Genomic DNA, 57,671 nt, shown 5'->3' on the forward strand with positions numbered 1-57,671 from the left:
GCTTTTTTATTTCGGAATCAAGACGTAATGGCTGACTCTGAAAGTTTCACACGAATTGCCCTAGCCCTGCCCGGCGCAACGAGCGGGCCGCATTTCGACCGCACGGCGTTCAAGGTGACGCGCACGTTTGCGACGCTTGCGGCCGATGGATTGAGCGCAAACCTGAAATTCACGCCGGACGAGCAGGAATTCAAATGCCAGCTTGCTCCACAGGTGTTTGAGGCCATCAACAATGGTTGGGGACGTCAGGGCTGGACGACGATATGGCTGGGGGCGGCGACGGAGGAGGATGTCGCCGCGGCGCTGGCCATGGTGCATGTTCACGCGGTGGGGGTGGCGAAGAAAAAATGAAAAAGGGTCTTGTTGCCCGCCCTTCTTCATTTGGCCTGAACATCTCAAACTCGATTGTCACCCCGGCGAAGGCCGGAAGTGTTCATTTCGGCCGCTCGGTTCGTCTGCGAAGTTTTCGTCTCCACGATGCTGCCCTCGGGCTTGCCCCGAGGGCCGATGCGGGAGCCACGGCGCTTATGCTTGCGATGCGTGGCCCTCGGGTCAAGCCCGAGGGCAGCCCGGTGGGTGGGATGAAAAGCGCCCAACACAAACACTCCCGCGAAGGCCGGGGCCGATCCCGAGATCTCAAGATGGGTCCCGGCCTTCGCCGGGATGACAGCCGATGGGTGTTGAAGCACCTCACAAGGCCGCTGCAATTGAGCAGCAGAACACCTCAGCGATTCCAATAGGCCATCAGCGTTTCGTTGGTGAGCACCCAGAGCAGCAGGGCCGTGAAGAAGATGGCGAGGCCGGTGGCGATCAACAATTTTCGACCCATGCGCGGGGCGACCGGCGAGCCGGGGTCGGCACCCGGCACGAGCGCTTCGCCGGTTTCGTGATGGCTGCGCGCGCCGATGGGCAGCACCGCGACGAAGCAGAGCCACCAGACGACGAAGAAGACGGCGGCGATCGATCCCCACTGCATGGCGTCAGACCCTGTGTACGAAGACGTTCACGTTGGGCTTGCGGCCCCAGAAACCATTCACTTCGTTGCGGATGGCCTTGAAGAGCGCCGAGCTGAACACGTCGGGATCCGTGCGGCGCTTGGGCGGCAGGCTCTTGATGGTGTTGGTGACGGTGTCTTCCACCAGCTCAACCAGCGACTCGTCTTCGGTTTCGGGGAGGCCTTCGATGACATAGTCGGGGCCGGAGACGACCTGGCCGTTGGAGTTGACTGCGAGGCTGACGATGATCATGCCGCCGAAGGACAGGCGACGGCGGCCCTTTACGCCCGATTCCTCGGGCGTGCAGAGCACGAGGCCGTCGAGATAGAGTTCGCCGGTGCGGACTTCTGCCGGATAGGCCATGGGCTCGGGGAAGAGCCGGACCATGTCGCCATTGCGCGCTTCGCAGACATTGGGAATGCCTTCTTCGCGGCCGAGCTTGGCGTGGGCAGCAAGGTGCGTGGCTTCGCCGTGCACGGGAACGAGCACCTGCGGCTTGACCCAGGAATAGAGGCGGCGCAGTTCGTCGCGGCGCGGGTGGCCGGTGACGTGAACGAGCGCATCGTTCTGGGTGATGACCTCGATGCCCTTGTCGATAAGCAGGTTCTGGATGTCGATGACTTCGCGCTCATTGCCCGGAATGGCCCAGGACGAGAAGATCATGCGATCGCCGGCGTTGAGATCGATGACCGGATGCTCTCCGCGGGCGATGCGGGCGATGGCGGCGCGGGCTTCGCCCTGGCTGCCGGTGCAGATCAACACGCACTTGTCGCGGGCGATGGTCTTGTAGGCATCCTGATCGTGGAGGGTCGGCAGGCCTTCGAGCATGCCGAGTTCCTTGGCGATGCCCATGATGCGGTGCAGCGAGCGGCCGGAGAGGACCACCTGACGGCCGGCCTGGTGCGCGGCGCGGACGATAGAGACGACGCGGCCGACGTTCGAGGCAAAGGTCGTGACGGCAACGCGGTGCGGCGCTTCGGCGATGAGGGCAGCGAGAGTGGCGCCGATTTCGGCTTCGCTTGGGCTTTCGCCATCCTTGAGGGCATTGGTGGAATCGCAGACCAGCGCCAGCGGCAGGTCGGATTCTGTGCCGATGGCCTTGAAGCGTTCGACATCGGTCGGAGCGCTGACGACGGGGGTCGGATCGAGTTTCCAGTCGCCGGTGTGCAGCACGCGGCCGACCGGGGTCGTAATAAGAATGCTGTTCGATTCCGGGATCGAGTGGGCGACGTTGATCGCTTCGAGCTTGAAGGGCCCGATCTCGAACGGTTTTCCCGGGCGCATGATGCGGACGTCGACGTTTTCGACAATGCCGTCTCCTGCCCGCTTGGCGGCCAGCATGGCAGCGGTGAAGGGGGTGGCATAGACCGGCTTGTCGAAGACGGGCCAGAGATCGAGCACGGCGCCGTAGTGGTCTTCGTGGCTGTGGGTGAGGATCAAGGCGAGGACGTCATCGGCATTTTCCTCGAGAAATTCGGGGTTTGCCATGATGAGTTCGATGCCCGGCAGGTCCGGACCACCGAAGCTGACGCCGCAATCGACGACGATCCACTTGCGGGATTTTTCGGGGCCAAAGCCATAGGCGCCCATATTCATGCCGATCTCGCCGACGCCCCCGAGGGGCACAAAGACGAGTTCATCCCTTTGGTTCTTAGCCATGGGTTTTCTTTTTCCTTTTGCGCGCGGCGCCTGGCGATCTTTGGTCGCTGGTCGTCGCACAGATGTTGTGGTCAGCTTCGGGCGCTGGCCGTTGCCCCAAAATGCACATCGCCCGCCGTGATCACGATCCGCGCGCCATCATCGTCGCGCATGACCAGTCGACCGGACGAGTCGATGGTTTCAAAAATTCCTCGCCGGACGACACCGTCCTGCGAGACGGCGACCGGGGCACCAATGCCCGCGGCCGAACCGCGCCACTGGTTCAAAATCTCAGAGATTCCAGCGCCCTCGTTCCAGAGGGAGAAGGCTTCGACCCAGGCTTCCGAGAGTGCTTCGAAGACGTCTTCAGCACTGCGCTCGTAGCCAAGATCCCTAAGGCTGGTAGCGGGATAGGGCAAACCGGTGGGGGCCGCAATAACATTGACACCGATGCCGATGACGATTGCGTGGCTGCCATCGGCGGCCTTGCCCATTTCGAGGAGGATGCCGGCGACCTTGGCGCCATCGGCGAGGACGTCGTTGGGCCATTTGAGCGCAACGCGGCCGGAGCCGTTCATGGCGTCGGCGCCATCGATACCGATGCGGACGGCGCCCTGCGGCAGGATTTTCGCAAAGGCCTTCTGCATGGCGACGCCAGCGACAAAACCGAGTGTTGCCAGGACGTTGGCGTCTGCATCGGGAACGATGAGGAGGCTGGCGGCGAGGTTGCCCGAGGGGCTTTCCCAAGCGCGGCCACGGCGACCGCGGCCGGCGGTCTGCTTGAGCGCGGCGAACCAGATGCCGCCTGGATCGCCCGCGGCGGCGGCCGCGAGCGCTTCTGAGTTGGTGGACCCTATTTCATCGAACCCGGCCAGCCGATAACCGGCAGACCGGGCCTTTGGGCCGAGTGAAAACTCGGCCACCTAGAACAGGCTTCCCGCGGCTATGTGTGCCCAATTGGTTAGCACACTGCCAACACTGAAGTAGTACGTCACGACAAGGAAGGCACTGATCGCGAGAATGATGTTGAGCTCATTCGGGACCGCGATGAAGGTCGACTTCGGTTCGTCGAAGTACATCGTCTTGACCACGCGCAGGTAGTAGTACGCGCTCACGGCCGACGCCAGAACACCGATGACCGAGAGGACATAGAGGTTGGCTTCGATGGCGGCGAGGAAGACGTGCCACTTGGCGAAGAACCCGGCGAGCGGCGGCATGCCGATCAGCGAGAACATCAGGATGGCCATGATGGCGGCGACGAAGGGACGCGTCTGGGCGGCACCGGCGAGGTCTTCGATGTTCTCGACATAGCCGTCTTCGGTGCGCAACGACAGGATGCAGGCGAAGAGGCCGGCGGTCATGGTGACGTAGATCGCCATGTAGATCGCGACGCCTTCGACACCGACCTGGGTGCCCGAGGAGAGGCCGACGAGAGCGAAGCCGACGTGACCGATCGAGGAATAGGCGATGAGGCGCTTGAGCGAGCGCTGGCCGATAGCCGCGAAGGCGGCGAGGACCATGGAGGCGATCGAGAGGAAGATCACGACCTGCTGCCAATCGTGGGAGATTGGCTGGAAGGTATCCATGACCAGACGGATCATCAGCGACATGGCGGCCACCTTGGGAGCCATGGCGAAGAAGGCCGTTACCGGGGTTGGAGCGCCTTCGTAAACGTCCGGCGTCCACATGTGGAACGGCACGGCCGAAATCTTGAAGGCGACGCCAGCAAGGAGGAACACCATGCCGAAGACGAGGCCGATGGAACGGCCTTCCATGGCAATGGCGCCGACGATCTCGGTGAGGTTGGTATGGCCGGTGAAGCCATAGACCAGCGAGGCACCGTAGAGGAGCATGCCCGAGGAGAGTGCGCCGAGGACGAAGTACTTTAGGCCCGCTTCAGACGCGCGCTTGTCGTCACGCTTGATGGCGGCCATGACGTAGAGCGCCAGGGACTGCAGTTCGAGACCGATATAGAGGCTCATGAGGTCGTTGGCCGACACCATGATCATCATGCCCAGCGTCGCGAGGACGGCGAGGATCGAATATTCGAACTTGTGGACCCCGTTTGCCTCGGAATTGGGCATGGCGAGGATGAGCGAAAGCGCAGCACCGCCGAGAACCAACAGCTTCATGTAGCGGCCGAAGGCATCGGCAATGAAGACACCGTTGAACAGCACGCCATCGGCGGGGTTCAAGATGATCATCAGGCCAGCGGCGGCCATAAGCAGGACAGCGAGCCAGGAGATGAGGACCGACTTCTCCTTGTTGATGGCGACGCCCAGGATCACAAGGACCAGGGCGCCGACTGCCATCAGCAGTTCGGGATAAGCAGGCGCAACGCTCGCGAAATCAATAACGTCAGAGTTCACGGTGCTCTCCTAGTGCGCAGCAGGCTCAGCCGCAGGTTCTGCGGCCGGCGCAGCCTCGCCCGTGGGCGCGGCGTATTCGAGGGGTGCCCTTGCGTCGGCAAGGGAAACGGCGGGATCGAGGCCAATCGAGGTGGCGTAGTGGGACACCAGATTGTTGACCGAGGCGGCCGTCGTATCGAGGATCGGCGAGGGATAGAAGCCGAACACGATGATCAGGATGATCAGCGGGTAGAGAATGATCTTCTCGCGCAGATCCAGATCGAGAATGCCCTTGAGGCTTTCCTTGGTGAGCGCACCGAAGACGACGCGGCGGTAGAGCCAGAGGGCATAGCCGGCCGAGAAGATCACGCCGAAGGCAGCGCCAAAAGCCACCCAGGTATTGACCTGGAAGACACCGAGCATGGTGAGGAATTCACCGACGAAGCCCGAGGTACCCGGAAGGCCGACGTTCGCCATGGTGAAGACCATGAAGGCGAAGGCATATTTCGGCATGCGCTCGACAAGGCCGCCATAGGCGGTGATGTCGCGGGTGTGCATGCGGTCATAGATGACGCCGACCGAAAGGAAGAGCGCGCCGGAAACCAGACCATGCGAGATCATCTGGAACATGGCGCCCTGGATGCCGAGGGCATTGCCCGCGAAGATACCCATGGTGACGAAGCCCATGTGAGCGACCGACGAGTAAGCAATGAGCTTCTTGATGTCGGTCTGAACGAGGGCCACGAGCGAAGTGATGATGATGGCGGCGACCGAGAGCACGAACACGAAGTTCGAGAGCTGGGCCGAAGCATCGGGGAACATGGGCAGGCTGAAGCGCAGGAAGCCATAGCCGCCAAGCTTCAGGAGGATCGCCGCGAGGATGACGGAACCGGCAGTCGGGGCTTCCACGTGGGCTTCAGGCAGCCAGCGGTGGAACGGCCACATCGGCATCTTGACCGCCAGCGAGGCGAAGAAGGCCAGCCAGAGCCAGATCTGCATGCTTTCCGGGAACTGGTGGGTCAAGAGGCGCGAAATGTCGGTGGTGCCGGCGTTCCAATACATGGCCATGATGGCCAGGAGCATCAGGACGGAGCCGATGAAGGTATAGAAGAAGAACTTGTAGCTCGCCTGGATGCGGCGCTTGCCGCCCCAGATACCGATGATGAGGAACATCGGCAGCAGAGTGCCTTCGAAGAAGACATAGAACATGGCGAGATCGAGCGTGGTAAACACGCCGATCATGAGGACTTCCAGAATGAGGAAGACCAGCATGTATTCCTTGACGCGCTTGTCGATGGCTTCCCAGCTCGCGAGGATACAGAACGGCATCAGCAGAGCCGAGAGCACCACGAAGAGCACGGAAATGCCGTCGACGCCGACGCGATAGCCGATGCTGTCACCCAGCCAGGGATAGTTCACGACGAACTGGAAGCCCGGATTGGAGGCATCGAAGGCGGCCCAGATCCAGAGCGAGAGGGCCAGGGTGACGAGGGTCGTCACCAAGGCCGTCCAACGGATCGCGTTGAGCGCCGTCTTTGGCGTGACCAGAACCAGTGCCGCGCCGAGGAGCGGCAGGAAGGTCACGATTGAGAGGATAGAGTTCTCGAAGGTCATCAGATCAGTCCCCCGGCCGCGATGGCCCAGGTCAGCAGCGCCGCGATGCCGATCAGCATGGCGAAGGCATAGTGATAGAGGTAGCCGGACTGGAGTTTCACAACCCAGGAGGTGACGTTCTGAACGCGACGGCCGAGGCCCTCGGCGATCTTGCCGTCGACCAGCCAGTCATCGAACCCATGCCAGATGGCGCGGCCGATCCAGAGCGCGGGGCGCACGAAGATCGTGTTGTACAGTTCGTCGAAGTACCACTTGTTGAGCAGGAACTGGTAGAGGCCGGGATTGGCGGCTGCCAGCTTGCCCGGGATATCCGGACGACGGATGTACATGTACCAGGCGGCAACGAAGCCGATGATCATGGACACCGTGGCGCTCCACTTCACCCAAGTCGGCACATGGTGCGCCGCTTCGATGATCTCGTGGTCGATGAAGATCGAACCAGCGAAGAAGTGCTCGATGTGTTCGACCTCGTGGAAGAACATGCCGTAGAAAACGACACCGGCAAGGACCGCGCCGACAGCCAGCACATAAAGCGGCACCAGCATGACGTTGGGCGATTCATGGGCATTGTCGTAGGCCGAGCCGTGGTGGCCATGGCCATGGTCATCATGGGCGTGATCGTCGTGAGCGTGATCATCATGGGCATGAGCGTCATGGCCATGAGCGGCTTCGCGCGGCGTGCCGTGGAAGGTCAGGTGCACCAGGCGCCAGGAATAGAAGCTCGTGAACAGAGCCGCGATGACCAGGAGCCAGAAGGCGAAGCTGCCGATATTGCCGCCGACCGCATAGGCCGATTCAATGATCGAGTCCTTGGAGAAGAAACCGGCGAAGCCGAAATTGGTGCCAGGGATGCCGACGCCGGTGAGAGCAAGGGTACCGATCATCATCATCGCATAGGTGATGGGGATCTTCTTCCTGAGGCCACCCATGTTCCGCATATCCTGCTCATGGTGCATCGCATGGATGACCGAGCCGGCGCCGAGGAACAGCAGAGCCTTGAAGAAGGCGTGGGTGAAGAGGTGGAACACACCGGCCGAATAGGCCCCAGCCCCAAGCGCGACGAACATGTAGCCGAGCTGCGAACAGGTCGAGTAGGCGATGACGCGCTTGATGTCGTTCTGAACGAGGCCGACGGTCGCCGCGAAGAACGCGGTGATGGCGCCGATGACGATCACGACATTGAGGGCGAAAGGCGAAAGCTCGAACAGCGGCGACAGGCGGGCGACCATGAAGACGCCGGCGGTGACCATGGTTGCGGCATGGATGAGCGCCGACACCGGGGTCGGGCCTTCCATGGCGTCCGGAAGCCAGGTGTGCAGCAGGAACTGCGCCGACTTGCCCATGGCGCCCATGAAGAGCAGCAGGCAGATGACGGTCATCGCATCGAGGTTCCACGAGAGGAACCGGATGACCGGCAGGCCGGTGGTCGCGAATTCGTCGGCGGCATGGAAGGCGCCGTCGAAATCGATGTGGCCGAGCACGAGGAAGGCACCGAAGATGCCGAGGGCGAAGCCGAAGTCACCGACGCGGTTGACGATGAAGGCCTTCATGGCGGCGGCGGTTGCGGAGGGCTTGGTGTACCAGAAGCCGATCAGCAGGTAGGAGGCCAGACCCACGCCTTCCCAGCCGAAGAACATCTGCAGGAAGTTGTCGGCCGTCACCAGCATGAGCATGGCGAAGGTGAAGAGCGAGAGATAGGCGAAGAAGCGCGAACGATGCGGATCGTCGCTCATGTAGCCGATCGAATAGAGGTGAACGAGGGCCGAAACCGTGTTCACGACCACCAGCATGATGGCGGTGAGCGTATCAACGCGAAGAGTCCAGCGCAGGTCCATGTCGCCGACCTGGATCCAGCGCATGACTTCGACCTTGAGGACGGCCGTATGACCATCGCCCACGGCGCCGACAAGGCCATCACCAAAGGCGACGGGGATGAACACGAACCAGCTCAGCACCGCTGCGATGAGCAGCAGGCCGGTGGTGATGAACTCGGATGGCCGGTGGCCGATGGACCGGCCCAACAGGCCGGCAATAAGCGCCCCGACGAGGGGCAGGAAAACAATCGCCTGAATGATCATAGCGGTGCTCTTAGCCCTTCATCAGATTGGCGTCTTCAACCGCGATGGACCCACGGTTGCGGTAGAAAATGACCAGGATGGCCAGACCGATAGCGGCTTCAGCAGCAGCCACGGTGAGGATCATCAGCGCGAAGACCTGACCCTGCAGATCCTGCAGATGAGCGCTGAAGGCCACGAAGTTCAGATTGACCGCAAGCAGGATCAATTCCACCGACATCAGGATGACGATGACGTTCTTGCGGTTGAGAAAGATGCCGAACACGCCGAGCGTGAACAGGATGGCTGCAACGGTCAGGTAGTGACCGAGCCCGATTTCCAAGCCCATGATAAACCCCTATAGCCCCTGACCGCTCTTGACCTTGACGACCTTCAGCGTCTCGCTCGCCTGGCGAGCAACCTGCTTGATCGGATCCTGGCGCTTTGCCGTCGCACGGTGGCGCAGCGTCAGCACGATGGCGCCGATCATGGCGACCAGCAGAATGGCGCCGGCACCCTGGAACAGGAAGAAGTAGCGCGTGTAGAGCACCAGACCGAGCTGGCGCGTATTGTCCATGGCCGCATCGATCGGCAGGCCGGAGCCGCTCGCGACGTCGGGCGAGATGAAGAAGCTGCCGGCAACGAGCAGCAGCTCGAGCAGCAGGACCACCCCGACCAGAATGCCGATGGGCGCATATTGCAGCATGCCCTGGCGCATTTCGGCGAAGTCGATGTCGAGCATCATGACGACGAAGAGGAAGAGCACGGCGACCGCGCCCACATAGACGACGATCAGGATCAGCGCCAGGAACTCGGCGCCGGCCAGCATGAAGAGACCTGCACCATTGACGAAGGTCAGGATGAGAAACAGCACCGCATGCACGGGGTTGCGCGCCGAAATGACCATGAAGGCCGAGACGACAGCAACCGCCGAGAAGAGGTAGAAAAAGAATAGTGGAAGGGTCATCCTCTTCCCTCTCAGCGGTAAGGCGCGTCGGCTGCAAGGTTGGAGGCGATTTCACGCTCCCAACGATCGCCGTTTGCAAGGAGCTTCTCCTTCGAGAAGTAGAGCTCTTCGCGCGTTTCAGTTGCGAATTCGAAGTTCGGGCCTTCGACGATGGCGTCCACCGGGCAGGCTTCCTGGCAGAAGCCGCAATAGATGCACTTCACCATGTCGATGTCGTAGCGCACGGTACGGCGGGTGCCGTCGTTCTGGCGCGGGCCGGCTTCGATGGTGATGGCCTGAGCCGGGCAGATGGCTTCGCAGAGCTTACAGGCGATGCAACGCTCTTCGCCATTGGGATAACGGCGGAGGGCATGCTCACCGCGGAAGCGCGGAGACACCGGACCCTTTTCGAAGGGATAGTTGATGGTCGGCTTCGGCGCGAAGAAGTAGCGCATGGCCAGGAAGAAGGCCGATACGAACTCCTTGAGCAGGAGCGTGTTGACGACTTGTGCAGCGCGCATCAGACGATTCCTCCGTGCCAACCCCAGCCCGTGAGCTTGAGGACGAAGGCAACAATCACAACCATCACGAGCGAGAGCGGCAGGAACAGCTTCCAACCGATCCGCATGAGCTGGTCATAGCGGTAACGGGGCACGATGGACTTGGCCATCGCGAACATGAAGAACACCAGGCTCAGCTTGATGAAGAACCAGATGACGCCCGGGATCCAGGTGAACGGCGGCAGATCGATCGGCGCAGCCCAGCCACCCATGAAGAGCACGGTGGTCATGGCGCACATCAGAAGGATCGAAATGTATTCGCCGAGCATGAAGAGCATGTAGGGCGACGCCGAGTATTCGGTCATGAAGCCGGCGACGAGTTCGGATTCACCCTCAGCCAAATCGAACGGCGGACGGTTGGTTTCGGCGAGGGCCGAAATGTAGAAAATCACGAACATCGGGAAGAGCGGGATCCAGAACCAGTTCAGGAACGAGAGCCACGGCACGCCGAGCATGTGGGCAAGGCCCATTTCCTTCTGCGCGACGACGATGTCATTCAGGTTCAGCGAACCTACGCAGAGCAGGACGGTGATGATGACGAGGCCGATCGAGACTTCGTAGCTGACCATCTGCGCGGCGGCGCGGAGCGAGCCGAAGAAGGGGTACTTCGAGTTCGAGGCCCAGCCGCCGATGATCACGCCATAGACGCCGAGCGAGGAAATGCCGAGCAGGTACAGGATGCCAATGTTGATATTGGCCATGGCCCAGCCATTGTCGACCGGCACGACGGCCCAGCCGGCGAGAGCCAGGGTGGCCGTCAGGAGCGGCGCGAGCAGGAACAGGGCCTTGTCGGCGCCGGCCGGAATGATCGGCTCCTTGAAGACGAACTTGAGCAAGTCAGCGAAGGACTGCAGCAGGCCGAAAGGACCTACGACGTTGGGACCGCGGCGCATCTGGACGGCAGCCCAGATCTTGCGGTCGGCGAGAAGAATGAAGGCCGTGAAGACAAGCAGGGCAACCAGCAAGGCCAGTGCCTTGTAGATGAAACCGATCTGCACGCCCCAACCGAGGAAGGGGATGCCGAGCAAATAGTCGAGGGCCGTAGTAACGAAATCCATTGTGGTCCCCTACTCCGCGGCCTGCCGGAGACCGGCAGCCAGCGCGGCGCATTCACCCATGACGGCCGAAGCGCGTGCAATCGGGTTGCTGAGATAGAAATCGGCGACGGCCGAACCGAACGGCGCCGACTTGGTCTTGATAGCGGCCTTGGCGAGCTTGCCGAGATCGGCAACCTTGCCCGGAGCAATCTCGTCGACATTGGCCAGGTGCGGGAATTCGGCGTAGAGGGCCGAACGCAGCTGGGCCAGCGAGTTGTACGGAAGCGGCTTGCCGATGGCGCCGGAAAGGGCACGGAAAATGGCCCAGTCTTCCTTGGCGTCGCCGGGCGGGAACACGGCGCGGGCGGTCTGCTGGACGCGGCCTTCAGTGTTCACATAGGTGCCCGACTTCTCGGTGTAGGTCGCGGCCGGCAGGATGACGTCGGCGCGGTGTGCGCCCTGGTCGCCATGCGAGCCGACATAGACGACGAATGCCTTGCCCATGGCGGACATGTCGTATTCGTCGGCGCCGAGCAGGAACAGGACGTCGAGTTCACCCTTGCCAGCCAGAGCGATCTGGTCAGCCGAGCACACGCCGCCGTCATGGGGCACGAAGCCGATGTCGATGCCACCAACGCGGCTTGCCGCATTGTGGAGGAGCGCAAAACCATTCCAGCCTTCGGCGACATTGGCACCGGTAGCGAGCTTGGAGGCAATAGCGATGACATCGCGGCCGACCTGCTTGCCGAGGTTGGCATGCGAGACAGCGGCTTCGCCGACGATGATGATCGGACGCTGGGCCTTGGCGAGGATTTTGCCGAAGGAGCCCTTGCCGGCAGCAACGTCAACGAGGGTTTCAAAGCCTTCGCCGAGATAGTCGTAGGTGTAGGTGAGGTCGGCACGTTCGCCGATCACGCCCACGGGGATGTTCTTGGCGCGCCAGGTCTTGCGGATGCGCGCATTGATCAGCGAGGCTTCCTTGCGCGGATTGGCGCCGATGATCAGCACGGCGTCAGCTTCTTCAATGCCGGCAATGGTCGGATTGAAGATGTAGGCCGAGCGCGGCATCGAGGGATCGATACCGGACATGGCGGGACGCACGTCGGTCATGCCCGAACCGATCGAGGCGAGCAGGCCCTTGAGGGCGTACATTTCTTCAACGGCGGCCAGATCGCCAGCGATCGCGCCGACCTTGTTGCCGGCCTTCTTGATGCGCGCGGCGACAGCCGAGAGGGCTTCTTCCCAGGTGGTGGCCTGGAGCTTGCCGTTCTTGCGGACGTAGGGGCGATCGAGGCGCTGGTTCTTGAGGCCATCCCAGATGAAGCGGGTCTTGTCCGAGATCCACTCTTCATTGATGGCTTCGTTGACGCGCGGCATGATGCGCATGACTTCGCGGCCACGGCTGTCTACGCGGATGGCCGAACCGACGGCATCCATCACGTCGATGGATTCGGTCTTGTTCAGTTCCCACGGACGGGCGTTGAAGGCGTAGGGCTTGGAGGTCAGAGCGCCAACCGGGCAGAGGTCGATGACATTGCCCTGGAGTTCGCTCGACAGCGCCTTTTCGAGATAGGTGGTGATCTCGGCGTCTTCGCCGCGACCAAGCAGACCCATTTCGGCAATGCCGGCAACTTCAGTGGTGAAGCGGACGCAACGCGTGCAGTGAATGCAGCGATTCATCGAGGTCTTGACCAGCGGCCCGATGTACTTGTCTTCGACAGCGCGCTTGTTTTCGTGGAAGCGCGACTTATCTACACCGTAGGCCATGGCCTGGTCCTGAAGGTCGCACTCGCCGCCCTGATCGCAGATCGGGCAGTCCAGCGGGTGATTGACCAGCAGGAATTCCATCACGCCTTCACGGGCCTTTTTGACCATGGGCGTGTTGGTGAACATTTCGGGCGGCTCGCCATTCGGTCCGGGACGCAGGTCCTTGACCGCCATGGCGCACGAAGCTTGCGGCTTCGGGGGACCGCCCTTCACTTCGACGAGACACATGCGGCAGTTGCCCGCGACCGAGAGACGGTCGTGGTAGCAGAAGCGCGGGATTTCCGCGCCGGCTGCTTCTGCTGCCTGCATGAGGGTGTAGTAGTCAGGGACTTCGACGAGCGTGCCGTCGACTTTGATAGAAGCCATTGCCCTACTCCGCAGCGATCGACGGAACCGCGCCGTCGCTGGTGGAAGAATAAGTGTACTGGTCGATCCGCGCCTCGATGGTGGGGCGGAAGTTGCGGATCAGGCCTTGGATCGGCCAAGCTGCTGCGTCGCCGAGGGCGCAAATCGTGTGACCTTCGATCTGCTTGGTCACCGAGAACAGCATGTCGATTTCGCGCTTCTGGGCGCGGCCTTCGACCATGCGCTCCATGACGCGCATCATCCAGCCGGTGCCTTCGCGGCACGGCGTGCACTGGCCGCAGCTCTCGTGCTTGAAGAAAGCAGCGATGCGCCAGATGGCCCGGATGATATCGGTCGACTTGTCCATGATGATCATGCCGCCGGTGCCGAAGGAGGACTTCTTCTCGCGCATGCCGTCGAAGTCCATGATGGCGTCCATCATGTCTTCGCCGCGCACGACGGGACACGAAGCACCACCCGGGATAACGGCGAGGAGATTGTCCCAACCGCCGCGGATGCCGCCGCAATGCTTTTCGATGATGTCCTTGAAGCTCTCGCCCAGGGCTTCTTCGAAGGTCGCCGGCTTGTTCACATGGCCGGAGACCATGAAGAGCTTGGTGCCGACATTGTTCGGACGGCCGATGGAGGAGAACCAGGCGCCGGAGCGACGCAGGATTTCCGGAACGACGGCGATCGACTCGACGTTGTTCACGGTCGTCGGGTTGCCATAAACGCCCATGCCGGCCGGGAACGGCGGCTTGAGGCGGGGCTGGCCCTTCTTGCCTTCGAGCGATTCCATCAGAGCGGTTTCTTCGCCGCAGATGTAAGCGCCGGCGCCATGATGGACGATGATGTCCAGATCCCAGCCGTGGATATTGTCCTTGCCGATCAGCTTGGCGTCGTAGGCTTCCTGAACGGCTTCCTCGAGACGCTGACGTTCGCGGATGAATTCACCGCGGACATAGATGAAGGCGAGGTGCGCATCCATGGCGCGGGATGCGATCAGGCAGCCTTCGATCAGGTGGTGCGGATCGTGGCGCAGAATCTCGCGGTCCTTGCACGTACCGGGCTCGGATTCGTCAGCGTTCACAAGGAGGTAATGCGGACGGCCATCGCTGACCTTGGGCATGAAGCTCCACTTGAGACCAGTGGGGAAACCAGCGCCGCCACGGCCGCGCAGGCCCGAACCCTTGACCTCGTTGGTGATCCAATCGCGGCCCTGGTCGAGAAATTCCTTGGTACCAACCCAGGAACCACGGGCACGCGCGCCTTCGAGGCGCCAGTCGTGCTGGCCGTAGAGGTTGGTGAAGATACGGTCTTTATCAGCGAGCATTAGCGGGGATCCTTCCCGAACACCTTGCGATATTCCTCAATTCCGCCGCGGGCGAGGACTTCGGCCTGTTGCAGCCAATTGTCACGCGCAACGCGGCCCTTGAAGTTGAGGCTAGATTCCAGAGCCGTGATCTGTTCCGGCGTCATCGTCGCAACCTGGCTCCACTTGGTGATGCCAACTGCGTTGAGTTTGCCTTCGAGAACCGGACCGACGCCCGAAATCAGCTTGAGATCGTCGGCAGGGCCTTCCTGCTTCTGGAACAGCGGCGTGGGGCCACCGGTCTCGGCAGTGGGGCTCAGGCCTTCGGCGGGAGGAGCAACGACCTTCTTGGTCGACTTCTTCACCGAGGTCGCAGCGGCTTCGCCGGCAGGGGCATCGGCAGACTTCTTGCCGGGAGCCTTGCCGCCATCAACCTTGGCTGCCTTGGATTCGGCACCGACAGCGTCTTCGCGCATTTCCTTGGCGGGCTTGCCGGTTGCCTTTGCCGAAGCATTGGCGGCCTTGCGTTCGCTTTCGGCCTTGGCCTCGGAAACCTTGGCTTCCTTTGGCGTACCCTTGAGGGCGGGAGCGGATTCTTCCGAGACGTCCTTCGGCTTTGCGGCCGTGGTCGGGGCGGGAGCAGCAGCGGCAGCAGCCGGGGCGGCAGCAGCAGGCGCTGGCGCGCCTGCAGTAGCTGGCGCCGAACCTTCCGGCGGCGGGGGCGGCACGAACTTTTCACGCTTGGCGGTCGGCTTTTCGAGGAGGGTCGTCTGACCACCTTCGGCGGCGGCGTTCAGGCGCTCGATCTGGGTGCCGGGCTTGATGGTGTCGCCCTTGCCGGCCTGGAACGCATCGATGATTTCTTCGAGGCGACCGGCGGTCAGGTCTTCATAGGTGTCGTGGTAGATGGTGACCATCGGAGCGTTGACGCAGGCGCCAGCGCATTCGACTTCTTCCCAGGACAGCGTGCCATCTTCGTTGAGATGGTGCGGATCGTGGTGGATCTTGCTTTTGCAGACCTCGATCAGCTCCCCTGCCCCGCGCAGCATGCACGGGGTGGTGCCGCAGACTTGAACGTGGGCACGGGTGCCGACGGGCTGGAGCTGGAACTGGGTGTAGAAGGTTGCGACTTCGAGCACGCGGATATAGGCCATGCCGAGCATCTCGGCGACCTTTTCGATGGTCGCGCGGGAAACCCAGCCGTCCTGATCCTGCGCACGCATGAGCAGCGGAATAACGGCAGACTGCTGACGGCCGGCGGGATAAAGCGCGATGCGCTTTTCAGCCCAGGCGGCGTTGGCATCATTGAAGGCGAAACTTGCCGGCTGAACCGACTCGTCTGCAAGGCGTCGCACGGACATCAGCGATCAACCTCTCCGAACACAATATCAATCGAACCCAGGATCGCGGTGACGTCTGCCAGCATGTGGCCGCGGCAGAGCCAGTCCATGGCGCTCAGATGGGCAAAGCCCGGAGCACGGATATGGCAGCGATAGGGCTTGTTGGTGCCATCGGACACCAGATAGACGCCGAATTCACCCTTGGGCGCTTCGACGGCGGCGTAAATCTCGCCGGCGGGCACCTTGTAGCCTTCGGTGTAGAGCTTGAAGTGATGGATCAGAGCTTCCATCGACTGCTTCATCTCACTGCGCTTGGGCGGAACGACCTTGCCATCGACCGAGGACACAGGGCCCTTGCCTTCCGGCGCGTTCAGCTTTTCGACGCACTGCTTCATGATCGAATTGGCCTGCCGCATTTCTTCCATACGGACGAGGTAACGATCGTAGCAGTCGCCGTTGGCGCCGGTCGGGATATCGAAATCCATCTCGGCATAGGCGTCGTAGGGCTGCGCCTTGCGCAGGTCCCAGGCGGCGCCGGATGCACGGACCATGACGCCGGAAAAACCCCTGCCCCATGCCTCTTCGAGCGGGACGATGCCGATATCGACGCCGCGCTGCTTGAAGATGCGGTTTTCGGTGAGGAGCGTGTCGATGTCGGCGAGCGCTGCGGGGAATTCCTCGCAGAAGGTGCCGATATCGTCGACCAGCGCCTGCGGCAGGTCCTGATGGACGCCACCGGGACGGAAATAGGCAGCGTGCATACGGGCGCCAGAAGCGCGCTCATAGAAAACCATGAGCTTTTCGCGCTGCTCAAAACCCCAGAGTGGCGGGGTCAGCGCGCCGATGTCCATGGCCTGGGTGGTCACGTTCATCAGGTGGGCGAGCAAGCGGCCGATTTCGGCATAGAGCACGCGGATAAGCTGGCCACGGCGCGGTACTTCGATGCCGAGCATGCGCTCGACGGCCAGGGCAAAGGCATGCTCCTGGTTCATCGGGGCCACGTAGTCGAGGCGGTCGAAGTAAGGAACCGCCTGCAGGTAGGTCTTGTATTCGATCAGCTTTTCGGTGCCGCGGTGAAGCAGGCCGACATGCGGATCGACACGTTCAACAAGCTCGCCATCGAGCTCGAGAATCATGCGCAGCACGCCGTGGGCCGAGGGGTGAACCGGGCCGAAGTTGATCGTGAAATTGCGGACGTCGACTTCTGACATCAGTTCTTCGCCTTCTCGTCACCGGGCAGCACGTAATCCGTACCTTCCCAGGGTGACAAATAATCGAACGAGCGGAATTCCTGGGCGAGAGCGACCGGCTCATAGACCACGCGACGGCGCTCTTCGTCGTAGCGCACTTCCACAAAGCCGGTGAGCGGGAAGTCCTTGCGCAGCGGGTGGCCGTCAAAGCCATAGTCCGTGAGGATGCGGCGCAGGTCGGGGTGGCCGGAGAACAGCACGCCGTAGAGATCGTAGGTCTCGCGCTCGAACCAGTCGGCACCCGCGAAGACGCCGGTGATGGACGGAACGGGCGTTGCCTCATCGGCCTCAACCTTGACGCGGACGCGCTGGTTCAGGTGGGGGCTGAGGAGGTGGTAGACCACGTCGAAGCGGAATTCGCGCGAGGGATAGTCGGCGCCGCACACATCCACGAAGGAGATGAAGCGGCACTTCGCGTCGTCACGGAGGAAGGTGACGACGTCGACGATGGATTCGCGCTGAGCGGTGATGGTGAGATCGCCGAAGGCATGCTCGAGGCCGGTGACGGCGTCACCGAGCGAAGCCACGATGTGTTCGCCAAGGGCGACCAGCGGGTGGACTTCGATGACGGGCTCGACGGTTTCAACAATATCAGTCATGGCCCGGCCCTATCGCTCGATCGTGCCGTCGCGGCGAATTTTCTTTTGCAGCAAGAGAATGCCGTAAAGAAGCGCCTCGGCGGTCGGAGGGCAGCCAGGGACATAGACGTCCACGGGCAGGATGCGATCGCAACCGCGCACCACCGAATAGGAATAGTGATAGTAGCCGCCGCCATTGGCGCAGGAGCCCATGGAGATGACATAGCGCGGCTCGGGCATCTGGTCGTAGACCTTGCGCAGAGCGGGCGCCATCTTGTTGGTCAGCGTGCCGGCGACGATGAGAACGTCGGACTGGCGCGGCGAAGCGCGCGGCGCCGTGCCGAAACGTTCGATGTCGTAGCGAGGCATCGACATCTGCATCATTTCAACGGCGCAGCAGGCCAGACCCGTCTGCATCCACATCAGCGAGCCGGTACGGGCCCAGGTGATGAGCTGCGACACGGTGGTGACGAGGAAGCCCTTGTCGGCCAGCTCGTTGTTCACGCCGACGAAGAACGGATCTTCGGCGCCTAAGGGCTTGCCGGTTGCCGGGTCGAGAGCGCCGGTTGGACGGGGAGTCACCAGCGTCGCGTTGGAGGGGCTCAATCCCATTCCAGAGCTCCTTTGCGCCATTCATAAATAAAGCCGACGGTCAGCAGGCCGAGGAAGACCATGACCGACCAGAAGCCGAACCACCCGATGTCGTGGAACGCCACGGCCCAGGGGAAGAGGAACGCCACTTCAAGGTCGAAGATGATGAAGAGAATCGACACCAGATAGAATCGGACGTCGACCTTCATGCGCGCGTCGTCGAAGGCATCGAAGCCAGCTTCGAAAGCGGACAGCTTTTCGGGATCGGGCTTGCGGAAAGCAACGATGAACGGCGCCACGAGAAGCGCGGCACCGATGACGGCAGCAAGTCCGATAAACAAAAGGATTGGCAGGTAATTGCTGAGCAAGTCAGTCATGCGGCAGCCTAAGGTTCGAGCCGGTCGGAGGGGTCCCGGCGATCCGCGAGGCGAGCAAGCAATTGGGGCGAGCCGACCACCGCGTCAGTTGATGGCTAGGGCTTAGACCTTCCCCTAAATGGTTTCAAGGGAAAGAAAATATGACCTGAAAAATCATATATCTAAGCCGCATGGCTGAGAAAGCTTATGACTTTGAAGACGTGAGTTTGACGTAAATATTGGCGCGCGCAACGCGAATTTTGAAACGCGTGGCAAAGCGCAATTGGCACTCAATGTGCCCCGAATAAACGAAAACGGCGAGTCGATACCGACTCGCCGTTCGCAAGACTGGAGGGAGGCGAGACAGGCCCGCCAACCAAATCTTAGAAGTGGTAGAAGACGCCGACGGTTGCCTTGGCAGCTTCGAAGAACTGATCGCCGGCAGTGTTCGAGAAGTCACCCTGGCCAACGACTTCACCGCGAACGGTGACAGCGTCGGTAACGGCGAATTCAACACCAGCACCGAGCTGGTACACGCCTTCCGAACCGCCACCGACGGTCGAAACGCCAACGCCACCGATTGCGTAGATGAGAGCGGCGTCGGTCACGACAGCACCAGCGCGCAGGTTGGCGAAGAACTCGCCGCCCGAGTTGACGCTGTTCCAGGTGTAGTCGCCGGTAACTTCAACGCCGAGCAGGAACGGATCGACGGGGATGAAGTTCACGCCGACGGCAGCACCGATGACGCCATAGGTGGAGCTCAGGGTGTGGTTGGCATAGTCATTGGTGCCAGTCCACTGACCACCGGCGCGAGCACCGATGTAGAGGCCTTCCCAATCAAAACCGGCAGCTTCGTAGATCGGCTGCGGAGTGGTCGGGATGATCAGGTCCGCTGCCGAAGCGGCGGCGGTACCAAGAGCGGCGATCGACACGCCAATAAGCAGAGAACGAACAGACATTTTAAGCCCTCGAAGATTACGGTGATAACTTACTGTAACCTGACAGAGCCTCGGGCGCCCCGCAATGGGCTAGGCCATCACATCGCCCAAAACGTGTCCGCTTTTCGACAAGTGTAGCCAATCGACAACACCGAAATGGCCCAGCGTTAAGCCATTGGTAATAAACACAAACGGCGAACCGGAAACCGGTTCGCCGCCTGGGTTTGCAAGACTTGTTCCGCAGCGACCTAGGCCGCCGCGAAAAATATCGTCTTAGAAGTGGTAGAAGACGCCAACGGTTGCCTTGGCCGACTCAAAGAACTGGTCGCCAGCAACGTTCGAGAAGTCACCCTGGCCAACGAGTTCACCGCGGACGGTGATCGCATCGGTCACAGCAACTTCGACGCCGCCACCGAGCTGGTAGACGGATTCGGTGGTGTTGCCGGTGGTGTTCACGCCAACGCCACCCAGGGCGTAGACGAGCACGGAGTCGGTGACGACAGCGCCAGCGCGGAGGTTGGCGAAGAATTCACCCGACGAGGTGTTGTTTGCCCAGGTCCAGTCACCGGTGACTTCAGCACCGAGCAGGAACGGGTCGACCGGGATGAAGTTCACGCCGACAGCAGCACCAACAACGCCATAGGTGGTGTTGACGGTGGTGTTTGCGTAAGCGTTCGAACCGGTCCACTGGCCGCCAGCGCGGACACCAGCGTAGAGGCCGGACCAATCGAAGCCAGCAGCTTCGTAGATCGGCTGCGGGGTGGTCGGGATGATCAGATCAGCAGCCTGAGCGCCACCAACCATGAGTGCAGCGGCAGCAACGCCGAGCGAGAGAGAACGTACAAACATATCTTGCACTCCCATAGAGTTAACCGTAGTCGACCGGACTAATGACTCAAGGGAGAAAAAGAGGCAACCCCGCGCCAACACATATTGGGCGGTGGGGATAAGTTTTCATGACCAAATCGAGCGAGTGTTGCCTTTAGGCCGCGGAATTGGTCCAGTTTGATACAAATTGACGCATTCAGCCTTGGATCGGCGTCCCAAATTGTGATCGGACGCCAGCCCAAATATGGCTGTTGAAGGGCACGCTGCCACATTGTTGCCCGAAATGCAAATGGCCCCGCAACAATTGCGGGGCCATTTTTAGGGATTCGATAGGATTCGACGCTTTTGGGCGACGAATCGAACCGCAATCAGAAGTGAAAAGCGGCGCTATTTCAGAAATGAAAAGCAGCGCTATTTCAGAAGTGAAAAGCGGCGCCGACAGTGAACTGGTCCTTGGGGTTGCCGCCGTTGAGCGGGAAGCCGTGGAGGTATTGGGCACGGACCGAGACATTGTCGGTGACGGCCAGTTCGACACCGCCACCAAGCAGGGCGTCATCCTCTTCCGGCACGCCGAGATCGATGCCATAGCCGCCGGCCGCATAGACCACGACATTGTCGGAAACGACGAGACCGGCACGGCCGAGGATCTGGCCGTAGCTGGTATTGGTATTGCCGCCGGTAATCCCCTGCACCGCGACTTCGGCACCCAGAAGGTAGAAATCGAACTGGGCATTCACACCGGCCATGGCGCCAGCACCATATTGCATACCACCGACCGAGCTATTCTGGATGCCGCCATAGACGCCGGCATAGAAACCGTTCCAGTCAAAACCGGCCGCTTCCTCATAGACGGGCAATGCCGCCGGTGTGCTCGTGGGCACGGTAATCAGATCGGCAGCGAAGGCCGAGCCCGACATCAGGGCGGTGGCAAGTGTTGCCAGGGCGATCTTGTGAGACGAGCGCATCGCGTTTCTCCTTAGCACTACAACCAGCAGATAAGCGGAGAACGGAAGACTGATCTGCCCGTTCCCATGCTGGTCTTCCTCGACCGCCGGGCGATGCAGATGTGCAACACCCGAATTCTGCGGCCGAGAGTGACGTTCGTCGCTCAATCCGGCCACAAGCCGTCCATTGGGGGGCCAAAACAAGGCACCGCGCCGCCGTTGCATTGGGGGCACACCGCGCTCAGGCGGCGGGTAGTTCTCCGACCAATACCGGCTCGGTGCGATAGACATCCGGGAACAGCGCCGCCAGGGCCGCGATCTTGGGAAGATCATTCCGCACGATATAGGGCCAGGTTGGGTTCAGGGTCAGGAAATCCTGATGGTACTGTTCTGCGGGGTAGAAAGCTTCAAAAGGCTCGAGCGTAGTGACGATCGGGCCGGGAAAGAGCTTTGCGGCGTCGAGCTGGGCAATATAGGCCTTGGCAACTTCGGCCTGCTGGTCATTCACCGGGAAAATCGTCGAGCGATATTGCGTGCCGCGGTCCGGGCCCTGGAAATTGAGCTGGGTCGGATTGTGGGCGACGGAGAAGAAAATCTGCAGCAGCTTGCCGAAGGTAACGACCGAGGGATCGTAGGTGACTTCCACGGTTTCGGCGTGGCCGGTGTCTCCGCGGGTCGTTTGGTCATATGTGGCGGTATCGGCCGCGCCGCCGGCATAGCCCGACACGGCATTGGTGACGCCCTTCACGCGTTGGAACACGCCCTGCACGCCCCAGAAGCACCCGCCGGCAAAGACAGCGACGGCCGATGTGCCTGAATCATCAAGATCCCTATCGGGTGCGGGAATGACTACCGGCTCTTCCTGCGCGAAGATCGCGCCCGGCCGCGCGACAAAGCCAAGGACGGAAACCGCCGCCAATCCGCCGAGCAGACTGCGACGCGAAAACGTAAAATCGGGAAAACGTGGCGACATGGAGCACCTTCCTACTGGCCATATTACCAGCAGATACGGTGGCCGCATCCGGTTCGTTACACACAAAAAAGAGAGCAAACAAAAAAGGCGCCCGATGGGCGCCATATCAGGCCACTCCTTTTAGAAAGGGTGGCGCGAGAGACGGGGCTCGAACCCGCGACCTCCGGCGTGACAGGCCGGCGCTCTAACCAACTGAGCTACTCCCGCATCGGCGAACCGTGTGGCCCGCTGAACGTGACGCTGATGTACCCAGCGCCCCTCTTTAAGTCAAGCGCCCCTTTCCGCATCCGGCATAAAAACTTCACAGAGGCGATCGAGGCTGTGGAAAACTATTATGCTTCAAGCCACAAGGCGCGTTTTTTCAACAGGCACGCGAGCTGATGGGCCCTCGAAGGGCAGCGGCCGGAGCATCTAGGGCTGAGATGGCGGATGGTTGAAGTCTTCGCGGGATATTGGAACCCGCGGCTTCTGATTTTCCGTCTGGACCTTTCCCCGTGAGGCGGAAGTGGTCGGGAAACGGAAAATGGTGGGCGATGACGGACTCGAACCGCCGACATTCTCGGTGTAAACGAGACGCTCTACCAACTGAGCTAATCGCCCGTCCGACACAATGGTCTGGAACGGCGCTCTGATTAGGGCCCCTGCCCTTGCCCGTCAACAGGCAATTTGCCGGTGGGCGGTTCGAGCTGTGGGGGGTGTGGGGCGGAGACCGGGTCGTGGCGTAGTGCCTATCGCGCAAACCCCGCCTCCGCCTCGGTGCAGAGCCTCCCATTGGCGGGAGACTGTTCCCCTTGGACGCACGCGGATGCTTTCGCTCTCTCTGTGTCATCCCCGCGAAAGCGGCGACCTCCGTTTCAAACAGGGGTTCCCGCTTTCGCGGGAATGACACCGGGGGTGGAAATCAGAGGGCAGAGCAGTCCGGCGTAAACAATCCCTCGGCGGAGGGGATAGGGATGGGAGCACACGCGCGAAGGCCAGGCCCCTTACCCCGCAAAACAAAACGGCCCCAGCGAGTGTTCGCGGGACCGTTTGTTTGAAGCGCTAAAAGCGGTGCTTTTAGTTGATCGCGTCCTTCAGGCCCTTGCCGGGCTTGAACTTGGCCTGATTGGAGGCCGGAATCTGGATCTCTGCGCCGGTGGCCGGGTTGCGGCCAGTCGATGCCTTGCGCTGCGACACGGCGAAGGTGCCGAAGCCAACGAGACGAACTTCGTCACCCGACTTAAGGGCGGCGGTGATTGCTTCGAACACTGCGTCAACCGCTTCAGCGGCCTGAGCCTTGGTGATCGTAGCCTTGTCGGCAACGACGCCAACCAGATCGTTCTTGTTCATTGCGTATCCTCACAGTGAATGCCCGCCCTCGCTGGCGAAGCTTGGTGGCGGCAACCCTTGGTCGATTCTAGCTGAAGCGCAAGAGTTTCCGCCGTTTTGGCGAGGTCGAACGGTACGGGAACGTTAATGACGCGGAAATTGAGGACCGACAAGGCCGAACTATCAGCTTTTCCGGCCTTTTCACCATCATTCCGCCGGGTTTTTTGCCGCAGCGGGGCTGCTTCGGATGCCAATCATCAATGGCAGGGCAAGACAGTAGATGCCAATGGCCACGATCCAGATCATTCCGGGCCAATCATGGCGCACCGACGCGTAGATGGCGCTGAAGAGCAGCGGGCCGAAGACCGAGGCGATGCTGACAATGCTGGCGAGCACGCCCTGGAGCTGTCCCTGGCGATCAGAATCGACTTGCTGGGTGGTGAGGGATTGCAGGGCCGGCATGCCGATGCCGCCCAGGGCGAAGAGCGGCGCCATGGCAAAGAGCAGCCAGCCGTGGCCGGCAAAAGCCAAGGTGAGCATGGCGCCGGTTTCGAAGGCCATACCGACGATAAGCGCCCAGCGCTCGCCGAGGCGCGCAACGGCCGGGCCGGTCAGGAAGGCCTGGGCAAGGGCGTGAAAAACGCCGAAGGCGCCGAGCGAAAGGCCGATGGTGAGGCCGGAAAAGGCGAACTGGTCTTCGCTGAACTGGGCCCAGGCGGTGCCATAGACGGTGCCGACGAAATTGAGAATCAGGAAGATGGCCATCAGCGGCACCAGGGCCTTGAAGTTGAAGGCCCAAGCCAGCGGCTTGAAGGGGTTGAGGGTTTCCCAGGTGAAACGCGCGTCGGCCTTGCCGGGCCTCGATTCGGGGAGGACGAAAAGCGCGAGGGCGAAATTGACGCCGTTTAGTATGGCGGCGGCCAGGAACGGGGCGTGGAGCCACCAATCGCCCAGGATGCCGCCGATGACGGGGCCGATGATGAAGCCGACGCCGAACATGGCGTGAAAGAGGCCGAAGCGCTGGGCGCGTTCGTCTTCAGTGGTGATGTCGGTGATGTAGGCGGTGGCGACTGCCATATTGGCACTGGTGACGCCGGCAATGGCGCGGCCGATCACCAGCATCCAGAGATGCGGGGCGAAGGCCATGATCAGGTAGTCGATGGCGGCGCCGGCCAGCGAGACCAGGAGGACCGGACGGCGGCCGAAGCGATCGCTGAGCACGCCGAGAATCGGCGAAAACAGGAACTGGCAAGCCGAATAGAGCGCCAGCATGACGCCGAGCAGAATCGAAATGTCGGATGTGTGCCCGACATCGCGGAGGAGCGCGGGGAGAATCGGGAAGATCAGGCCGATGCCGATGGCATCGAGCATCACGGCGGCGAGGATGACGACGAGGGCCTTGTTCAAGGTGTTCTCCTGTTTGGCTCACCGGCCGGTAAAGGGAGGTAGGGCGTTCACGGGGCCGTTACAACCCCACCTACCCTATGACGGATGGTGCTGACAGGTTTCGACAGGAGGCGCCCTGCCCGGCTCAGGCCATTGCGGGCTTGGGCTGGCGCACCGTGGCGAAGAGCGGCGTGGCGAGGACGTAGAGGGCGGCGCCGACGATCCAGATGGTGCCGATCCAGATGTTCTTGGTGGAGAAGAAGATGGCGGTGGTCAGGACCGGGCCGACGATACCGGCCAGGCTCATGAGGCTGGCGAGGACGCCTTGCAACTGGCCCTGCTGTTCGTCGCTGACGCGGCTGGTCAGCAGCGACTGCAGCGCGGGCATGGCGACGCCGCCGAGGGCGAAGAGCGGGGCGACGGCGTAGCCCATCCAACTCTGATAGGCGAAGGCCATGAGCGTGTAGGCAAGCGTATCGAAGGCGACGCCGATCATCAGGGTGCCAAGGTCGCCGAAGCGCTTGGTGAGCGGGCCGACGAGGAAGGCCTGGGCCAAAGCGCCGCTGACGCCGAAGACGGAGAGCGAGATGCCCATATGGACCGAATCCCAGCCGAAGCGCTCGGCGCCGTAGAGAACCCAGATGGTGCCGGGCACGGCGGCGATGAGGCCGAAGACGACCGAGACGATGACCATGGGCAGCAGGGGCTTGAAGTTCCAGAGCCAGACCAGGGGAGCGAGCGGGTTGAGCTGCTTGAAATCGAATTTTTCCTCCGATGCCTTGTGGCTTTCGGGCAGGACGAAGAGGGCAACGGCGAGATTGAGGCCGTTGAAGAGGGCTGCGACGAGGAAGGGGGAGCGGAGCCACCAGGCGCCCATAACGCCGCCGATGACGGGGCCAATAATGAAACCCGTGCTCATGACGGCGCCGACGAGGCCGAAGCGCTGGGCGCGTTGTTCGGGCGGGGTGATGTCGGTGATGTAAGCTGACGCGACCGCCATGTTGGCGCTGGTGATGCCCGCCATGGCGCGACCGACGACGAGGACCCAGCCCAAGGGCGTCAATGCCATGACGAGGTAGTCGAGCAGCGTGCCGGCAAGCGAGAGCAGCAAGACCGGACGGCGGCCGAAGCGGTCGCTGAGGGCGCCGAGCACGGGCGAGAAGATGAACTGCATGATGGCGTAGACCGCGAGCATGGCGCCATAGAGGAAGCCGATGTCGCCGCCGGCGGTCAACTCGGTCAGCAGTTCGGGCAGGATGGGAAAAATGAGGCCCGCGCCAATCGCATCTATGGCGACGGTCGCGAGAATGACGATCAGGGCCTTGTTCATAAGGACCTCCAGAGGTAATTTATCGGTGATAAGTTCATTTATCGCCGATAAGCTCCCTTATCGATGATAAGTCAAGAGGGTTTTGCGCATGGCGATTGATCGTGGCCGTATTGTCGATGAGGCCATGGCCCTCTTGAACGAGGTGGGCATCGACAAGCTGACGACGCGGAAGCTGGCGGAGCGGTTGGGCGTGCAGCAGCCGGCGCTCTACTGGCATTTCAAGAACAAGTCGGCGCTGCTTGATGCCATCAACAGCGAGATGCTGGCGCGCTATCACACGCATCGCCTGCCCTCGCGGGGCGAGGACTGGGTGGATTTCACCTATGCGACTTCGCGCAGCATGCGGAAGACGCTGCTGGCTGTGCGGGATGGCGCTCGGATCGCGGCGGGGACGCGGCCATCGACGACGGACTTTGCCGATGCCGAGTTGCAGTTGAAGTTTTATGTCGATGCCGGGTTTTCGGCCGAGGAAGCACTGCACATTTCGATTTCCATGGCGCGCTATGTGGTGGGCTATGTGCTCGAGGAACAGGGCGAGCGTGAGCGGATGGAGGAAGAGGTCGGCCAGGACGGCGACCTCGATGCCGAGCTGGTGCCATTTCCGATTCTAGCGGAAGCGTTCCGATCGCTGGAGAAAGAGGGCTCGATCAATACCGAGCAGGCGTTTGAACGCGGGCTGAAATATTTGGTTGAGGGCATGCGGCTGAGCTTGGTGGGGAAATTGACGCAGTAGTCCCTCATGGTGAGGTGCTTTGCGGAGCAAAGCCTCGAACCACGAGGGCGTGGCACTGCAGCATCCGGGCACGCCCTCGCCCTTCGAGGCTACGCTACGCTTCGCACCTCAGGATGAGGGCTACTGGAAAACCAAAGCCACAAACAAAAACGGCGGCCCGGAGGCCGCCGTTTTCATTTTTGTCGGATCGATCAGTGCGTCAGGCTGGCCGAGGCATCGTCGGTTGCATCAGTCTTGGCGACAGCCGGGGCTTCATCGAAATTCCATTCGATGGCTTCGGGCTTGCGCACCAGAGCGCGTTCGATGACCTGGTCCATGCGGGAGACCGGGACGATCTCCATGCCTTCCTTGACGATGTCCGGGATCTCCTGGAGATCCCTCACATTTTCCTCAGGGATGAGCACCGTCTTGATGCCGCCGCGGAGGGCTGCAAGGAGCTTTTCCTTGAGGCCGCCGATGGGAAGTACCCTGCCCCGCAGCGTGATCTCGCCGGTCATGGCAACGTCGTTGCGGACCGGAATGCCGGTCATCACCGAAACGATGGCAGTCGCAAGACCGATACCGGCCGACGGACCATCCTTGGGCGTTGCGCCTTCCGGCAGGTGGACGTGAATGTCGCGCGTGTCGAACATCGGCGGCTTGATGCCGAAGTCGATCGAGCGAGAGCGGACATAGGCCGTGGCCGCCGTCAGCGATTCCTTCATCACTTCCTTGATGTTGCCGGTGACCGTCATGCGGCCCTTGCCCGGCGTCATCACGCCTTCAATGGTCAGCAGCTCGCCACCAACTGAAGTCCAGGCGAGGCCGGTAACCAGGCCAACCTGCGACTCGGCTTCGATTTCGCCATGCGTAAAGATCGCGGGGCCGAGATATTTGGCCAGACGCTCTTCGTCGATGGTGATCGACTTGGTCTTGGTGCGGACGATGTCCGTAACCGCCTTGCGCATCAGCTTGGAGATTTCGCGCTTCAGATTGCGGACGCCGGCTTCGCGGGTATAGCCGCGAATAACCTTCATCAGCATGTCGTCGTCGAGCACGAATTCGCCGTGGGCCACGCCGTTTTCCTTGGCGGCTTCCGGGATCAGGTGCTGCTTGGCGATCGCGTGCTTCTCCTCTTCGGTGTAACCCGAGAGGCGAATGATCTCCATGCGGTCCATCAGCGGGCCGGGAATGTTCAGCGTGTTCGAGGTGGTCACGAACATCACGTCCGAGAGGTCATAATCGACCTCCAGATAGTGATCGGCGAACGTATTGTTCTGTTCCGGATCGAGCACTTCGAGCAGAGCCGAAGACGGGTCGCCCCTAAAATCCTGGCCCATCTTGTCGATTTCGTCGAGCAGGAAGAGCGGGTTGGATTTTCCCACTTTCTTGAGCGACTGGATTATCTTGCCGGGCATGGAGCCGATATAGGTGCGGCGGTGACCGCGGATTTCGGCTTCGTCACGAACGCCACCGAGCGCCATGCGCACGAATTCGCGGCCGGTCGCCTTGGCGATCGACTTGCCGAGCGAGGTCTTGCCGACGCCCGGAGGGCCGACGAGGCAGAGGATCGGGCCCTTGAGCGTGCCGGTGCGAGCCTGCACGGCCAGGTATTCAAGGATGCGTTCCTTGACCTTTTCGAGACCGTAGTGGTCTTCGTCCAGCACCTTTTCTGCCAGCAGCAGGTCGCGCTTGACCTTGGACTTCTTGCCCCATGGCAGGCCGAGAAGCGTATCAAGGTAGTTACGCACGACAGTGGCCTCAGCCGACATCGGGCTCATTCCCTTGAGCTTCTTGACTTCACCATCGGCCTTGGCCCGAGCTTCCTTCGAAAGCTTGGTCTTGGCGATGCGCTCTTCCAGTTCGGTGATCTCGTTGGTGCCGTCTTCGCCGTCACCGAGTTCCTTCTGGATCGCCTTCATCTGCTCGTTGAGGTAGTATTCGCGCTGCGTCTTCTCCATCTGGCGCTTGACGCGCGAGCGGATGCGCTTTTCGACCTGCAGCACGCCGATCTCGCCTTCCATCAGGCCTATCACCTTTTGGAAGCGTTCGATCACGGAGACCGTAGAGAGCAGGTCTTCCTTTTCCGGGATCTTGATGACCAGGTGGCTGGCAATGGTATCGGCGAGCTTGGACGGGCTCTCGATCTGACCGACCGCAGCCACGACCTCTGCCGAGATCTTCTTGTTCAGCTTGACGTAGTTTTCGAATTCGCTCTGAGCGGAGCGCGCCAGAGCTTCAAGCTCGGTCGCGTCTTCCTCGGGCTCGGGAAGCGGGCTGGCTTCAGCTTCGAAATATTCTTCCGTCTGCAGATAATTGTCGATGGTCGCGCGGCTGAGACCTTCCACGAGGACCTTCACGGTGCCATCTGGAAGTTTCAGAAGCTGAAGCACAGTGGCGATCGTCCCGGTGCTGTAGATCTGATCCGGGGCGGGATCGTCGTCCTGCGCGTTCTTCTGGGTCACGACAAGAATGTGCTTGTCGTCGCGCATGACCTCTTCAAGAGCCTTGACCGACTTTTCGCGACCGACAAACAGCGGCACGATCATTCCGGGGAAGACCACGATGTCGCGCAGGGGAAGAACCGGGTAAACCCGGTCCCGGCTCGTTTCGCCGGTGGGATTGACGTCCGACATCATATTTCCTTTCCGGGGCGCGCCGGGAGGAATTGGAGTAGCGCGCCCGTATTGCGACTGCCCAATCCTGCAAGGCTGGGCGATTCAGGTTAATAAATAGGTTCGCACGCCCTCGCCGCAAGTCAATCATTGCGCTTTTGTGACCTATTGCACCGCTTCGCACAGGAGGCATGCCTAATAAGGCAGGAACAGGCGTGTGCCTTGGATACAAAGGAGAATCTGGCTTTTGGTCATTCAGCCGCCGAGTCGCAGCCTATAGATTGGGTGTGACAGGAAGCTGTGCCATGCTTTGCCAAGAACCATGCCCCAAAATGAGGACCAAACAATGGTAACGAAACCCAAACGGATCGACATTCTGGGCGTAGCGACGGCCTCGGGCGCTTCGGTTCGCGGCTGCGGCATGGGACCGGAGGCGCTGCGGGTGGCGGGGCTGCTTGAGGCACTGGTGGAGCTTGGGCATTCGATTGCCGACCATGGCGATCTGAGGCGAGTGCATCCGGAGATCAGCACCAATCCGTCGAGTTGGCGATTGCCGGACGAACGCAAGGCGGATGTGCTGGAGCTGGCGGAGCGGACTAGTCAGGCGGGCTATGACATTCTGGAGGCCGGAAATTTTCCGATCTTTGTGGGCGGGGACCATTCGATTGCCATGGGGTCGCTGTCGGCGGTGTCGCGGTTCAATGAGCCAAAGGGTAAGCCGGTGCATGTGCTCTGGGTCGATGCACATGCGGACTACAACACACCAGACACGTCGCCTTCGGGCAATCTCCATGGGATGCCGCTGGCGCTGCTTTGTGGCGAGCCGGGGTTTGACAAGACTTTCAAGGGCGACTGGCTGGGGAAGATCGAGCCGCGCAATGTGACGATCTTTGGGGCGCGCTCAATCGATCGGGAGGAGCGCCGGCTGCTGCAGGCGCGCGGCGTGGAAGTGATCGACATGCGCAAGATCGACCAGACGGGTGTGGTCGGGTTGATGCAGCCGATACTAGACCGCGTGAAAGCCGCTAATGGGCATCTGCATGTGAGTTTTGACGTGGATGTGGTCGACCCGGCCTTGGCGCCGGGTGGCGGCACGCTGGTGCCGGGCGGGCTAACCTATCGCGAGGCGCACCTGATCATGGAGATGCTGCACGACAGCGGCGTCGTGGGGTCGCTGGATATCGTGGAACTCAATCCGTTCGTCGACCACGGCGGCAAGAGCGCAACGCTGCTGGTGGATCTGGTGGCGAGCTTGTTTGGGCGGTCGATTATGGGTGAGGAGCCGGGGCCGGTGGAGTTTGTGACTGGGGAGGACTGACGGCAGCCTTCCTTCTCCCCCTACGGGAGAAGGTGCCCGAAGAGGGTATGAGATTCGCCCACCCTCTCCTCTGCGGAGGACAGAATACCCCTCACCCTGGAATTTCCTCTGAACGAAGAAATTCCGGTCCCTCTCCCTCAAGGGGCGAGGGAAGACGTGCCATCGCGTTCAACCAAAACAGAAACGCCGGGTCGCGAGACCCGGCGTTTTGATTTCAATCCAGTTCCGGCTTACGCCGACGCTGGCTCTTCGTCTTTCTTGCGCTCGGAGTAGATGTAGAGCGGCCGGACGTCCTTGCCCTTCACCACTTCTTCCGAGATCACCACTTCTTCGACGCCTTCGAGCGAGGGCAGGTCGTACATGGTGTCGAGGAGGATCGCTTCCATGATCGAGCGGAGGCCGCGGGCGCCAGTCTTGCGCTCGATGGCCTTCTCGGCGATCGCCTTGAGGGCGTCTTCGTGGAAGGTCAGTTCGACTTCTTCCATCTGGAAGAGGCGCTGATACTGACGCACGAGGGCGTTCTTCGGGGCGGTGAGGATTTCGATCAGGGCCGGAATGTCGAGGTCTTCGAGGGTCGCAAGGACCGGGAGACGACCGATGAATTCCGGGATCAGGCCGAAACGGACGAGATCTTCCGGAGCGACATCCTTGAGGAGGTCGCCGACGCGACGGTCTTGCGGATCCTTGACGGTGGCCGAGAAGCCGATGCCCGAACCTTCGCCGCGAGCCGAGATGATCTTTTCAAGACCAGCGAAGGCGCCGCCGCAGATGAAGAGGATGTTCGTCGTATCGACCTGCAGGAATTCCTGCTGCGGATGCTTGCGGCCGCCCTGCGGAGGCACGGAGGCAACGGTGCCTTCCATGATCTTGAGGAGAGCCTGCTGCACGCCTTCGCCCGACACGTCGCGGGTTATGGACGGATTGTCCGACTTGCGAGAAATCTTGTCGACTTCGTCGATATAGACGATGCCGCGCTGGGCCTTTTCGACATTGTAGTCGGCGGCCTGGAGCAGCTTCAGGATGATGTTTTCGACGTCTTCACCGACATAACCGGCTTCGGTCAGGGTCGTGGCGTCAGCCATGGTGAAGGGCACGTCGAGAATACGCGCCAGCGTCTGCGCGAGCAGGGTTTTGCCGGAACCGGTGGGACCGATGAGCAGAATATTGGACTTCGAAAGCTCGACGTCCTGATTCTTGGTCGCGTGGTGCAGGCGCTTGTAGTGGTTGTGGACAGCCACGGAGAGGACGCGCTTGGCGCGACCCTGGCCGATGACGTAATCGTCGAGCACCTTGCAGATGTCGGCAGGGGTCGGCACGCCATCGGAGGACTTGACCATGGAGGTCTTGTTCTCTTCGCGGATGATGTCCATGCACAGCTCTACGCATTCATCGCAGATGAACACGGTCGGGCCGGCGATAAGCTTGCGAACCTCATGCTGCGACTTCCCGCAGAACGAGCAGTACAGCGTGTTCTTGGAGGTTTCGCCGTTCGTTGTCTCTTTGGACATCAGTCACTCCCGGGAACTTTTGGTCCCCAAAATCAGCGTTATCGGAAACCGTAACGCGGAAGACATAAAGAAAGTCTAAGCCGAAACGACCTTAAAGGCCGTTCCGGCTGTGTGCAATTGCTGTGGGATCACAGTCCACGGCGCATCAGCAATGTGCTTAACGCGCGTCAAATCAGGCAGATGCCTCGGGAACAGCACGCTTCTCGTGGATGGAGTCGATCAGACCGAAGGTCTTGGCTTCTTCCGGAGACAGGAAGCGATCGCGCTCGAGAGCGTTCTCGATTTCCTCGTAAGTGCGGCCGGTGTGCTTCTCATAAATCTGATTAAGACGACGCTTCAAACCCTCGACTTCCTTGGCATGAATCAGGATGTCAGTGACCTGACCCTGGAAGCCGCCGGAAGGCTGGTGGACCATGACGCGCGAGTTCGGCAGCGAGGTGCGCATGCCCTTTTCGCCAGCGGCGAGAAGCAGCGAACCCATGGAGGCAGCCTGGCCCATGACCATGGTGGCAACGGCCGGGCGGATGAACTGCATGGTGTCGTAGATGGAAAGGCCAGCCGTCACCACGCCGCCGGGCGAGTTGATGTAGAGGGCGATTTCCTTCTTCGGGTTCTCTGATTCGAGGAACAGAAGCTGAGCGACGATGAGCGAGGCCATATTGTCCTCGACTACACCGGTCACGAAAATGATGCGCTCGCGCAGCAGACGCGAGTAGATGTCGAAAGCGCGTTCGCCACGGTTCGACTGCTCGACCACCATGGGAACGAGCGTGTTCATGTAAAGATCGTGCGGATCCCGCATATTTTGCCCCTTGGCCCCCGTCGGCGTCGCGAGCGGACGGCAGGCTTGGTTGGTTTGCCCACGCCCCTGCCCCCAAACGCGCACATGGCAAGGCAGAAGGACGCGGTGAAATCGAATCGGCGCGACTGGCCGATTGCAGCTATGCCGCCTTAACGGGCGGTAAAGGCACAAATAGGCGGCATTGGGGCCAGCTTCAATAGAGCGTCGCCAATGCAGTGGCGCTAAGGTGAATGTGCCGTTTGGGAATTCCGATTTTGCTACACTTCTCGCTTTTTAAGCGAAGGAGACGGCAATGCCCTTTTTCTTGAAATAGGCCTGCATGAGCTTGCGGCCCGAGCGGTTGGGCTGGGCCAGCTTCGAGGTCTCGAACACGGCTTCCTTGGCGCCTTCCCGGGCCATGGCAGCCTTGAGCGCTGCGATGTGCAGGTCGATATCTTCGTTGTTGTTCTTGATCGAGGCGTAGATGGCGTCGATCGCTGCGGAAACGGTGATGTCGCTCACGTGCGGATTTCCTTCGTCGCGTTTGGCGCTCTCAAGACATCATTGCGAGTCGTTTGCCAAGGGTTTTCAGCCCAGTCTCGGTGTCAGCCCGCGAAAGTGGCGCCCAGTTTGAAGAAACAGAGATCCCCGCTTTCGCGGGGATGACACCGAGGAGAGGAGAGGCTCAGAGCAAGAAGCGGAGCTTCCAAATGTGAAGCCCCCTCATCCCGGCCTGAATTCAGGCCTGCCTTCGCCGGTTTCGCTATGCCGGTCATTTTCATGCAGCGGCCTGATCTGGATGCGGCAATGGGCGGCGATGGGATCGTCGGCGAAGAGCGCCTTGGCTTCCGCCATATCAGCGGCTTGGATGAGTACGACGCCGCCGACGACTTCCTTGGCCTCGGCATAGGGGCCGTCGGTTTCGTTCAGGCGCACGGGGCGGCGGCGGTCGATGACTTCTTCGGTGGAAACGTCGGCCAGCGGCGAGGCGAGGAGCAGATGGCCGCCGGCGCGCAGTTTCTGGTCGTGCTCGATGGTCGCGTCGTCGAGGCGGCGCATTTCTTCGGGCGTGACGCCGGCAAAGGCATCGGGGGCGAAATGGAAAAGACAGAGGAATTTCATGTGCGGTCTCCGTGGTTGGACAGCGACGCGACGAGTACCCATTCCTGGGCTCGACTAATTTTCTGAGCTTTTTTTCGTTGAGCCACCAGAGGCATTTGCATGGCGATGGGCTCGGCCTAAGGTGACGGCGTACAAGCCCCACGGACGACCATGGCCGCCATTATTCAAGTCAAGCCGATCACCGACGTTGCGGACGACCGCCGCGCCAGCGCCGCCCCCCGCGATCCCAAGTTTTTCCAGAATCCCTATGCCTTCTATGCCGACCGGCATGCGAGCAATCCGGCGTTTTTCTGGGAAGAATATGGGCATTGGTGCTTTGCCGATTTCAAATCGGTCAGCGCCTTGTTACGCGATAAAAGGTTTGGGCGGGAAATCCTGCATGTGGCGACGCGCGAGGAGATCGGGCTGCCGGAGCCGAAGCCGCATGTGGCGGATTTCGACCTGACCGAGAAATACTCACTGCTGAACCTGGAGCCACCCGGGCATACGCGGCTGCGCATGCTGGTCAATCGGGCCTTCGTGTCGCGGCAGGTGGAGCAGTTGCGGCCGCGGATCCGGCAGTTGGCCAACGAGATCATCGACGGGTTCGAGGGCGAAGAGAGCGTCGACCTGATCAAGGCTTTTGCCGCGCCCCTGCCCGCGATCATCATTGCAGAAATGATCGGGCTGCCGGCCGAGGCTGCGCCGCAATTGCTCAATTGGTCCAACCGCATGGTCACCATGTACATGTACGGTGTGACCTACGAGACCGAACTTGATGCCAACAAGGCGTCGGCCGATTTCATGACCTATCTGCGCGATGTCATCGCCGAGCGCCGTCGCGCCCCGCGCGAAGATCTGCTCACGCACATGCTCACCGCCGAACAGGGTGGCGAGAAGCTGAGTGACGATGAGGTGATGTCGACCGCCATTCTTCTGCTCAATGCGGGGCATGAGGCGACGGTGCATACGACCGGCAATGGGGTGAAATCCATTCTCGAAAGTGGGCTTGACCCCAAGACGCTGTTTGCGACGCCGGAGCAGACCGAGGCGACGGTGGAGGAGTGTTTGCGCTTTGACGCGCCGCTGCATCTTTTTACGCGCTATGCGCTGATGGACCTTGAGGTGGAAGGTATTCCACTACGGAAGGGTGACGTGATCGGGCTGATGCTTGGCGCGGCCAATCGCGATCCCTCGCGGTTTGCCGATGCGGGGCGGTTCGATCCGTTCCGCACGGATGGAGCCAATGTCAGCTTTGGCGCCGGCATCCACTTCTGCATCGGCGCGCCGCTGGCACGGATCGAATTGCAGGAGGCCATGTCGGTGCTGTTCCAGCGCCTGCCGAAACTGCGACTGGCCGAGCAGCCGAGATACAACGACGTGTTCCATTTCCATGGGCTGGAAAAGCTCGTGGTGCGCTGGGATTGAGCTTTCCGCGCCGTATGGTGAGATGCTTCGTGTAAGCGAAACCTAGGTGCCACGCCCTCGTGGTTCGAGGCTGCGCTTCGCTGCGCACCTCACCACGAGGACTACTTGGATGCCAGGGCATGCCCTTGTCATGCAGCCCCTAGAGGGTCGCCAAGACTGCCGGCAGCAGCGGCGGCAGGTCTTCGCTCATCATGCCGGGGCCGCCAAAGCGGTTGGCGGCTTCCGCGTGCAGCCAGGCGCCCGCACAGGCGGCATCGAAGCCGCTCATGCCTTGTGCGAGCAGGCCGCCGATGATGCCGGCGAGGACATCGCCGGAGCCGGCTGTCCCGAGCCAGTTGGGGGCATTGGCATTGATGGCGGCGCGGCCATCGGGCGCGGCGACGACGGTATCGCTGCCCTTGAGGAGGATGATCGCGCCGGAATGCTGGGCGGCGGCGCGGGCGCGTTCGAGCTTGCCGCCGGGCACATTGCCGAAAAGGCGCTGGAATTCGCCTTCGTGCGGAGTGAGCACGACGGGGCGGTCGGCATTGGCCTTGATGGCGGCAAAGAGGGTGCCGCTCTCGCTGGCGAAGCTGGTGATGGCGTCGGCGTCGAGCACGGTTGCTGCGCCGGACGACAGGGTGGCCAGTGCCTTGTCGCGCGTGGCTTCGCCAATGCTGGCGGCCGGGCCTAGGACGACGGCGTTCATGCGCTTGTCGGCCAGCAGTTCGGTCAACTCGCCGGCATTTTCGGCCGGCTTGAGCATGATGGCGGTCACATGGGCGGCGTGAACGCGTAACGCTGCGGTTTCGCCTGCGAGGGAAACGACCCCTGCCCCGACGCGGAACGCGCCGTGGGCGGCAAGGCGGGCGCCGCCGGTTTCGAGCTCGCTGCCGGAGACGACGATCACGTGGCCACGGTCATATTTGTGGCCATCGGCCATGGACTGCGGCATGGACCAGAGTTCGCGCGTGTTCTGCCAGGCTTTTGGGCTGATGCGGTCGAGGACTGCGTCGGGAATTCCGATATCGGCCAGGACGACCTCGCCGCAGTGCTGACGACCGGGCAGTAGGACATGGCCGGGCTTCAGGCGGAAAAAAGTGACGGTCATGTCGGCGATCATGGCCACGCCGCGGACGGCCCCTGTGGCGCCATCGATGCCGCTCGGCACGTCGACGCTGACAACGGGGAGCGTCGAGCCGTTGACCGTGGTGATGATGCTGGCGATCTCGCCTTCGATGTCGCGATCGAGCCCGGCGCCGAGAATGGCGTCGACGATGAGATCGGCGTCCTCGATGTCCTTTTCGCTCGGCGCATCGATGCGGCCTGTCCATTGCTCGGCGGCCACGAGCGCATCGCCACGCAGAGCGTCGCGTTCGCCGAGGAGGCGTACCTGAACGGGCCAGCCGCGCTGCTGCAGGAGGCGAGCGACGATGAAACCGTCGCCGCCATTATTGCCGGTGCCACAGAGCACGAGGACGGAGCGCTGGTAATAGCGCTCGATGATGGCCTCGGCCACCGCCTTGCCCGCCGCCTCCATCAGGCGGAAGGACCTGACGCCGCCTTCGATGGCGAAGCGATCGGCCTGGGCCATTTCCTGAGGCGTGAGAAGGGCATCGGTGTGGGCCATGAGTGCCTCGCTGCGAGTCAGTTCTGTCTATCTCATAGCGAGGTTGGAGCAGAAATAGGACAAAGAAACGCCGGAACCGGCAATTGGGCGGAAAAGCGATGGGGTTCTAGCCGGCGTGCCGGCGATGGTCCGCTTCGCCCCAGACCGTGCGATTGCGGCCACCATGCTTGGCCGCATAGAGCCGCTGGTCGGCGCGGACCATGATTTCGTCGTGGCGGCGAGCCTCGGCGGTCGAGCACAGGCCAATGCTTGCCGTGGTGCGAAGGCCCGGGGCGATGTCGCTCCAATCGATGTCGTGGAGCGCGAGGCGCAGGTCTTCCACGATGGCGATCGCGTCCTGGGTATCATGGCGCGGCAGGATCACGACGAATTCCTCGCCGCCGAGACGGGCCGCAAAGCCCAGATCGGCCACATGGGCGCCCAGGGTGCGGGAGACGCGGCGCAGGACGTCGTCGCCCACGAGGTGGGAATATTGATCGTTCACGGCCTTGAAATGATCGAGATCGAAGATGGCCAGCGCGTAGTCGCTGCCTGAAAGGTCTTCCACCATGCGCTCGAAACTGCGCCGATTGGGCATGCCGGTCAGCGCGTCCAGCAAGGCTTCCGCGGCCAGCGCACTGGCGCGAGCGCGCAATTGGCTGGTTTCCGCGCGCAGTTCCGCTGCTTTGGCGAGGCGCTGGGTGGTTTCGCCGGACTGGCGCACATAGAGCGCGTGGAAACGCTTTTGCAAGGCCAATGCCAGTTCGAATTGACCGAGAGCCTCATGGACCCGCCCCAATTGGGCGGCGGCGTTGAGCTGATGGTCGACCTGACCCGTTTCATCGGCGAGGGCAAGGGATTGCTGCGCTGCTTCCAGCGCGCCCGTGAGATCGCCGCTGCGCAGCCGGGCTGTTGCAAGGGTATAGAGATAGTGGATGCGAAGGCTGGCCCCGCCTTCGCCGGGCAAAGCCGCCGAGCGCTCCAGATGCTGCATCGCGGCGCCGACATCGCCGTTGAGAGCGTTGTATTCGGCGCAATTGCCGAGCGCCACGCGCAGGGTCCAGAGATCGCCACAGGCTTCGGCGGCAGAAATGGCCTCGTCGGTTATGCGAATGGCGCGGTCCAGCCAGAGCGTCGTGGCGGGCGTGTCCTGGGCGGCTTCGGCTTCTTCGGCGCGCTTGGCATAGCAAAAGCCGAGGTTGAGCAGACCGAAGGCGTGGAGACCGGCATTGCCGGCGCTTGCCGCCAGTGCAGTGCTGCGCTCGAGGAGCGGCACGGCCATGGAAACCTGCCGGCAAACCGCCAGGGTGACGCCCTTGGCATTGAGCGCGAATGCCAGTGCCGAGGCGTCATTGCCGCTTTCGGCGGCAGCGACCGCCAGCGAGGCCATATCGAAGGCATCGTCGCTCAGGCCGATATCGAGCAGCAGGAAGGCTTCGATGGCCTTGATGCGCGCCAATTCGGCTGCGTCATCAAGCTTGCTCCAGAGGCGTCTGGCGGCGACGGCGCATTCCAGCCCGGCCTCGACATCGCCCAGCCGCATGCAGCACCACGCCATCTGGCTCATGCAGCGGGCCAGAGTGCTGGGCTCTCCCTGTTGCTGGGCTGAAAGATAGGCTGATTTGGCGAAGCTCAGTGCCCCGGCGCAATCGCCCCTGTCCATGAGCCAAAAGCTCTGGGCGAGATCGTCACCGAAAAAGCGCTGGTCAGACACAGATACTTACAACCCCCGAGCAGGAGCGACTATAGCCGATGTTCGGCCCTGATTGTACTCAACTTTTTGCGGCGTACGGTATTTCGGGCCCCTCGATGCCTCCCCAGAACGGGAGAGCGCAGCCACCTCTAGTGGGCGACCGTTCCTTTGACGGCGTGGGCGCGGGCCTTGATGGTGATGGACCCCTGCCCCGTCGTCTCCTGGGCCCTGCTGCGGATGCCGGCAACCTCCTGCGCGGTCAACTGCCTGCCGGTAACAAAAAAAGGGCCCCGGAGGGCCCTTTCTCTTCGCTACTGCAGCTCTTAGGCCGAGTAGTACATTTCGTATTCGACCGGGTGCGGGGTCATTTCGACGCGGAGGACTTCCTGCATCTTCAGCTCGATGTAGGCATCGATGAAATCGTCATCCATGACGCCGCCGACCTTGAGGAAGTCGCGGTTCTTGTCGAGGTTTTCCAGCGCTTCGCGGAGCGAGCCGGAAACGGTCGGGATTTCCTTGAGTTCGTCCTTGGGCAGTTCGTAGAGATCCTTGTCCATCGGCTCGCCGGGGTGGATCTTGTTCTTGATGCCGTCGAGGCCGGCCATCAGCAGCGCGGTGTAGGCCAGGTACGGGTTTGCCAGCGGATCGGGGAAGCGGACTTCGACGCGCTTCGCCTTCGGCGACTGACCGAAGGGGATACGGCAGGAAGCCGAACGGTTACGGGCCGAGTAGGCCAAGAGAACCGGAGCTTCGAAGCCGGGCACCAGACGCTTGTAGGAGTTGGTGGTCGGGTTGGTGAAGGCGTTGATCGCCTTGGCATGCTTGATGACGCCGCCGATGTAGTAGAGGCATTCCATCGAAAGGCCAGCATACTGGTCGCCAGCGAAGAGCGGCTTGCCGTCCTTCCAGATCGACATGTGGCAGTGCATGCCCGAGCCGTTGTCACCATAGACGGGCTTGGGCAGGAAGGTTGCGGTCTTGCCATAGGCATTGGCAACCTGCTGCACGGCATATTTGTAGATGAGAACGTCGTCGGCCGACGAGATCATCTGCTTAAACTTCATGCCGAGTTCGTGCTGGGCGGAAGCCACTTCGTGGTGGTGCTTCTCGATGATGATGCCCATCTGGCCCATGGCTTCGAGCATTTCGCCGCGCATGTCCTGCGCGCTATCAAGCGGGGGAACCGGGAAGTAGCCCTTCTTGATGCCGATGTGGTGACCATTGTTGCCGGATTCGTAGTCGGCATCGTTGTTGGTCGGAAGTTCGGAAGAATCGACCGAGAAGCCAACCTTGTAGGTGGTGGTCGAGTACTTCACGTCGTCGAAGATGAAGAATTCGGGCTCGGGACCGAACACGACGGTGTCGCCGATACCGGACGACTTGACGAGGCCTTCGGCCTTCTTGGCGATCGAGCGCGGATCACGGTTGTACGGCTGGTAGGTTGCCGGCTCGAGAATGTCGCAGTTGATGGCGAGGGTCGAGGCAGCGAAGAACGGGTCGATATAGGCCGAGTTCGGATCGGGCATGAGCACCATGTCGGACTCGTTGATGGCCTTCCAGCCAGCAATCGAGGAACCGTCGAACATCACGCCATCCTCGAACATGTCGGCGTCAACGACGGACGCATCCATGGTGACGTGCTGCAGCTTGCCGCGCAGGTCGGTGAAACGCACGTCGAGATACTTGATGTTCTCGTCCTTCATGCGCTGGATAATGTCTGCTCCGGTAGTCATCAGGTCTTCCCCTGTAAACGGACTGTTTGTTGCTGGATTTATGGGGCGCGACGCTTAGAGCGCGTCGTCGCCGAATTCGCCGGTACGGATGCGGATGGCTTGTTCGATCGAGTAGACGAAAATCTTGCCATCGCCGATGCGGCCGGTTTGCGCGGCATTGCGGATCGCCTCGATTGCCTTTTCGGCGAGTTCGTCGGGGCAAACCACCTCGACCTTCACCTTGGGAAGGAAATCCACGACATATTCCGCGCCACGATAGAGCTCCGTGTGCCCCTTCTGGCGGCCAAAGCCTTTGGCCTCGGTCACGGTGATGCCCTGCAAGCCAACTTCCTGCAGTGCCTCTTTGACTTCGTCGAGCTTGAAGGGCTTTACGATAGCCTCGATTTTTTTCAACTGTGCCTCCACTGAGCGTCTTAGGCCGTTACCGCCAACCTGTATGCACGGGCCATGCCAGCGTGCCAAAGCATGGAAAACATTAACTACTGCATGGACTTGGCCAGGTCGGGCGGGATGCGGTCGGGCCGTCACGATAGCATGACTGATCGTTTTTCGAGCGTGTTGCATATTTTTTATGCAGATAAAGGCAGCTTTCGGACATTCCTTGCGCCCTAGCTGACCAAAATCTCACCACATGCACGCGATCAGGCGAGATCGGAGACGCAGAAGCGGCCGCGTTCGTCGTGCCAGATGGTGAGGCCAGCTTCCTTGAAGGCCAAGAGGACCAGGCGAAGGCTATCGCTCTGGCCGGGTATTTCGGCGCTCTCGATGCGACGGACCGTCGATATGGAAATACCGGCATTCTGGGCCAGCGTCTCGGCAGTCCAGTCGAGCAGCGCGCGGCAGGCCCGCACCTGCGCTGGCGTCAGGGAGGCAATATCCTCCCTTGGCGTGCGCGGAGCGGTAATGCGCGGGTTACGGCTCGAGATGCCGCCATAGTGCAGGTTGGACGAAATTTCCGAGGAGAAAGGCAGGCCTTCGATATGGAACTGCTGGTATTCGCCGCTGGCGAGGCGCAGGCGCGGCGAAAAGCTGTAGGGCCTGCGATTTCCTACGGTTTCACGCCACAGGTCGGGCAAGCGTTCGAGATCGTCGGGGTGCAGGCTCGAGCGCCAATTGGTGACATCATCGCCGGGCCTTGCATCGACATCGATAAGATCGCTGCCGAAATGATCGATCAGGCGCCCTTCCTCGTCGGCGATCCAGAAGACGGCGCCAATGAGTTGGGAAATATTCTGCAGCAGCGCGCGATTGTTGACGACGCGTTCGCGGAGGTCCTGGCGTTCCGTGATGTCGGAAACCACTGCGACGACGCGGGTTGCATTGCCGTCGCGATCAAAGAGCCGGCTGGCTTCGCTGCGCAGATATCGCAACTGGCCGTCAGGGCGGATGATCCTGAATTGGCGATCGGTCTGGCGGGCGTCGGTGACGAAGCCGTGAGGATCGTCGACGGGGAGACGATCCTTGGGATGGACGAGGGTTTCGAGAAAGGCGAGGTCAAGGTGAAGGCCCGCGGGGTTTATGCCGGCCAGGGCATAGAGCCCGGCGGAGCAATGCAGCCGCGCATTGGCGATATCCCAAGACCAGAAACCGACACCAAGCCTGGCTTCGACGGCGCGCACCCACTCGTCGGACTGCCGGATACCCGGACTACGTTCTACCATGTCCCTCTCTCCATCGGATGCTTTTGCATCCGCTAACCGCGCAACAGGAGCTGGCCAGACGAAGTCAGGGACTCTGCGGCATCATCAAGTGCCGCACGTTGTCTTTCTTCGAAAACCTGGGCCATGGCAAGAGCCCGTGGCGATCGATTTTTCTTAAGATTACCGGCAAGATTCGGAGGGACGACTTGATCTGGATCAATGAAACTTTTCCGCTCAGCCCTTGAGCAGAAAAGTGGCGAAATCCCCGCATCAGGAGAAACGCGTACTCCGCAGGTGACTAAAAGGGGCGATGGCCGAAAGATGGTGCTCATCAGAAGTTGCTAGCGTCGATCCACTTTAACCCTGGGGGATCACTGTGGACGTCCGCCTCTTCAACAATAAACGCCGGGTTCTGGCGCAAGAGAACCAAGCTACACTCGACGCAATTTCGCGGGCTTTGGCCGTCATCGAATTTGAACTCGACGGCACGATCCGGACGGCCAACAAGAACTTCCTCGACGTGATGGGATACACGCTCGACGACGTTCGCGGAAAGCATCACCGCATGTTCGTCGCGCCGGCCGAAAGCGCCCTGCCCGACTACAAGCTGTTCTGGCAGCAATTGGCCAAGGGGGAATTCCAGGCAGCCGAGTACCGTCGCATTGGCAAGGACGGCAAGGAGGTCTGGATACAGGCGACCTACAATCCGGTCTTCGGGCGCGATGGGACGCCCTCGAAGATCGTGAAGTTCGCAACCGACGTGACGAAGGCGAAACTCGCCGCCGCCGACAGCGCCGGCCAGCTTGCCGCGATCTCGCGCTCACAGGCCGTCATCGAATTCACGCCCAAGGGCGAAGTGATCACGGCAAACGACAATTTCTGTCGGGCGCTGGGCTATGCGCTCGACGAAATCCGCGGGCAACATCACCGGATTTTCGTGCCACCGGCGGAAGTGTCGACCTCGGCCTATCAGGAATTCTGGAGCCGGCTGGGGCGCGGCGAATTCCAGGCGGCAGAATATCTGCGCATCGGCAAAGGCGGGAAGGAAGTCTGGATCCAGGCGACCTACAATCCGATTTTCGATCACCATGGGAAGGTGTTCAAGATCGTCAAATATGCGACCGACGTCACCGAGCGGAAGCGCGCTGTGAACCTGCTGGGCAGCGAATTGGCGAGGCTTGCAGAGGGCGATCTGCGGGCGCGCATTCAGACCCCGTTCAAGGGTGAATTGGATGCCGTGCGGTTGGCCTACAACAATACGGTGGACCGCTTTGCCGAGATCGTGGCGCGGCTGCGGCGCTCGTCGGGCACGCTGCGTGCGGCAACGGCGGAAATCCTGACCGGCGCCAATGACCTTGCCGAGCGCACCTCGCGACAGGCATCGGCAATCCAGGAAACAAGCGCGGCAATGAAGAACCTTGCCGACACGGTGGAAGAAAATGCGGCCCGCGCAGAAGAGGCCAGCGGCAAGGCGCGAGCAGTTTCGACGACAGCGGAGCAAAGCGGCGCGGTCATGAGCCAGGCCCAGGACGCCATGGGGCGCATCCTGGCGTCATCGTCGCAAATCTCAAATATTGTCGGGCTGATCGACGATATCGCCTTCCAGACCAACCTCCTTGCCCTCAACGCCTCGGTGGAAGCGGCGCGGGCGGGCGATGCCGGCAAGGGCTTTGCCGTAGTGGCCGTGGAAGTGCGGCGGCTCGCGCAATCGGCGGCGCAGGCGTCCTCGGACGTCAAGGCGTTGATCGAGCGTTCGTCCTCAGAGATTTCGACCGGATCGAAGTTGCTGTCCGAGGCGGCGGAACGCATTGCCAGCATGCTGGGCGATGTGCGGGACAATAGCGGGCTCATGGACAGCATTGCCAGCGGCAGCCGCGAGCAGTCGGGCGCGATTGCCGAAGTTGCGACCGCCGTCCGGCAGATGGACGAGATGACGCAACACAATGCGGCGCTCGTCGAAGAGACCAATGCCGCCATCGAGCAGACCGAGGGACAGGCGAGCGAGCTCGACAGAATCGTCGAGGTATTTGTGGTTGATGATGCACCCCCGGCGCGCGAACCGGCGAGGCCAGCGCAGGAGAAGCCACGGGCGACGCCGCGCACGGTCAGGCCGGCATGGGATTGGGTGGGGCAAGGCAATGCTGCACTCGATATCGGCTGGAGCGAGCGCTAGGTGAATGCAGGCAGGTCGTCGGTCGGCGCCCTGCCTGTCATTTCCGTTCCGGAATTGCTATCGCCTTCCGGCGAAGGAGCACATTGACCAAATGACACCACTTGAATGCGTCGAACTGCAGCTTGCGGCCTACAACGAGAGGAATCTCGAGCGTTTTCTGATGGCCTTTTCCGAGACCGTCCGCTGCTATCGCCTGCCTGACATGGCCCTGACCATCGATGGGAAGGCGGCCATGGGCGAGTTCTATGCCGCGAACCGCTTCGTGCATGAGGGCCTGCACGCCAAGCTGCTGAATCGCATGGTGGTTGGCAACAAGGTCATCGACCACGAGCTGATCGATGGCCTCGGACCGGAGCCAATGGAGACATCGGTGATTTTCGTCGTCGAAGACGGCCTCATCGCCCAAGTGTTCTTCATGCCGGCAAAAACGGCCAGTTGAAGTGGGCACGGTTCGGCCGGTGCTGATTTGAGGGAGCTTTCTTCGAAGCCGGGCGCACCCTGGGGAGACATGCGTTAGGCTTTGACTGACTTCAACACTTCATATAGATGCATCGCCAACCCGGCCGACGGGGACCCTTGCGGGTGTGGCGGAATTGGTAGACGCACTGGATTTAGGTTCCAGCGCCGCAAGGCGTGGAGGTTCGAGTCCTCTCACCCGCACCATAGCGGCCTCGGCCGAACGAGATGAACCAATACGGGATAAACCCCAATGCAGGTAACTGAGACCCTTAACGAAGGCCTGAAGCGCAAGCTCAGCGTCACCATTCCGGCAGCGGACCTCAATACGCGCCTCGACGCCAAGCTTGAAGAACTCAAGGGCCAGGCCAGTATCAAGGGCTTCCGTCCGGGCAAGGTTCCGACCGCTCACCTCAAGAAGGTCTATGGCCGCTCGGCCATGTCCGAAGTGATGACCGACGCGATCAACTCGACCGTGTCCGATACGCTGGATGGCCGAAAGGAACGCGCCGCCGCCCAGCCCAAGGTCGATCTGCCGCAAGACCAGGCGATCATCAACGACGTGCTCGACGGCAAGGCCGATCTCGCATTCGAAGTCGAATACGAAGTCCTGCCGCCGGTATCGCTTATGGACCTCAAGGGCCTGAAGCTGAACAAGCCGGTCGTGGCAATCACCGAAGAAGAAATCGACGCTGAAGTGAATCGCGTGTTCGCCCAGAACCGTGGCTTCACCGACAAGGGCGATGGCGCCGTTGTCGAACAGGGCGACCGTCTCGGCCTCTCGTTCGTCGGCAAGATCGACGGCGTTGCCTTCCCGGGCGGCACTTCCGACCACGCTCACCTGACCGTTGGTTCCGGCGAATTCATCCCTGGCTTCGAAGAACAGCTCGTCGGCCAGAAGAAGGACGAAACCCGCACGATCAAGGTCACCTTCCCCGCCGACTACGGCAATGCCGAACTCGCCGGCAAGGAAGCCACCTTCGACGTTACCATCCTGCATGTCGACGGCCCGAATGCCGGCGAACTCGATGACGATTTCGCCAAGCGCCTCGGCCTCGAAGACGTCGCCGCCCTGCGCAAGACCGTCAGCGAGCAGATGGAAGCTGCGCTCGAATCCATGAGCAAGCAGCACGTCAAGCGCCAGATTCTCGACGCGCTCGACGAAGGTCACAAGTTCGACGTCCCGGCCCAGTTGGTCGAAGCCGAATTCGCCACCATCTGGCAGCGCGTTCAGCATGAAGTTGAAGGCCATGGCCGCTCCTTCGAAGACGAAGGCACGACCGAAGCCGAAGCCAAGGAACAGTATCAGCGGATCGCCGAGCGCCGCGTGCGTCTGGGTCTCGTCGTTGCCGAAATCGGCAATCAGAACGAAGTCCAGGTGACCGACGACGAGCACCAGCAGGCCCTGCTTGCTGAAATCCGCCGCTTCCCGGGCCAGGAACAGCAGGTTTACGACTACTACCGCAAGAACGCCCAGGCTCTCGCAAGCCTCCGCGCTCCGGTGTTCGAGAACAAGGTCGTCGACTACGTCGCCAGCCTTGCCGAACAGACCGAAAAGAAGATGTCGCGCGACGAGCTGGCCAAGCTCATCCAGGCCGACGAAAACGAAGTGCCGGAAGAGCATCACCACTAATGCGCATATGTCCCGAGAGCGACAGCCGCTTTCGGGACAAATGTCGCAGCCGGTGCGACTCATGATTTAGTAGGGCTGCCTTCGGGCGGCCCTTTCTTTTTGGACAATTTCGAAGGTGCCGGACGGTTAACCTGTTATTGCATCACGACGAATAGACTCTCCACGGGATGCAGGACATATTTGGAACCTCGACGATGGTGCATGGCCAGCTCTTCTTTGCACTCATCAATCCGATCATTGCACTGCTGTTTTCGCTCGGTTTTGGCCTGATCTGGCTACGCTGGCGTTCCTACAAGCACCTGGCGGTGCTCTCCCTGGCATTCCTCTGTCTCGGCCTTGGCTTCATCTTCTATGATTTCAAGATTCTGGTCTGGCCCGCCGAGATCAATGTCGGCGCGAACGTTCTCTATGTCGCAACGATAACGCTGGCCTGTGCCAGCACCTTTTTGCGCAAGAACCTGCCGCCGCCTGTCGTGATCTATCTCGCCATCATAGCTTCAGGCGCCCTGCCCTTCATATGGTACCTGCTCGTCGAGCCCTCGACGCTGGCGCGTATTCTCATCACGTCAGCCATTTTCGCGGGCGTAACCAGCGTCACTTTCGTCGGCCTTGTTCGACAGCCCGAGAGGACACTCGCGGACAACCTTTTTGCTGCGGCTGTCGGCCTGGCGTTTTTCGTCGCCGTCTTCAGGCCAACCCTCGTCCTGACAGGCGTCCTCCACATTGAAAGCTCGGGGGGCTTCACGGCGTCGGACTATTGGACGTCTATCAGGGCTTTCACGCCGCTGATGTCATTCATCGTCGCGGCATTGTTCTCCGTAGCGATCGGCCTTGATGTCGTCAGCCACCTCAAGGGCCAGGCTGACCGGGATTATCTGACAGGCCTCCTCAACCGGCGCGGTTTCGAGACGGCCGGAGACGAGGCCGTGGCTCGCGATTTCGCCAATTCGCGCCAGCCCGCCATGCTGGTGGCCGATATCGACGACTTCAAGAAGGTCAACGATACTTTTGGGCACAAGGTTGGTGACGCGGTGATCGTGGCCGTGGCACGCACATTGGCACGGCATGGCGACGCGGTTCTCGCCGCGCGCACCGGTGGCGAGGAATTCGCCCTTTACTACAATGACATCGATCGGGCCGAGCTGCAGGGCATTGCCCGCAAGATCCGGTCGGCGCTGGCTCAGGTGAGCATTGCGGGCCTACCGAGCAATTATCCGGTTACCCTCAGCGTCGGGCTTCACCTCAGCTATAGCCAGGAAAGCCTGGCCGACATGATGACGCTGGCCGATCAGGCGCTTTACCGGGCCAAGAGCGGGGGCAAGGATCAGGCGGTGATGACGCCCGTTCGCTTACACCTCGCATCCGGCAGCAGATTGCAGAACGGGGATCGCCCCTAGGGCGCTTCGGCCATCTCTGCGAAGAAGGCTTCCGGCCCTTCGACCTCGCGCAGGCGCTTGCCGATGATCTGCAGGAAACGCGTACCAACGCCCCGTAGGAAGGCGCGGTCATGGGAGACCAGAAGACATGTCGCGCCATGCTCGGCAATGTCGAGTTCGAGCTGTTCCTGGCCAGGAATATCGAGATGGTTGGTCGGCTCGTCGAGCAGGTAAAAATTCGGCCGCTGCAGGCGCAGGGCCAGGAGGGCAAGCCGCGCCCGTTGGCCCAGAGACAACGTGCGGATGGGCTTGTCCTGGCGGTCGGGATCAAAGCCGGCACCGGCAAGCAAGGCGATGCTGCGGCGGTCACCCTCATTATAGGATGAGACGATGAAATCGAGCGGCGTCTTGTTGAGCGGAAGCCAATCGAGGGCCTGATCCAGATAGCCGGGGACGATCTGCGGGCTGAGGCGCAAACCGTCGATGGCCTCGCCGTTCAGCGCCGCTGCCACTTTGCGCATGAGCTGGGATTTGCCGGTGCCATTGCGGCCGAGCAGGACAACACGATCACCCTGGAATACGTGCAGCTTGTCGATGGAGAAGAGCGGTCGTCCGTCGGGCGTCGCGACGGCCGTGTTCTCGAAGGCGAGCATGACTCGGGCTTCAGCGCCTGAATTGCCGAGCATGACCTTGCCGGTCTTTTCGCGATGCACGGAAACGACCTGATTTTCGATCTTTTCAGCACGCTCGCGAAGCTGTTTGGACTTCACCGTGAGTAGGTCGCTGCCGGAATTGATGCCGATATTGGTGAGTTTCGCCGCCTGTTTTCGTAATTGCGCTACTTCCTTCAAATCGCGCTGGCGCTGCTGTTCGGCGGCCTCATCGGCTTCGTCGAGGGCTTGGCGGGCGGCGCTATAGGCAAGCGGGAAGAAATGCGACGTCTCGGGGCGCAGGAAGAGCGTGCGGTTGGTGACGCTGTCCAGAAACTGCCGGTCGTGGCTGGCCATGACGACGATGGTTTGCCGCGGGAGGGCCGCCATCCAGTTTTCGAGCGCGAGGATACGGCCGAGATCGAGATGATTGGTCGGCTCGTCGAGCAAAAGGAGATCGGGCTGGGTGACCCAGCCGCGGGCAATCAGCGCGAGGCGCTGCCAGCCGCCGCTAAGCTGCCCGATGGGCTTTTGCACGAGATCAAGCGGGAAGCCGAGTTCGTCGAGCGCTACGTCGGCGCGCCAGCCTTCGCTTTCGCGGTCGGAAGGCGGCAGGGCCTGTTCAACGAAATCGCGCAGAGGGACCGCTAGAGCATCGGCCGGCACGTCTTGCGGCACATAGCCGATCGTCAGGCCGCGCGAGCGGGAAAGTTCGCCTTCGCTGAGTTCAGCTTCGCCTATGAAGGCGCGCAGCAGTGTCGACTTGCCGCGACCATTGGCGGCGACGAGGCCGACGCGGTCGCCATCGGACAAGGAAAGGGAAAGATTGGAGAAAAGCACATGGCCCGAACGGAGGCCGGCATTGCGGAGGCTGAGATTTGCCATCGTATTGGTCTTTCTGGGATGGCGCTGCGTCTCGGCGCGCGCCTAGTCCATCAATCTGCACGCTGACAAGAGTCAGAATGCCGTGACGGGCAAACCAGTGGATCAAAGACCGAAAATGTCGTCCGAACCGTTCTGGTCAGCCCTGCAGCTTGAGCCACAGGGCGAGAACGGGGCCATGCTGGCGATGATGAGTGAAATAGACCATGCATCCCTCCCCGCTTCGTGTTGGATGACGAAACAGACCTAATTCAGCGGGCGCATGAAATCAAGCGTCAGGCGAGATAGAAAACAAGGCTCGCAAGCAGGGTCGCCCCAAAACGCGGGACGTGGAGTTGGGCCAGCCGGTACGCAATACTCAAAAATCCGGCTCTTGGCTCAACGCCAGCAGATGAACCGAAATGGGGCACTAAATACGCAATACTGGGCCCATTTCGGGTTCGCATACGGCAACTCCATACAAAAACCGTATGCCCGAACGCTAACAGCGTGCGCTTAAGAAAGTGCTTTCAAGAAGCAAACGAGGAGTAAACACACCGCCTCAAGTTGAAACGAGGCTTTACCGATTGCGCGCTCAGCCGGCCGGGCGGAGAGCTTTCTGGCCACGGATTCGATCGGCGCAGAAATCGAAGTCTATGAGATAGACCCACCCATCCTGCGTCGCGCGCACCTGGATGCGTTTTTGATTGGCAACGTTGAGCGAGATATTGGTGTAGCCGCGACGCGCGATTGCTTCGCGGATCTGATGGTCCGTCAGGCAAATCGGAAGCTGGGGGTAGAAATCGCGCGGCTCGTCACCGAAATGAAAGCCGAAGCTGACCTGCGCCGAAGCCTGCACGGGAACCAGTGCCAATGCCGCCAGCATGACGCCCGCAAAAATCCTGTTGACCATGACTGCCATCCTCTTCGATCGAGCTTGCCCACCAAACGCTCATAGTGGGCTTTTGCTCCTGAACCCAGGATGAACCCCTGCCCGTTTCGCCCGGTTTCGGGGGAAAAACCAAGGCAAACCGCGCCTCAGCGCCGGTCTACGATATGCTAGAACATCTAGTGAACTGATTCGCAGAACTATCGGACTCGATCGCATGCAAGCAGACGATCTCTTTGGCGGCGGGGCTGAACGCCAGCCCCAAGAACCCAAGCCAGCCAAGGAAAAGCCAGTCGCCAAGGCTCCAGCGCCTTCGACCTCCGAAAGCTATGGTGCGTCCGATATCGAGGTGCTCGAAGGGCTCGAGCCGGTTCGGCGTCGCCCAGGCATGTATATCGGCGGTACGGATTCCAATGCCTATCATCACCTCTTTGCCGAGGTGATCGACAACTCCATGGACGAGGCCATTGCCGGCCACGCCACCCGCATCGAAGTGCATCTGGGCGCAGACGGATATCTGACCATCACTGATAATGGTCGTGGCATTCCGGTCGAGAAGCATCCGAAATTTCCGGGGCGGTCGACGCTGGAAATCGTGCACACGATCCTCCATGCCGGCGGCAAGTTCGATTCCAAGGCCTATGAGACGTCAGGCGGTCTACACGGCGTCGGCGTCTCCGTGGTCAATGCGCTTTCCGACGACATGATCGTCGAGGTGGCGCGCGACCAGCAGCTGCACCGCATCATTTTCTCGCGCGGCAAGGTCGTTCAGGACGTCGAGAATGTCGGCCGGGTCCAAAACCGGCGCGGCACATCCACGCGTTTCCACCCCGATCCGGAAATCTTTGGCGCTACGGCGCATTTCTCGCCGGGCCGCATCTATCGCATGACGCGCGCCAAGGCCTATCTCTTTGGCGGCGTGGAACTGCGCTGGAGCTGCGACGAAAGCTTGGCCAGCGACGACGTGCCGGCCAAGGCGGTGTTCCACTATCCGGACGGCCTCAAGGATTTCATGACGGCGCGGATCGAGGGCGAGACGCGGATCGTCGACGACATCTTTGCCGGCAAGACCGGGCGACCCGGCAGCCATGGCTCGGTGGAATGGGCTGTGGCCTGGACTATCGAGGACGGCAGCGTTTCCTCCTATTGCAACACGGTGCCCACGCCCGATGGCGGTACGCACGAGGCTGGTTTGCGGCTGGTGCTGCTGCGCGGGCTCAAGAACTATGCCGAGCTGACCAAGAACAAGGCCGCAGCGACACTGACCGCGGAAGACGTGCTTGGGCATTGCAACGCCATGCTCTCCGTATTCGTGCGCGAGCCGGAATTCGTCGGCCAGACCAAAGACAAGCTGGCTTCGCAGGAAGCGACGCGCATTGTCGAAAATGCGCTGCGCGATGCGTTTGACCACTGGCTTGGCTCATCGCCGCAGCAGGCGGGGAAGCTGCTCGACTGGGCAGTCGAACGGGCCGAAGAGCGCCTGCGCCGTCGCAAGGAAAAAGAAATCGACCGCGCCAGCGCGACGCGAAAGCTGCGTCTGCCGGGTAAGTTGGCCGACTGTACGCAGAATGCGGCGCAGGGCGCTGAACTGTTCATCGTCGAAGGTGACTCGGCAGGTGGTTCGGCGAAGCAGGCGCGCAATCGCGCCAATCAGGCGGTGTTGCCGCTGCGTGGGAAAATCCTCAACGTGGCGGGTGCCAGCCGCGAGAAGATGGCGGCGAGCCAGCTGATTTCTGACCTCATCCAGGCCCTCGGTTGCGGTACGCGTGACCGCTATACCGAGGATGATCTGCGCTACGACAAGATCATCGTCATGACCGACGCCGACGTGGACGGGGCGCATATTGCGTCGCTGCTGATCACCTTCTTCTTCCAGGAGATGCCGCGGCTGATCGAGAACGGGCACCTCTACCTCGCCCTGCCTCCGCTCTATCGCATCAGCCAGGGCGGCAAGACGCTCTATGCGCGCGACGACGCGCACAAGAACGAGCTGATGGCGACGGAGTTTACCGGCAAGAGCAAGGCCGATATCACGCGCTTCAAAGGTCTTGGCGAGATGCCCTATGCGCATCTGCGCGAGACGACGATGTCGCCCAAAACGCGGACCTTGCTGCAGGTGAAGGTGCTGGATGATCATCAGGCGACCAAGACGACGGTCGACCGGCTGATGGGGACCAAGCCGGAGGCGCGGTTTGAGTTTATTCAGGAGAATGCTGAGTTTGTGATGGATCTGGACGTCTAGGCGTTCCGATCCTTTCACGAGCTCGATATCGCACCCTCCCCTTGACGGGGAGGGCTGGGGAGGGGTGCTCCCACGCTCGAACATTCGGGCTCCCTCCCCCCCCCCTCCCATCCTCCCCCGTCAAGGGGGAGGTGCCGGGCCGGTGGAGGAGGCCAGACGGTGCCTTTTACCGGTTCAGAATCCGACCGGCCAGCACATCGATCTGCATGCCATCGAAGGCGGGGGTCACGTTGGCCGGGGTGTTGGCATCCGTCTGGGCATAGTCGAGGTCGATGTGCATGTCGGTCAGCACAGCCTGGCGGGGCTTATGGCGCTCGATGAGGTCGAGGGTTTCGGGCAAGCTCAGGTGGCTTGGATGCGGCGTCTGGCGGAGGGCGTCGATGATCCAGAGGTCGAGATCGGCCAGGTAGGGCTCAGCGCTTTCGGGGAAACCAGAGAGGTCGCAGCAGTAGGCGGTGCGGGCGATCTTGAAGCCGAGGGAGTCGATATCGCCGTGGTTCTGCAGGAAGGATTGGACTTCCAGCGTGCCGCCGGGGCCATCTACCGTAAGTAGCTGGCTGGGCTCGATAATGTGGGCGTTGAGGATCGGCGGATAAGCGCTACCGGGGGGCGTTGTGAAGCAATAGCCGAAGGCCTCGTTGAGGCGGTGGCCGCACTCTTTGGTGAAGTAGACGTCGACGCGGCGGCGGTTGTGGAGGGCTAAAACCCTAAGATCATCAATGCCATGGGTGTGGTCGGCGTGCTCGTGGGTGTAGAGCACGGCGTCGACGCGGTCGACCTTGGCATCGAGGAGTTGTTCGCGGAGGTCGACGCCGGTGTCGATCAGGACGCGGGTGGGTTCGGTCTCGCCGTTGCGAAAACCTTCGATGAGAAGCGCGCAACGGCGGCGGCGGTTTCGGGGGTTATGCGGATCGCAGATTCCCCAATCATTGCCGATGCGCGGCACGCCGCCGGAGGAACCGCAGCCTAAAATGGTCGCGATGATCCGGTCGGGCGCGGGCATTATTTCACGCCGGATTTCGAGAAGAGACGGCCGAAGTTTGCGGTGGTCTCGGCGCCGAGTTGCTCGAGCGAAATGCCACGGAGATCGGCGACCTTTTCGGCGGTGTGGCGGACGAAAGAGGGTTCGTTCGACTGGCCGCGGTGGGGGATCGGGGCGAGGTACGGCGCGTCGGTCTCTACGATGTAGCGATCGGCGGGGACGATCTTGGCAACCTCTTGGATTTCCTGGGCATTCTTGAAGGTGACGATGCCGGAGAAGGAAATGTAGCCGCCCAGCGCCAGGGAGCGTTCGGCGAGATCGCGGCCGGCGGTGAAACAGTGGAGCACGAAGGGGAAGGCCCCTGCCCGGCTTTCTTCTTCGAGGATGTCAGCCATGTCCTCGTCGGCGGCGCGGCTGTGGATAACCAGTGGAAGACCCGTCTGCCTCGAGGCCGCGATGTGGCGGCGGAGGCCGGTGGCTTGGGCCTCGCGCGGGGCGTTGTCGTAGAAGTAGTCGAGGCCGGCTTCGCCGATGGCAATGCAACGGGGATGGGCACTTAGCCGGACAAGATCATCCGTTTGTATATGCAATTCCTGATCGGCATTGTGCGGATGCGTGCCGACCGAGCACCAGACGTTCGGGAAACGTTCTGCGAGTGCTGTGTATGTGGAAAAGTTATCCACACGTGTGGAAATCGTCACCATTCCGGTGACGCCGACGGCGGCGGCGCGGGCCATGACGCCGTCGATATCAGCGGAAAGCGCCTCGAAATCGAGATGGCAGTGGCTGTCGATCAGCATGGCTTACTCGGCCGGCTTTTCGAGACGCGCGAAGACGCCTTGCGGTACCGGCAGGTCGGTATTGGTTAGCAGACTGTTAGCATTGAGCGCAGCAGACAGCGTCCGTTCGTCAGCAGGCACGGCCAACTGGTCGAGAAGGCGCGCAGCCGAGGCTGGAACGAAAGCGAGCATCGGGATGGCGATGCGGCGAACCGTGTCGGCGGTGACGTAGAGAACCGTTGCCATGCGGGTCGGGTCGGTCTTCTTCAGCGCCCAAGGTTCCTGACCGGCAAAATAGTTGTTGGCCGACGAAAGGGCAGCGATGAGCGCGCCCGCGGCTTCGTGGACGAGTTGTTCGTCCATCGCCTTCTGTGCCGCTTCGAGCGCTTCGGTGACTTCGGCGATGATGGCGTTGTCGGCGTCGGTCAGGGTGCCGAGTTCGGGCACCTTGGCGTCGCAGTTTTTGTTGATCATCGAGAGCGAGCGCTGGGCGAGATTGCCGAGGTTGTTGGCAAGGTCGGCGTTGACGCGGTTGACCAGCTTCTCGTTGGAATAGTCGCCATCGTTGCCGAAGGAGACTTCGCGGAGGAAGAAGTAGCGGACGGCGTCGGGCCCAAAAGTTTCGACCAGAGCGAACGGGTCGATGACGTTACCGAGCGACTTGCTCATCTTCTGGCCGTCGACGGTGAGGAAGCCGTGGGCGAAGACGCGGTGCTGCACTTCGATGCCGGCGCTCATCAGGAAAGCGGGCCAGTAGACGGTATGGAAGCGGATGATGTCCTTGCCGATGACGTGAAGGTCAGCCGGCCAGAACTTCTTGAAGAGTTCGCTCTGCTCGTCGGGATAGCCGACGCCGGTGATGTAATTGGTCAGGGCGTCGACCCAGACATACATCACGTGGCCTTCGGCGCCGGGAACCGGGATGCCCCAATCGAAGGTGGTGCGGGACACGGAAAGGTCCTGCAGGCCGCCCTTTACGAAGGAGATGATCTCGTTGCGGCGCTCCTTGGGAGCGATGAAGTCGGGATTGGCTTCGTAGAGTGCGAGCAACTTTTCCTGATAGGCGGACAGGCGGAAGAAATAGGTTGGCTCTTCGACCCATTCGACTTCGGCGCCCGAGGGGGCAAAGCGCTTGCCGTTCTTCTCGGTCAGCTCGCTCTCGTCGAAATAGGCCTCGTCTCGCACCGAGTACCAGCCCTTGTAGGTGGACTGGAAAATGTCGCCGTTGTGGCTCGCTTCCATCTTCTTCCAGATGGCCTGCGAGGCCTTATGGTGACGCTCTTCGGTCGTGCGGATGAAATCGTCGTTGGAGAGGTTCAGCGCCGCGGCGAGTTTCTTGAACTCGGCCGAATTGCGGTCTGCCAGTTCGCGGACAGGAATGCCTTCCTTGGCCGCGGTCTGAACCATCTTGATGCCGTGTTCGTCCGTACCGGTGAGGAAGTAAACTTCCCGGCCTTCAAGCCGCTTCCAGCGGGCGATGGCGTCGGTCGCGATCATCTCATAGGCGTGGCCGATATGCGGGGCGCCATTGGGATAGGAAATCGCGGTCGTGACGTAAAAGGGCTTGGCGGTCATTGTGACTCTGTGGGGATGGCAGTCGTGTTTCGGTGCTTCCTTATGGCGTCGAACAGCACGGACAGCGTCTGCTTCATGTCGAGATTGACGCTATCGGCTTCGCTCAGAAGCGCATTTGCCTTGTCCCATAGGTCAGTTGCCGAGGCAAGCCGCAACCTCTCCCCCGGCTGCATTGCGGCATTGCGCGCCTCGTCGGAAAGCCAATCGAGGAGGATTTCGCGGGCGAAGGACATGTCCGGCCCTTGGGGATCGGAGCCGATGGCATCGGCCAGCGCGATGGCGGTGCCGGCGGGCAGGTTTTCGGGCGCTTGCAGCCAGGCGATAAGCGCGCCGACGGGAGATTCCGGCGAGAGCGCCAGAGTTTCGAAGGCGCGGCGGGGACGGCCGCCGGCAAGGCCGAGGGCGCGTTGCAGGGTTTCCTCGTCGATGCCGGGCATGCTGCCGGTGACGATTTCGGCGACGTCGCTATCAGCGAGCGGACGCAGGGCCAGGTTGTGGCAGCGCGACTTGATGGTCGGCAGCAATTGGCCAGGGCGATGCGAAATAAGAAGGAAAGTCGTATCGGCGGGCGGCTCTTCGAGGGTTTTCAGGAGCGCGTTGGCGGCCGAGGGATTGCAGTCATCGATGGAGTCGAGAATGGCGATGCGGTGGCCGGCGCGGCCGCGGGTGTGGTGCAGCGCGTCGCGGAGTTCGCGGACGTCTTCGACGCGGATGATCGTATAAAAACCCTTGGCGTCCTTGGGACGGCGGCGGAGGACGAAGAGGTTCGGGTGCGAGAGCGCCGTCACCTGTTCCTGCACGCGCTGGGGGCTTTCGTCGCCGGTGGCGAGGAGAATGGCGGCGGCCAGTTCGAAGGCGAAGGTGGCTTTGCCGATGCCCTGGGGGCCGTGGAGCATGATCGCCCCTGGCAGGCGGCGCTCGTGGAGCTGGGCAAGGATGGCCGCGCGGGCGGCGTCATGACCGATGGCACCGTGCCGTTCTTCGGGCAGCGGCAGGCCGGCAAGCGCATTGGGATCGGTCACGCGGGAATACCGGTCTGGAGCTCGGGGAATCGCGACTGGACGGTGTTCCAGATTTCGCGCTCAAGGCTTTCTTCGGCCTGATTGGCTGAGAGGACAACGCAGCGATCGGTGTTGTTGCGGGCGATGTCGAGGAAGCTGTCGCGCAGGCGCTTGTGCCAGTCGAGCTCTTCCTTTTCGAAGCGGTCGCCCGTCAGGGCGAGGCCATCTTCGATGGCGCGCTCGGCGACGCGCTTGAAGGCGGTTTCCGGATCCATGTCGAGGACGATGGTGAGATCGGGCGTGTGGCCATCGAGGGCGAGGTCTTCGAGAGCGTCGATGAGTTTTGAATCAACGCCGCCCGTGAGGCCTTGATAGGCGCGGGTGGAATCGCAAAAGCGGTCGGAAATGACCCAGGTGCCCTTGGCGAGATTGGGGGCGATCAGTCGGGTGACGTGATCGTAGCGGGCGGCGGCGAAGAGCACGGCTTCGGCCCCTGCCC

The 57,671-nt window shown here is 61.4% G+C and carries 50 protein-coding genes and 3 tRNA genes (1 of these 53 only partly in view); 10 read left to right on the forward strand and 43 right to left on the reverse strand.

Features of this window, described 5'->3' with window-relative positions; translation table 11 throughout:
* Positions 1–27 precede the first annotated feature (27 nt).
* Positions 28–351, forward strand: coding sequence for an MmcQ/YjbR family DNA-binding protein (locus tag JP75_RS02910; RefSeq protein WP_035078955.1), 324 nt, complete (start codon positions 28–30; stop codon positions 349–351).
* A 373-nt stretch (positions 352–724) separates the two neighbouring features.
* Here the strand turns inward: JP75_RS02910 and JP75_RS02915 are convergent, their stop codons facing one another.
* The 26 genes from JP75_RS02915 to tet(30) form a co-directional block, all read right to left on the reverse strand.
* Complete coding sequence (locus JP75_RS02915) at positions 725–976, reverse strand: DUF1467 family protein (RefSeq protein WP_035078957.1); 252 nt, start codon at positions 974–976, stop codon at positions 725–727.
* A gap of 4 nt (positions 977–980) precedes the next feature.
* Positions 981–2,654: a ribonuclease J gene (locus tag JP75_RS02920; RefSeq protein ID WP_035078960.1), complete on the reverse strand. Its 1,674-nt coding sequence runs from the start codon at positions 2,652–2,654 to the stop codon at positions 981–983.
* A 71-nt stretch (positions 2,655–2,725) separates the two neighbouring features.
* Positions 2,726–3,556, reverse strand: a complete 831-nt coding sequence (locus JP75_RS02925; protein WP_035078963.1) for a biotin--[acetyl-CoA-carboxylase] ligase — start codon at positions 3,554–3,556, stop codon at positions 2,726–2,728.
* Complete coding sequence (gene nuoN / locus JP75_RS02930; RefSeq protein ID WP_035078966.1) at positions 3,557–5,002, reverse strand: NADH-quinone oxidoreductase subunit NuoN; 1,446 nt, start codon at positions 5,000–5,002, stop codon at positions 3,557–3,559.
* A 9-nt stretch (positions 5,003–5,011) separates the two neighbouring features.
* Positions 5,012–6,595: an NADH-quinone oxidoreductase subunit M gene (locus JP75_RS02935; RefSeq protein WP_084587441.1), complete on the reverse strand. Its 1,584-nt coding sequence runs from the start codon at positions 6,593–6,595 to the stop codon at positions 5,012–5,014.
* Positions 6,595–8,673, reverse strand: a complete 2,079-nt coding sequence (gene nuoL / locus JP75_RS02940; RefSeq protein WP_035078970.1) for an NADH-quinone oxidoreductase subunit L — start codon at positions 8,671–8,673, stop codon at positions 6,595–6,597. Before nuoL ends, JP75_RS02935 begins: the two co-directional genes overlap by 1 nt.
* A gap of 10 nt (positions 8,674–8,683) precedes the next feature.
* Positions 8,684–8,992: an NADH-quinone oxidoreductase subunit NuoK gene (gene nuoK, locus JP75_RS02945; RefSeq protein ID WP_035079223.1), complete on the reverse strand. Its 309-nt coding sequence runs from the start codon at positions 8,990–8,992 to the stop codon at positions 8,684–8,686.
* 15 nt (positions 8,993–9,007) lie between these two features.
* Positions 9,008–9,616 (reverse strand): NADH-quinone oxidoreductase subunit J, encoded by a 609-nt coding sequence (locus JP75_RS02950; RefSeq protein ID WP_035078973.1) that lies wholly within the window; start codon positions 9,614–9,616, stop codon positions 9,008–9,010.
* 11 nt (positions 9,617–9,627) lie between these two features.
* The gene (nuoI, locus tag JP75_RS02955; RefSeq protein WP_035078977.1) at positions 9,628–10,116 is read right to left on the reverse strand and encodes an NADH-quinone oxidoreductase subunit NuoI; all 489 of its coding nucleotides are present in this window, start codon (positions 10,114–10,116) and stop codon (positions 9,628–9,630) included.
* A complete protein-coding gene (gene nuoH / locus JP75_RS02960) occupies positions 10,116–11,213 on the reverse strand; it encodes an NADH-quinone oxidoreductase subunit NuoH (protein ID WP_051960232.1) in 1,098 nt (365 codons plus the stop codon). Before nuoH ends, nuoI begins: the two co-directional genes overlap by 1 nt.
* Positions 11,214–11,222: 9 nt before the next feature.
* Positions 11,223–13,325: an NADH-quinone oxidoreductase subunit NuoG gene (nuoG, locus tag JP75_RS02965; protein WP_035078979.1), complete on the reverse strand. Its 2,103-nt coding sequence runs from the start codon at positions 13,323–13,325 to the stop codon at positions 11,223–11,225.
* A 4-nt stretch (positions 13,326–13,329) separates the two neighbouring features.
* Positions 13,330–14,637, reverse strand: a complete 1,308-nt coding sequence (nuoF, locus tag JP75_RS02970; protein WP_035078981.1) for an NADH-quinone oxidoreductase subunit NuoF — start codon at positions 14,635–14,637, stop codon at positions 13,330–13,332.
* Positions 14,637–15,977, reverse strand: coding sequence for an NADH-quinone oxidoreductase subunit NuoE (nuoE, locus tag JP75_RS02975; RefSeq protein ID WP_035078984.1), 1,341 nt, complete (start codon positions 15,975–15,977; stop codon positions 14,637–14,639). The genes nuoF and nuoE overlap by 1 nt, the downstream gene beginning before the upstream one ends.
* Entirely contained in the window at positions 15,977–17,167 is a 1,191-nt protein-coding gene (locus tag JP75_RS02980) for an NADH-quinone oxidoreductase subunit D (protein ID WP_035078987.1), read from the reverse strand. Before JP75_RS02980 ends, nuoE begins: the two co-directional genes overlap by 1 nt.
* Positions 17,167–17,805, reverse strand: a complete 639-nt coding sequence (locus tag JP75_RS02985) for an NADH-quinone oxidoreductase subunit C (protein WP_051960234.1) — start codon at positions 17,803–17,805, stop codon at positions 17,167–17,169. Before JP75_RS02985 ends, JP75_RS02980 begins: the two co-directional genes overlap by 1 nt.
* Before the next feature lie 9 nt (positions 17,806–17,814).
* Positions 17,815–18,396, reverse strand: coding sequence for a NuoB/complex I 20 kDa subunit family protein (locus tag JP75_RS02990; RefSeq protein WP_035078989.1), 582 nt, complete (start codon positions 18,394–18,396; stop codon positions 17,815–17,817).
* The gene (locus tag JP75_RS02995) at positions 18,387–18,752 is read right to left on the reverse strand and encodes an NADH-quinone oxidoreductase subunit A (RefSeq protein WP_035078990.1); all 366 of its coding nucleotides are present in this window, start codon (positions 18,750–18,752) and stop codon (positions 18,387–18,389) included. The genes JP75_RS02990 and JP75_RS02995 overlap by 10 nt, the downstream gene beginning before the upstream one ends.
* A gap of 362 nt (positions 18,753–19,114) precedes the next feature.
* A complete protein-coding gene (locus JP75_RS03000) occupies positions 19,115–19,690 on the reverse strand; it encodes an outer membrane protein (protein WP_035078992.1) in 576 nt (191 codons plus the stop codon).
* 252 nt (positions 19,691–19,942) lie between these two features.
* On the reverse strand, positions 19,943–20,518 hold the full coding sequence (locus JP75_RS03005) for an outer membrane protein (RefSeq protein ID WP_035078996.1): 576 nt from the start codon (positions 20,516–20,518) through the stop codon (positions 19,943–19,945).
* 395 nt (positions 20,519–20,913) lie between these two features.
* A complete protein-coding gene (locus JP75_RS26410) occupies positions 20,914–21,462 on the reverse strand; it encodes an outer membrane protein (RefSeq protein WP_035078999.1) in 549 nt (182 codons plus the stop codon).
* Between the two features lie 220 nt (positions 21,463–21,682).
* On the reverse strand, positions 21,683–22,414 hold the full coding sequence (msrA, locus tag JP75_RS03015; protein WP_035079003.1) for a peptide-methionine (S)-S-oxide reductase MsrA: 732 nt from the start codon (positions 22,412–22,414) through the stop codon (positions 21,683–21,685).
* Between the two features lie 130 nt (positions 22,415–22,544).
* Positions 22,545–22,621, reverse strand: a tRNA-Asp gene (locus JP75_RS03020).
* Positions 22,622–22,938: 317 nt separating this feature from the next.
* A tRNA-Val gene (locus JP75_RS03025) sits at positions 22,939–23,014 on the reverse strand.
* Positions 23,015–23,470: 456 nt separating this feature from the next.
* Entirely contained in the window at positions 23,471–23,743 is a 273-nt protein-coding gene (locus JP75_RS03030; protein ID WP_035079006.1) for an HU family DNA-binding protein, read from the reverse strand.
* Positions 23,744–23,929: 186 nt separating this feature from the next.
* Complete coding sequence (gene tet / locus JP75_RS03035) at positions 23,930–25,129, reverse strand: Tet(A)/Tet(B)/Tet(C) family tetracycline efflux MFS transporter (RefSeq protein ID WP_035079009.1); 1,200 nt, start codon at positions 25,127–25,129, stop codon at positions 23,930–23,932.
* A 124-nt stretch (positions 25,130–25,253) separates the two neighbouring features.
* Positions 25,254–26,438: a tetracycline efflux MFS transporter Tet(30) gene (tet(30), locus tag JP75_RS03040; RefSeq protein WP_084587442.1), complete on the reverse strand. Its 1,185-nt coding sequence runs from the start codon at positions 26,436–26,438 to the stop codon at positions 25,254–25,256.
* Between the two features lie 88 nt (positions 26,439–26,526).
* Here tet(30) and JP75_RS03045 point away from each other — a divergent pair, with 88 nt between their 5' ends.
* A complete protein-coding gene (locus JP75_RS03045; protein ID WP_035079011.1) occupies positions 26,527–27,171 on the forward strand; it encodes a TetR/AcrR family transcriptional regulator C-terminal domain-containing protein in 645 nt (214 codons plus the stop codon).
* A gap of 191 nt (positions 27,172–27,362) precedes the next feature.
* Here the strand turns inward: JP75_RS03045 and lon are convergent, their stop codons facing one another.
* Positions 27,363–29,786 carry an endopeptidase La gene (gene lon, locus JP75_RS03050; protein WP_035079013.1) on the reverse strand — a complete coding sequence of 808 codons (2,424 nt, stop codon included), beginning with the start codon at positions 29,784–29,786 and terminating at the stop codon, positions 27,363–27,365.
* A gap of 325 nt (positions 29,787–30,111) precedes the next feature.
* Between lon and rocF the strand changes: the two genes are divergently transcribed.
* Positions 30,112–31,083, forward strand: a complete 972-nt coding sequence (gene rocF / locus JP75_RS03055) for an arginase (RefSeq protein WP_035079016.1) — start codon at positions 30,112–30,114, stop codon at positions 31,081–31,083.
* A gap of 230 nt (positions 31,084–31,313) precedes the next feature.
* Here rocF and clpX read toward each other — a convergent pair whose 3' ends face one another.
* The 4 genes from clpX to JP75_RS03075 form a co-directional block, all read right to left on the reverse strand.
* Positions 31,314–32,591, reverse strand: coding sequence for an ATP-dependent Clp protease ATP-binding subunit ClpX (gene clpX, locus JP75_RS03060; protein ID WP_035079020.1), 1,278 nt, complete (start codon positions 32,589–32,591; stop codon positions 31,314–31,316).
* Positions 32,592–32,763: 172 nt separating this feature from the next.
* Entirely contained in the window at positions 32,764–33,393 is a 630-nt protein-coding gene (locus JP75_RS03065) for an ATP-dependent Clp protease proteolytic subunit (RefSeq protein WP_035079023.1), read from the reverse strand.
* Positions 33,394–33,666: 273 nt separating this feature from the next.
* Positions 33,667–33,894: a hypothetical protein gene (locus JP75_RS03070; protein WP_035079026.1), complete on the reverse strand. Its 228-nt coding sequence runs from the start codon at positions 33,892–33,894 to the stop codon at positions 33,667–33,669.
* Between the two features lie 201 nt (positions 33,895–34,095).
* Positions 34,096–34,494 carry a YciI family protein gene (locus tag JP75_RS03075; protein WP_051960236.1) on the reverse strand — a complete coding sequence of 133 codons (399 nt, stop codon included), beginning with the start codon at positions 34,492–34,494 and terminating at the stop codon, positions 34,096–34,098.
* A 150-nt stretch (positions 34,495–34,644) separates the two neighbouring features.
* On the opposite strand from JP75_RS03075, the gene JP75_RS03080 reads away from it, so the two are divergent.
* Complete coding sequence (locus JP75_RS03080) at positions 34,645–35,901, forward strand: cytochrome P450 (RefSeq protein ID WP_051960238.1); 1,257 nt, start codon at positions 34,645–34,647, stop codon at positions 35,899–35,901.
* A 139-nt stretch (positions 35,902–36,040) separates the two neighbouring features.
* Here the strand turns inward: JP75_RS03080 and JP75_RS03085 are convergent, their stop codons facing one another.
* The 5 genes from JP75_RS03085 to JP75_RS03105 form a co-directional block, all read right to left on the reverse strand.
* Positions 36,041–37,510 carry a bifunctional ADP-dependent NAD(P)H-hydrate dehydratase/NAD(P)H-hydrate epimerase gene (locus JP75_RS03085; RefSeq protein ID WP_035079029.1) on the reverse strand — a complete coding sequence of 490 codons (1,470 nt, stop codon included), beginning with the start codon at positions 37,508–37,510 and terminating at the stop codon, positions 36,041–36,043.
* A 106-nt stretch (positions 37,511–37,616) separates the two neighbouring features.
* Positions 37,617–39,203: a GGDEF domain-containing protein gene (locus tag JP75_RS03090; protein ID WP_084587444.1), complete on the reverse strand. Its 1,587-nt coding sequence runs from the start codon at positions 39,201–39,203 to the stop codon at positions 37,617–37,619.
* Between the two features lie 302 nt (positions 39,204–39,505).
* Positions 39,506–40,915 carry a type I glutamate--ammonia ligase gene (gene glnA, locus JP75_RS03095; RefSeq protein ID WP_035079034.1) on the reverse strand — a complete coding sequence of 470 codons (1,410 nt, stop codon included), beginning with the start codon at positions 40,913–40,915 and terminating at the stop codon, positions 39,506–39,508.
* A gap of 54 nt (positions 40,916–40,969) precedes the next feature.
* Positions 40,970–41,308 carry a P-II family nitrogen regulator gene (locus tag JP75_RS03100; protein ID WP_035079039.1) on the reverse strand — a complete coding sequence of 113 codons (339 nt, stop codon included), beginning with the start codon at positions 41,306–41,308 and terminating at the stop codon, positions 40,970–40,972.
* Between the two features lie 248 nt (positions 41,309–41,556).
* Positions 41,557–42,576 (reverse strand): PAS domain-containing protein, encoded by a 1,020-nt coding sequence (locus JP75_RS03105; protein WP_035079042.1) that lies wholly within the window; start codon positions 42,574–42,576, stop codon positions 41,557–41,559.
* A gap of 355 nt (positions 42,577–42,931) precedes the next feature.
* Here JP75_RS03105 and JP75_RS03110 point away from each other — a divergent pair, with 355 nt between their 5' ends.
* From JP75_RS03110 to JP75_RS03130, 5 genes are all read left to right on the forward strand, one after another.
* Positions 42,932–44,728: a methyl-accepting chemotaxis protein gene (locus JP75_RS03110; RefSeq protein ID WP_084587445.1), complete on the forward strand. Its 1,797-nt coding sequence runs from the start codon at positions 42,932–42,934 to the stop codon at positions 44,726–44,728.
* Positions 44,729–44,819: 91 nt separating this feature from the next.
* The gene (locus JP75_RS03115; RefSeq protein ID WP_035079045.1) at positions 44,820–45,167 is read left to right on the forward strand and encodes a nuclear transport factor 2 family protein; all 348 of its coding nucleotides are present in this window, start codon (positions 44,820–44,822) and stop codon (positions 45,165–45,167) included.
* 139 nt (positions 45,168–45,306) lie between these two features.
* A tRNA-Leu gene (locus tag JP75_RS03120) sits at positions 45,307–45,391 on the forward strand.
* 46 nt (positions 45,392–45,437) lie between these two features.
* Entirely contained in the window at positions 45,438–46,817 is a 1,380-nt protein-coding gene (tig, locus tag JP75_RS03125; protein WP_035079048.1) for a trigger factor, read from the forward strand.
* 167 nt (positions 46,818–46,984) lie between these two features.
* Complete coding sequence (locus JP75_RS03130; protein ID WP_084587446.1) at positions 46,985–48,214, forward strand: GGDEF domain-containing protein; 1,230 nt, start codon at positions 46,985–46,987, stop codon at positions 48,212–48,214.
* Here the strand turns inward: JP75_RS03130 and JP75_RS03135 are convergent.
* Positions 48,211–49,728 carry an ABC-F family ATP-binding cassette domain-containing protein gene (locus JP75_RS03135; protein ID WP_035079054.1) on the reverse strand — a complete coding sequence of 506 codons (1,518 nt, stop codon included), beginning with the start codon at positions 49,726–49,728 and terminating at the stop codon, positions 48,211–48,213. The two genes, JP75_RS03130 and JP75_RS03135, sit on opposite strands and share 4 nt — an antisense overlap.
* A 571-nt stretch (positions 49,729–50,299) precedes the next feature.
* Positions 50,300–50,617, reverse strand: coding sequence for a hypothetical protein (locus tag JP75_RS03140; protein WP_160194629.1), 318 nt, complete (start codon positions 50,615–50,617; stop codon positions 50,300–50,302).
* 193 nt (positions 50,618–50,810) lie between these two features.
* On the opposite strand from JP75_RS03140, the gene parE reads away from it, so the two are divergent.
* Complete coding sequence (gene parE / locus JP75_RS03145; protein ID WP_035079060.1) at positions 50,811–52,835, forward strand: DNA topoisomerase IV subunit B; 2,025 nt, start codon at positions 50,811–50,813, stop codon at positions 52,833–52,835.
* 166 nt (positions 52,836–53,001) lie between these two features.
* On the opposite strand, the gene JP75_RS03150 is transcribed toward parE, so the two are convergent.
* The 5 genes in view from JP75_RS03150 to tmk are tightly spaced (at most 3 nt apart) and all read right to left on the reverse strand, a layout consistent with a single transcriptional unit that may run on beyond the window.
* Positions 53,002–53,838: an MBL fold metallo-hydrolase gene (locus JP75_RS03150; RefSeq protein ID WP_035079063.1), complete on the reverse strand. Its 837-nt coding sequence runs from the start codon at positions 53,836–53,838 to the stop codon at positions 53,002–53,004.
* Positions 53,838–54,617: a TatD family hydrolase gene (locus JP75_RS03155; RefSeq protein WP_035079065.1), complete on the reverse strand. Its 780-nt coding sequence runs from the start codon at positions 54,615–54,617 to the stop codon at positions 53,838–53,840. Before JP75_RS03155 ends, JP75_RS03150 begins: the two co-directional genes overlap by 1 nt.
* A 3-nt stretch (positions 54,618–54,620) precedes the next feature.
* Positions 54,621–56,171 (reverse strand): methionine--tRNA ligase, encoded by a 1,551-nt coding sequence (metG, locus tag JP75_RS03160; protein ID WP_035079068.1) that lies wholly within the window; start codon positions 56,169–56,171, stop codon positions 54,621–54,623.
* The gene (locus JP75_RS25035) at positions 56,168–57,193 is read right to left on the reverse strand and encodes an AAA family ATPase (protein WP_051960242.1); all 1,026 of its coding nucleotides are present in this window, start codon (positions 57,191–57,193) and stop codon (positions 56,168–56,170) included. The genes metG and JP75_RS25035 overlap by 4 nt, the downstream gene beginning before the upstream one ends.
* Positions 57,190–57,671, reverse strand: partial view of a dTMP kinase gene (tmk, locus tag JP75_RS03170; protein ID WP_035079071.1) — the 3' portion only. It continues 205 nt past the right edge of the window; 482 of the gene's 687 nt are visible here — the last part of the coding sequence; the start codon falls outside the window, past its right edge — the gene reads right to left on this strand; the stop codon is at positions 57,190–57,192. Before tmk ends, JP75_RS25035 begins: the two co-directional genes overlap by 4 nt.

It is taken from the genome of Devosia riboflavina, from assembly GCF_000743575.1.
Lineage (GTDB): Bacteria > Pseudomonadota > Alphaproteobacteria > Rhizobiales > Devosiaceae > Devosia > Devosia riboflavina.

What these genes read in the sequence shown, in the direction of transcription:
- JP75_RS03085 (WP_035079029.1), bottom strand. Translation starts at nt 37,510, where the DNA reads ATGGCCCACACCGATGCCCTTCTCACGCCTCAGGAAATGGCCCAGGCC.
- nuoG (WP_035078979.1), bottom strand. Translation starts at nt 13,325, where the DNA reads ATGGCTTCTATCAAAGTCGACGGCACGCTCGTCGAAGTCCCTGACTAC.
- JP75_RS03005 (WP_035078996.1), bottom strand. Translation starts at nt 20,518, where the DNA reads ATGTTTGTACGTTCTCTCTCGCTCGGCGTTGCTGCCGCTGCACTCATG.
- JP75_RS02915 (WP_035078957.1), bottom strand. Translation starts at nt 976, where the DNA reads ATGCAGTGGGGATCGATCGCCGCCGTCTTCTTCGTCGTCTGGTGGCTC.
- JP75_RS03065 (WP_035079023.1), bottom strand. Translation starts at nt 33,393, where the DNA reads ATGCGGGATCCGCACGATCTTTACATGAACACGCTCGTTCCCATGGTG.
- metG (WP_035079068.1), bottom strand. Translation starts at nt 56,171, where the DNA reads ATGACCGCCAAGCCCTTTTACGTCACGACCGCGATTTCCTATCCCAAT.
- JP75_RS03115 (WP_035079045.1), top strand. Translation starts at nt 44,820, where the DNA reads ATGACACCACTTGAATGCGTCGAACTGCAGCTTGCGGCCTACAACGAG.
- JP75_RS03135 (WP_035079054.1), bottom strand. Translation starts at nt 49,728, where the DNA reads ATGGCAAATCTCAGCCTCCGCAATGCCGGCCTCCGTTCGGGCCATGTG.
- JP75_RS02920 (WP_035078960.1), bottom strand. Translation starts at nt 2,654, where the DNA reads ATGGCTAAGAACCAAAGGGATGAACTCGTCTTTGTGCCCCTCGGGGGC.
- JP75_RS03130 (WP_084587446.1), top strand. Translation starts at nt 46,985, where the DNA reads ATGCAGGACATATTTGGAACCTCGACGATGGTGCATGGCCAGCTCTTC.
- JP75_RS03030 (WP_035079006.1), bottom strand. Translation starts at nt 23,743, where the DNA reads ATGAACAAGAACGATCTGGTTGGCGTCGTTGCCGACAAGGCTACGATC.
- JP75_RS02950 (WP_035078973.1), bottom strand. Translation starts at nt 9,616, where the DNA reads ATGACCCTTCCACTATTCTTTTTCTACCTCTTCTCGGCGGTTGCTGTC.
- glnA (WP_035079034.1), bottom strand. Translation starts at nt 40,915, where the DNA reads ATGACTACCGGAGCAGACATTATCCAGCGCATGAAGGACGAGAACATC.
- nuoE (WP_035078984.1), bottom strand. Translation starts at nt 15,977, where the DNA reads ATGTCCGTGCGACGCCTTGCAGACGAGTCGGTTCAGCCGGCAAGTTTC.
- JP75_RS02910 (WP_035078955.1), top strand. Translation starts at nt 28, where the DNA reads ATGGCTGACTCTGAAAGTTTCACACGAATTGCCCTAGCCCTGCCCGGC.
- msrA (WP_035079003.1), bottom strand. Translation starts at nt 22,414, where the DNA reads ATGTCGCCACGTTTTCCCGATTTTACGTTTTCGCGTCGCAGTCTGCTC.
- tig (WP_035079048.1), top strand. Translation starts at nt 45,438, where the DNA reads ATGCAGGTAACTGAGACCCTTAACGAAGGCCTGAAGCGCAAGCTCAGC.
- JP75_RS02935 (WP_084587441.1), bottom strand. Translation starts at nt 6,595, where the DNA reads ATGACCTTCGAGAACTCTATCCTCTCAATCGTGACCTTCCTGCCGCTC.
- JP75_RS03155 (WP_035079065.1), bottom strand. Translation starts at nt 54,617, where the DNA reads ATGCTGATCGACAGCCACTGCCATCTCGATTTCGAGGCGCTTTCCGCT.
- nuoF (WP_035078981.1), bottom strand. Translation starts at nt 14,637, where the DNA reads ATGCTCGCTGATAAAGACCGTATCTTCACCAACCTCTACGGCCAGCAC.
- JP75_RS03105 (WP_035079042.1), bottom strand. Translation starts at nt 42,576, where the DNA reads ATGGTAGAACGTAGTCCGGGTATCCGGCAGTCCGACGAGTGGGTGCGC.
- parE (WP_035079060.1), top strand. Translation starts at nt 50,811, where the DNA reads ATGCAAGCAGACGATCTCTTTGGCGGCGGGGCTGAACGCCAGCCCCAA.
- JP75_RS03000 (WP_035078992.1), bottom strand. Translation starts at nt 19,690, where the DNA reads ATGTCTGTTCGTTCTCTGCTTATTGGCGTGTCGATCGCCGCTCTTGGT.
- nuoH (WP_051960232.1), bottom strand. Translation starts at nt 11,213, where the DNA reads ATGGATTTCGTTACTACGGCCCTCGACTATTTGCTCGGCATCCCCTTC.
- JP75_RS03140 (WP_160194629.1), bottom strand. Translation starts at nt 50,617, where the DNA reads ATGGTCAACAGGATTTTTGCGGGCGTCATGCTGGCGGCATTGGCACTG.
- JP75_RS02985 (WP_051960234.1), bottom strand. Translation starts at nt 17,805, where the DNA reads ATGACTGATATTGTTGAAACCGTCGAGCCCGTCATCGAAGTCCACCCG.
- JP75_RS02995 (WP_035078990.1), bottom strand. Translation starts at nt 18,752, where the DNA reads ATGACTGACTTGCTCAGCAATTACCTGCCAATCCTTTTGTTTATCGGA.
- JP75_RS02980 (WP_035078987.1), bottom strand. Translation starts at nt 17,167, where the DNA reads ATGTCAGAAGTCGACGTCCGCAATTTCACGATCAACTTCGGCCCGGTT.
- JP75_RS03045 (WP_035079011.1), top strand. Translation starts at nt 26,527, where the DNA reads ATGGCGATTGATCGTGGCCGTATTGTCGATGAGGCCATGGCCCTCTTG.
- lon (WP_035079013.1), bottom strand. Translation starts at nt 29,786, where the DNA reads ATGTCGGACGTCAATCCCACCGGCGAAACGAGCCGGGACCGGGTTTAC.
- nuoL (WP_035078970.1), bottom strand. Translation starts at nt 8,673, where the DNA reads ATGATCATTCAGGCGATTGTTTTCCTGCCCCTCGTCGGGGCGCTTATT.
- rocF (WP_035079016.1), top strand. Translation starts at nt 30,112, where the DNA reads ATGGTAACGAAACCCAAACGGATCGACATTCTGGGCGTAGCGACGGCC.
- JP75_RS03150 (WP_035079063.1), bottom strand. Translation starts at nt 53,838, where the DNA reads ATGCCCGCGCCCGACCGGATCATCGCGACCATTTTAGGCTGCGGTTCC.
- JP75_RS03080 (WP_051960238.1), top strand. Translation starts at nt 34,645, where the DNA reads ATGGCCGCCATTATTCAAGTCAAGCCGATCACCGACGTTGCGGACGAC.
- clpX (WP_035079020.1), bottom strand. Translation starts at nt 32,591, where the DNA reads ATGTCCAAAGAGACAACGAACGGCGAAACCTCCAAGAACACGCTGTAC.
- JP75_RS26410 (WP_035078999.1), bottom strand. Translation starts at nt 21,462, where the DNA reads ATGCGCTCGTCTCACAAGATCGCCCTGGCAACACTTGCCACCGCCCTG.
- JP75_RS02990 (WP_035078989.1), bottom strand. Translation starts at nt 18,396, where the DNA reads ATGGGATTGAGCCCCTCCAACGCGACGCTGGTGACTCCCCGTCCAACC.
- JP75_RS03075 (WP_051960236.1), bottom strand. Translation starts at nt 34,494, where the DNA reads ATGAAATTCCTCTGTCTTTTCCATTTCGCCCCCGATGCCTTTGCCGGC.
- nuoI (WP_035078977.1), bottom strand. Translation starts at nt 10,116, where the DNA reads ATGCGCGCTGCACAAGTCGTCAACACGCTCCTGCTCAAGGAGTTCGTA.